49 protein-coding genes (1 of these 49 running past the window's edge) are annotated in these 57,671 nt (G+C 36.0%); 36 read left to right on the top strand and 13 right to left on the bottom strand.

Annotation, left to right across the window (positions count from 1 at the left end):
• The 11 genes from AC3WV0_RS16785 to AC3WV0_RS16735 form a co-directional block, all read left to right on the top strand.
• Positions 1–4,429: the 3' portion of an alpha-2-macroglobulin family protein gene (locus AC3WV0_RS16785; RefSeq protein WP_488847223.1), read on the top strand. 1,430 nt of this gene lie to the left of the window's left edge; 4,429 of the gene's 5,859 nt are visible here — the last part of the coding sequence; its start codon lies beyond the left edge, outside the window; it ends in the stop codon at positions 4,427–4,429.
• Between the two features lie 152 nt (positions 4,430–4,581).
• Positions 4,582–5,037: a DUF1569 domain-containing protein gene (locus AC3WV0_RS16780; RefSeq protein WP_488847222.1), complete on the top strand. Its 456-nt coding sequence runs from the start codon at positions 4,582–4,584 to the stop codon at positions 5,035–5,037.
• A 42-nt stretch (positions 5,038–5,079) separates the two neighbouring features.
• A complete protein-coding gene (locus tag AC3WV0_RS16775) occupies positions 5,080–5,451 on the top strand; it encodes a VOC family protein (protein ID WP_488847221.1) in 372 nt (123 codons plus the stop codon).
• Positions 5,452–5,474: 23 nt separating this feature from the next.
• Complete coding sequence (locus AC3WV0_RS16770; protein WP_488847220.1) at positions 5,475–5,924, top strand: VOC family protein; 450 nt, start codon at positions 5,475–5,477, stop codon at positions 5,922–5,924.
• A gap of 150 nt (positions 5,925–6,074) precedes the next feature.
• Complete coding sequence (locus tag AC3WV0_RS16765) at positions 6,075–6,749, top strand: DUF2490 domain-containing protein (RefSeq protein ID WP_488847218.1); 675 nt, start codon at positions 6,075–6,077, stop codon at positions 6,747–6,749.
• 263 nt (positions 6,750–7,012) lie between these two features.
• Positions 7,013–7,438, top strand: a complete 426-nt coding sequence (locus AC3WV0_RS16760; RefSeq protein WP_488847216.1) for an SRPBCC family protein — start codon at positions 7,013–7,015, stop codon at positions 7,436–7,438.
• 99 nt (positions 7,439–7,537) lie between these two features.
• A complete protein-coding gene (locus tag AC3WV0_RS16755; protein WP_488847214.1) occupies positions 7,538–8,560 on the top strand; it encodes a glutaminyl-peptide cyclotransferase in 1,023 nt (340 codons plus the stop codon).
• A complete protein-coding gene (locus AC3WV0_RS16750) occupies positions 8,541–9,605 on the top strand; it encodes a glutaminyl-peptide cyclotransferase (RefSeq protein ID WP_488847212.1) in 1,065 nt (354 codons plus the stop codon). Before AC3WV0_RS16755 ends, AC3WV0_RS16750 begins: the two co-directional genes overlap by 20 nt.
• A 104-nt stretch (positions 9,606–9,709) precedes the next feature.
• Positions 9,710–10,663, top strand: a complete 954-nt coding sequence (locus AC3WV0_RS16745; RefSeq protein WP_488847210.1) for a hypothetical protein — start codon at positions 9,710–9,712, stop codon at positions 10,661–10,663.
• 31 nt (positions 10,664–10,694) lie between these two features.
• Positions 10,695–11,309, top strand: a complete 615-nt coding sequence (locus AC3WV0_RS16740; protein WP_488847208.1) for a deoxynucleoside kinase — start codon at positions 10,695–10,697, stop codon at positions 11,307–11,309.
• A gap of 75 nt (positions 11,310–11,384) precedes the next feature.
• Positions 11,385–11,735, top strand: a complete 351-nt coding sequence (locus AC3WV0_RS16735; RefSeq protein WP_488847206.1) for an ArsC/Spx/MgsR family protein — start codon at positions 11,385–11,387, stop codon at positions 11,733–11,735.
• 59 nt (positions 11,736–11,794) lie between these two features.
• On the opposite strand, the gene AC3WV0_RS16730 is transcribed toward AC3WV0_RS16735, so the two are convergent.
• Complete coding sequence (locus AC3WV0_RS16730; protein WP_042721409.1) at positions 11,795–12,100, bottom strand: DUF493 family protein; 306 nt, start codon at positions 12,098–12,100, stop codon at positions 11,795–11,797.
• A gap of 41 nt (positions 12,101–12,141) precedes the next feature.
• Entirely contained in the window at positions 12,142–12,819 is a 678-nt protein-coding gene (locus AC3WV0_RS16725) for a DUF4197 family protein (protein WP_488847205.1), read from the bottom strand.
• A 432-nt stretch (positions 12,820–13,251) separates the two neighbouring features.
• On the opposite strand from AC3WV0_RS16725, the gene AC3WV0_RS16720 reads away from it, so the two are divergent.
• The 15 genes from AC3WV0_RS16720 to AC3WV0_RS16650 all read left to right on the top strand — a co-directional run bounded on the left by AC3WV0_RS16720 (position 13,252) and on the right by AC3WV0_RS16650 (position 33,743).
• Positions 13,252–16,065, top strand: a complete 2,814-nt coding sequence (locus tag AC3WV0_RS16720; RefSeq protein ID WP_488847204.1) for a SusC/RagA family TonB-linked outer membrane protein — start codon at positions 13,252–13,254, stop codon at positions 16,063–16,065.
• A 10-nt stretch (positions 16,066–16,075) separates the two neighbouring features.
• Positions 16,076–17,497: a RagB/SusD family nutrient uptake outer membrane protein gene (locus tag AC3WV0_RS16715; protein ID WP_488847203.1), complete on the top strand. Its 1,422-nt coding sequence runs from the start codon at positions 16,076–16,078 to the stop codon at positions 17,495–17,497.
• A 5-nt stretch (positions 17,498–17,502) separates the two neighbouring features.
• Positions 17,503–18,885 carry a glucoamylase family protein gene (locus tag AC3WV0_RS16710; RefSeq protein WP_488847202.1) on the top strand — a complete coding sequence of 461 codons (1,383 nt, stop codon included), beginning with the start codon at positions 17,503–17,505 and terminating at the stop codon, positions 18,883–18,885.
• A gap of 22 nt (positions 18,886–18,907) precedes the next feature.
• Positions 18,908–20,296 (top strand): glucoamylase family protein, encoded by a 1,389-nt coding sequence (locus AC3WV0_RS16705; protein ID WP_488847201.1) that lies wholly within the window; start codon positions 18,908–18,910, stop codon positions 20,294–20,296.
• A 170-nt stretch (positions 20,297–20,466) separates the two neighbouring features.
• Positions 20,467–21,174, top strand: coding sequence for a carboxylesterase family protein (locus AC3WV0_RS16700; RefSeq protein WP_488847200.1), 708 nt, complete (start codon positions 20,467–20,469; stop codon positions 21,172–21,174).
• A gap of 152 nt (positions 21,175–21,326) precedes the next feature.
• Positions 21,327–23,654 (top strand): beta-glucosidase BglX, encoded by a 2,328-nt coding sequence (bglX, locus tag AC3WV0_RS16695; protein WP_488847199.1) that lies wholly within the window; start codon positions 21,327–21,329, stop codon positions 23,652–23,654.
• An 80-nt stretch (positions 23,655–23,734) separates the two neighbouring features.
• A complete protein-coding gene (locus AC3WV0_RS16690; RefSeq protein ID WP_488847198.1) occupies positions 23,735–24,148 on the top strand; it encodes a hypothetical protein in 414 nt (137 codons plus the stop codon).
• Between the two features lie 134 nt (positions 24,149–24,282).
• Positions 24,283–25,710: an adenylosuccinate lyase gene (purB, locus tag AC3WV0_RS16685; protein WP_090001439.1), complete on the top strand. Its 1,428-nt coding sequence runs from the start codon at positions 24,283–24,285 to the stop codon at positions 25,708–25,710.
• A 38-nt stretch (positions 25,711–25,748) separates the two neighbouring features.
• Positions 25,749–26,777, top strand: a complete 1,029-nt coding sequence (locus AC3WV0_RS16680) for a hypothetical protein (protein WP_488847197.1) — start codon at positions 25,749–25,751, stop codon at positions 26,775–26,777.
• A 19-nt stretch (positions 26,778–26,796) separates the two neighbouring features.
• A complete protein-coding gene (locus tag AC3WV0_RS16675; RefSeq protein WP_488847196.1) occupies positions 26,797–27,759 on the top strand; it encodes a WG repeat-containing protein in 963 nt (320 codons plus the stop codon).
• Positions 27,760–27,877: 118 nt separating this feature from the next.
• Positions 27,878–28,351 carry a transposase gene (locus tag AC3WV0_RS16670; RefSeq protein WP_488847243.1) on the top strand — a complete coding sequence of 158 codons (474 nt, stop codon included), beginning with the start codon at positions 27,878–27,880 and terminating at the stop codon, positions 28,349–28,351.
• Between the two features lie 272 nt (positions 28,352–28,623).
• Positions 28,624–32,328: a phosphoribosylformylglycinamidine synthase gene (locus tag AC3WV0_RS16665; protein WP_488847195.1), complete on the top strand. Its 3,705-nt coding sequence runs from the start codon at positions 28,624–28,626 to the stop codon at positions 32,326–32,328.
• Positions 32,306–32,701, top strand: a complete 396-nt coding sequence (locus tag AC3WV0_RS16660; protein WP_488847194.1) for a barstar family protein — start codon at positions 32,306–32,308, stop codon at positions 32,699–32,701. The genes AC3WV0_RS16665 and AC3WV0_RS16660 overlap by 23 nt, the downstream gene beginning before the upstream one ends.
• Positions 32,702–32,846: 145 nt before the next feature.
• Positions 32,847–33,182: a gamma-glutamylcyclotransferase family protein gene (locus AC3WV0_RS16655; RefSeq protein WP_488847193.1), complete on the top strand. Its 336-nt coding sequence runs from the start codon at positions 32,847–32,849 to the stop codon at positions 33,180–33,182.
• 102 nt (positions 33,183–33,284) lie between these two features.
• Positions 33,285–33,743 carry a GyrI-like domain-containing protein gene (locus AC3WV0_RS16650; RefSeq protein ID WP_488847192.1) on the top strand — a complete coding sequence of 153 codons (459 nt, stop codon included), beginning with the start codon at positions 33,285–33,287 and terminating at the stop codon, positions 33,741–33,743.
• A 25-nt stretch (positions 33,744–33,768) separates the two neighbouring features.
• On the opposite strand, the gene AC3WV0_RS16645 is transcribed toward AC3WV0_RS16650, so the two are convergent.
• Positions 33,769–34,125 (bottom strand): diacylglycerol kinase family protein, encoded by a 357-nt coding sequence (locus AC3WV0_RS16645; protein WP_488847191.1) that lies wholly within the window; start codon positions 34,123–34,125, stop codon positions 33,769–33,771.
• A 201-nt stretch (positions 34,126–34,326) separates the two neighbouring features.
• Between AC3WV0_RS16645 and dnaN the strand changes: the two genes are divergently transcribed.
• From dnaN to AC3WV0_RS16630, 3 genes are all read left to right on the top strand, one after another.
• Positions 34,327–35,457 carry a DNA polymerase III subunit beta gene (gene dnaN, locus AC3WV0_RS16640; protein WP_090001456.1) on the top strand — a complete coding sequence of 377 codons (1,131 nt, stop codon included), beginning with the start codon at positions 34,327–34,329 and terminating at the stop codon, positions 35,455–35,457.
• Positions 35,458–36,042: 585 nt separating this feature from the next.
• Positions 36,043–38,445, top strand: coding sequence for a phenylalanine--tRNA ligase subunit beta (gene pheT / locus AC3WV0_RS16635; protein ID WP_488847190.1), 2,403 nt, complete (start codon positions 36,043–36,045; stop codon positions 38,443–38,445).
• A 200-nt stretch (positions 38,446–38,645) separates the two neighbouring features.
• Entirely contained in the window at positions 38,646–39,053 is a 408-nt protein-coding gene (locus tag AC3WV0_RS16630) for an META domain-containing protein (protein WP_488847189.1), read from the top strand.
• Between the two features lie 53 nt (positions 39,054–39,106).
• Here AC3WV0_RS16630 and AC3WV0_RS16625 read toward each other — a convergent pair whose 3' ends face one another.
• The 7 genes from AC3WV0_RS16625 to rplS form a co-directional block, all read right to left on the bottom strand.
• The gene (locus tag AC3WV0_RS16625) at positions 39,107–39,349 is read right to left on the bottom strand and encodes a DUF8828 family protein (RefSeq protein WP_090001462.1); all 243 of its coding nucleotides are present in this window, start codon (positions 39,347–39,349) and stop codon (positions 39,107–39,109) included.
• A gap of 38 nt (positions 39,350–39,387) precedes the next feature.
• Positions 39,388–40,770, bottom strand: coding sequence for a hypothetical protein (locus AC3WV0_RS16620; RefSeq protein WP_488847188.1), 1,383 nt, complete (start codon positions 40,768–40,770; stop codon positions 39,388–39,390).
• Between the two features lie 50 nt (positions 40,771–40,820).
• Positions 40,821–41,711 (bottom strand): 3-hydroxybutyryl-CoA dehydrogenase, encoded by an 891-nt coding sequence (locus AC3WV0_RS16615; protein ID WP_488847242.1) that lies wholly within the window; start codon positions 41,709–41,711, stop codon positions 40,821–40,823.
• A 29-nt stretch (positions 41,712–41,740) separates the two neighbouring features.
• On the bottom strand, positions 41,741–42,148 hold the full coding sequence (locus tag AC3WV0_RS16610; RefSeq protein WP_488847187.1) for a hypothetical protein: 408 nt from the start codon (positions 42,146–42,148) through the stop codon (positions 41,741–41,743).
• 30 nt (positions 42,149–42,178) lie between these two features.
• Positions 42,179–43,057, bottom strand: coding sequence for a CGA/CIA family class A beta-lactamase (bla-A, locus tag AC3WV0_RS16605; protein ID WP_488847186.1), 879 nt, complete (start codon positions 43,055–43,057; stop codon positions 42,179–42,181).
• Between the two features lie 65 nt (positions 43,058–43,122).
• Positions 43,123–44,844 (bottom strand): cellulase family glycosylhydrolase, encoded by a 1,722-nt coding sequence (locus AC3WV0_RS16600; RefSeq protein WP_488847185.1) that lies wholly within the window; start codon positions 44,842–44,844, stop codon positions 43,123–43,125.
• A 186-nt stretch (positions 44,845–45,030) separates the two neighbouring features.
• Positions 45,031–45,387 carry a 50S ribosomal protein L19 gene (gene rplS, locus AC3WV0_RS16595; protein WP_007846341.1) on the bottom strand — a complete coding sequence of 119 codons (357 nt, stop codon included), beginning with the start codon at positions 45,385–45,387 and terminating at the stop codon, positions 45,031–45,033.
• Between the two features lie 288 nt (positions 45,388–45,675).
• On the opposite strand from rplS, the gene AC3WV0_RS16590 reads away from it, so the two are divergent.
• Positions 45,676–48,414 (top strand): fibronectin type III domain-containing protein, encoded by a 2,739-nt coding sequence (locus tag AC3WV0_RS16590; protein WP_488847184.1) that lies wholly within the window; start codon positions 45,676–45,678, stop codon positions 48,412–48,414.
• Positions 48,415–48,771: 357 nt separating this feature from the next.
• Here AC3WV0_RS16590 and AC3WV0_RS16585 read toward each other — a convergent pair whose 3' ends face one another.
• Positions 48,772–49,149 carry a DoxX family protein gene (locus tag AC3WV0_RS16585; RefSeq protein ID WP_090001474.1) on the bottom strand — a complete coding sequence of 126 codons (378 nt, stop codon included), beginning with the start codon at positions 49,147–49,149 and terminating at the stop codon, positions 48,772–48,774.
• 171 nt (positions 49,150–49,320) lie between these two features.
• Here AC3WV0_RS16585 and AC3WV0_RS16580 point away from each other — a divergent pair, with 171 nt between their 5' ends.
• Together AC3WV0_RS16580 and AC3WV0_RS16575 are read left to right on the top strand one after the other, a co-directional pair.
• Complete coding sequence (locus tag AC3WV0_RS16580; protein WP_488847183.1) at positions 49,321–50,025, top strand: CoA transferase subunit A; 705 nt, start codon at positions 49,321–49,323, stop codon at positions 50,023–50,025.
• Between the two features lie 117 nt (positions 50,026–50,142).
• Positions 50,143–50,796, top strand: coding sequence for a CoA transferase subunit B (locus tag AC3WV0_RS16575; RefSeq protein ID WP_488847182.1), 654 nt, complete (start codon positions 50,143–50,145; stop codon positions 50,794–50,796).
• A gap of 95 nt (positions 50,797–50,891) precedes the next feature.
• Here AC3WV0_RS16575 and AC3WV0_RS16570 read toward each other — a convergent pair whose 3' ends face one another.
• Complete coding sequence (locus tag AC3WV0_RS16570; RefSeq protein ID WP_488847181.1) at positions 50,892–51,572, bottom strand: outer membrane beta-barrel protein; 681 nt, start codon at positions 51,570–51,572, stop codon at positions 50,892–50,894.
• Between the two features lie 358 nt (positions 51,573–51,930).
• Here AC3WV0_RS16570 and AC3WV0_RS16565 point away from each other — a divergent pair, with 358 nt between their 5' ends.
• From AC3WV0_RS16565 to AC3WV0_RS16555, 3 genes are all read left to right on the top strand, one after another.
• Entirely contained in the window at positions 51,931–54,183 is a 2,253-nt protein-coding gene (locus tag AC3WV0_RS16565; protein WP_488847180.1) for a beta-N-acetylhexosaminidase, read from the top strand.
• An 87-nt stretch (positions 54,184–54,270) separates the two neighbouring features.
• Positions 54,271–55,266 carry an isoaspartyl peptidase/L-asparaginase family protein gene (locus AC3WV0_RS16560; RefSeq protein ID WP_488847179.1) on the top strand — a complete coding sequence of 332 codons (996 nt, stop codon included), beginning with the start codon at positions 54,271–54,273 and terminating at the stop codon, positions 55,264–55,266.
• Between the two features lie 62 nt (positions 55,267–55,328).
• Entirely contained in the window at positions 55,329–55,991 is a 663-nt protein-coding gene (locus tag AC3WV0_RS16555; protein ID WP_488847178.1) for a copper homeostasis protein CutC, read from the top strand.
• An 82-nt stretch (positions 55,992–56,073) separates the two neighbouring features.
• Here the strand turns inward: AC3WV0_RS16555 and AC3WV0_RS16550 are convergent, their stop codons facing one another.
• Positions 56,074–56,307, bottom strand: coding sequence for a hypothetical protein (locus AC3WV0_RS16550; RefSeq protein ID WP_488847177.1), 234 nt, complete (start codon positions 56,305–56,307; stop codon positions 56,074–56,076).
• Between the two features lie 422 nt (positions 56,308–56,729).
• On the opposite strand from AC3WV0_RS16550, the gene AC3WV0_RS16545 reads away from it, so the two are divergent.
• Entirely contained in the window at positions 56,730–57,323 is a 594-nt protein-coding gene (locus tag AC3WV0_RS16545) for a hypothetical protein (protein ID WP_488847176.1), read from the top strand.
• Positions 57,324–57,671: the final 348 nt, after the last annotated feature.

Below are 57,671 nucleotides of genomic sequence, written 5' to 3'. Positions count from 1 at the left end.
TTATGAATTTTCGGGAAATTCTGACATAATTAAAAATACGGGTAAAACTGATAATAAAGGCATTTTCAAATTTCCGTCTTCATCTGATAAAAAGTATTTTAGGATGTTTCTAATCCAGCAGCCCAAAACAAATGATTTTCAAATGATGCAGGTCTATGGAAATGATTATAATGATGAATTTGATATTGACGATAAAGTACATGCAAAAACTCAGATTTTTACGGACCGAGGCATTTACAGACCGGGACAGACTGTTTATTTTAAAGTAATCAACACGAAAATCAATAAAGATAAAGAATCTGTAGATGCAGGATTAAAGCAAAAAATCACTTTAGGTGATGCTAACGGTAAAGAAGTCTCCTCCCAAAACTTTACGACTAATGAGTTTGGTTCTTATCACGGAAGTTTTGTACTTCCTAAAGGCAAACTGAATGGGGAATTTTATTTGAGTACAGATGGTGAAACGCCGGTTTTCAAAGGATTCAGTGTGGAAGAATATAAAAGACCGAAGTTTGAAGTCAATTTTGAACCTGTAAAAGAAGAATATAAGTACGGTCAGACCATTGAGCTGAAAGGTAAGGCGACAACCTTTTCAGGGATTGCATTAAACAATACGAAAGTGAATTATGAAATAAAAAAACGTAATATTCGCTGGAGGTATTTTTGGTGGTATCCACAAGGAAATGATAATGAAAACTCTATTCTGGGAGAAACTCAGACTAATGAAAAAGGTGAATTTACCATTCGTCTGGAACTTAAAAAAGATGAACAGTTGGAAGGCATTCAGATTGATAATTATGAAATCAATGCTTCCGTTACAGATATCAATGGTGAGACGCAATCTGCAGATACACAGTTGAAAGTCGCTTCAGTTTCACATTATATCAAAGCAGATGAAATAAAGGATGTTTTTTCTGACGAAAATGTGAAATTAAAGGTTGAAACCAAAAATTATAACGAACAGAATTTAAAAAAATCTTATCACGTAAAGCTTGCAAAACTTCAGGCTCCGGACAGGATTTTCAGGAGCAATTTTAAAGATGCAGTTCAGAATCTTCCGGTATTTTCGAAAGAGGAATTTATCAGAAAATTCCCTCATGATCTTTTTGATAAAAATGATGAGGTGAAAAACTGGAAAATTTCTTCTGTCATTCTAAATGATGCTCAGCGTACAGAAGAATCATTGGATTTAGGGAAATTAGATGCCGGTGATTACCAGCTTGATCTGTACAATATCGAAGGAAAGGATACGATTAAAACTTCCCAGTATTTCAGTGTTTGGGATAAAAATAGCTTAAAGGCCAATCAGAAGACATTCCTTACCGCTTTACAGCCGAAAACAGAATTTTCAAGGGGAGAAAAAGTCAAAGTTTATGTGTATTCTGCAGTTCCGGATGCATCGGTAAATATTTTTGTGCAGGATGGTTCGGGAAAAGCCGTTTATGATGTTCAAAAAACGAAAAACGGCAAACTGGAATATGTTGTTGATATTCCTAAAGATAAAGGAGTATCTGCCATGAATATTCAATTCCAGGTTGTGGCCTATAATGATATTCAGACGGCAACGGTAAATTTAAAGATCAAAGATTCAGAACAGCCGTTGAAAATTGAGACTACAACTTTCAGAGACAAACTTGAACCTAATGTAAAAGAAAAATGGTCGGTAAAAGTTTCAGGAAATGACAAAGAAAAAATCAATGCAGAAGTGCTGGCCAATATGTATGATATGTCGCTGGATCAGTTTGCGGTCAATAGTTTTACCTGGGAAAAATTGTACAGACCTTATTCATTGGTGACCACTTATGATTTGAGAGATAATCTTTTAACAAAATATTATCAGAAGAGAATAAAATTCTTTAATGGAAGTTTTGTAGAAGTTCCTCAATTTAATTGGTTTGACAGGAATGGTTTGATCATGCTGCAAGGCAGAGCCGCCGGAGTTACTATTCGTGGTGTTGCAAGTCGTGCTCCTATGGCAGCAGACAGTGCAGTCAGTAAAAATATAGAAGAAGTTGTCGTGACAGGTTACGAAACTAAAAAAGAAGTTGCGGCTACAGCTTCAGAAGTGGTTGCTGCTGATAAAGTATTAGATAAGGGTGACTTAACAGAAAAAGTTTCCGTGCGTCAGAATCTCAACGAAACCGCATTCTTTTATCCTGATCTGAAAACCGATGCCGAAGGTAATGTAAGCTTTGAATTTACTTCTCCTGAAGCCTTGACAAAATGGAAACTGATGTTCCTGGCTCACACCAAAGATGCCAGAGCAGCAACATTGGAAAAAGAAGTGATCACACAGAAAGAATTTTCCGTAACACCAAATTATCCTAGATTTTTGAGAGAAGGCGATGAACTTAATTTACAATCAAAGCTTTCAAATTTAACAAATAAAAAGCTTAATGGTTCAGCAACCTTACAAATTTTAGATGCATTTACCAACGAAGATATTTCGGCAAAATTTGGACTAAATGCCAATGTGCAGAATTTTGAAATTAACGAAAATGGAAATTCAGCATTAACCTGGAAATTAAAGGTTCCTGAAAATGTTTCTTCCATTATCATCAAAGTAGTGGCAAAAGCAGGAGCATATTCCGATGGCGAACAGCAGGCAATTGCCGTTCTTCCAAACAGAATGCTGGTAACCGATGCAGTTCCGGTTTTTGTGAAAGAAGGAGAAACCAAAACATTTGAGCTTGAAAATCTCAAAAATACCAATTCAAAAACCATTTCGAATGTTTCCAACACACTGGAGCTTACGACTAATCCAATCTGGGAAATTATGTTTGCGCTTCCAAGTCTTAAAAATGACCCGAACAATTCTGCGGATGTTATCTTCAATAAATGGTTTGCCGATGTTTTGGCATCCGAGATTTTTAGAGCCAATCCAAAAATGAAAACGGTGTTTGAAGAATATCACAATAAAGGCTTACTAAATTCAAATCTTGAAAAAAATCAGGAACTAAAACAGCTGTTGCTTGACGAAACACCATGGGTGCTGGAAAGTAATAACGAACAGGAACAAATGCAGAAGCTGGCATTGCTGTTTGACGCTAACACGATGAAAAACTCCATTAGCCAGGATTGGGATGAACTCAGAAAACTACAGAATCCGGATGGCGGTTTCTCATGGTATCAGGGATATCCAAGCTCGTATTCAACTTCATTGTATATCCTGAAAAACTTAGGAAAAATTAATGTATGGTTAAAAGATAACGTAAAAGATTATCAGAATGCTGAACAGAAAGAATTAGTGAAAAACCTGATTGCCTATGTGGATAAAGAAATCAACACCTATTATGATGTGAAAACGCAAGATGTCTGGACCAACTGGGCACTCGATTATCTGGATGCCAGAAATTACTGGGAAAAAGAATATCCTTTAAAAGGTAATGGGTCAACTTTAAAATCTCTGGTAAAACAAAAAGCAAAAACGGCAAAACTTACCGATTTCACATTTTTCGGGCTTCATCGTGCTGCATTGTTGATGAATGATTATGGTCTGAAAGATGTTTCAGACAAGCTGATGAATTATTTAAAAGAAACGTCTGTAGAAACCAAAACCCAGGGAGTTTACTGGAAGCAGAATCTGGATGGTTGGGGCTGGTTTAGCTCAAAGGTCGTAAACCAGGCCGGAGCGTTGGAAGCATTTAACAGATTGCAGCCTAATGATCAGAAATTCATTGAAGAAATGAAAATCTGGCTGATCACCCAAAAAGAGGTTAATTCGTGGGGCAGCTCAAGAGGAACAGCAGAAGTTATCTTTACCATCTTGAATTCCGGGAAATCATGGACATCTGCGGAAAGTGATAAAGCAAAAGTTGTTTGGGGAGGTAAAGAATTAAAACCGGAAACCCAAGCTACAGGATATATAAAATCTACGGTGAAATCAGATATTGTGAATAAAAATCTTGCTGAGGTTAGTGTTTCAAAACCTGGTCCTGGAATTGTGCAGGGCGGATTGTTCTGGCAATATTATGAAGATCTGGATAAAATAAAATCATCAGAAAATTATATTTCCGTAACGAAAGAGGTTTACAGAAAAATAAAAACAGTGAACGGTGAGGAATTACAGAAAATTTCTCCGGAAACTCCGTTAAAAGTCGGAGATAAAGTAACGGTAAGAATGATTCTGAATACAGATCGCCCGATGGAATTTATCCACGTAAAAGATATGAGAGCCGCAGGATTTGAGCCTGTAGATGTATTATCCGGTTATCAGTGGAAGAACAACCTGGGATATTACCAGTCCACCAAAGATGCATCCACAAATTTTTACATTCAGTATCTGCCGAAAGGAAAGTATGTATTTGAATATGATTATCTGGCCAATGCATCCGGAAGATTCTCAAACGGAATTACAAGCATCCAGAATTATTATGCACCGCAAATGAATGCGCATACGAAAGGTACTGATGTGAAGATTTCAGAATAATTTAAATTAAATTTCAACTAAATATAAATACCCTTGAAAATCAGATATTTTCAGGGGTGTTTTTTATAAATGAAATCGAAAGGTAATATTTTTAAAAATGGTTAAAAAATAATGTTAAAAACAATATATTTGCTTTTTAACATTCGCTAACTATGGAAAACATTTTTGATGTAAAAGTTGTTCAGAATTATATTGACAGGATCAATAGCCTTACTCCTGAAACACAGCCCTTATGGGGAAAAATGACCGTTGACCAAATGCTGGCGCACTGCTGTGTATCGTATGAAATGGTGTATGAGCCGGAAAAACATAAAAAGCCGGGAAGCATTGCCAAATTTATCCTGAAAACATTTTTGAAACCTAAAGTTACCGGAGAAAAATCATATCCTAGAAACAGTCCTACCGCACCGCAGTTTATTATTGCCGACAGAAAAAATTTTGCTGAAGAAAAGAAAAGACTTATCGGTTTTATTCAGAAAACCCAGCAATTAGGCGCATCTGCTTTTGATGGAAAAGAATCTTTCTCTTTCGGTAAACTCAAAGCTCAGGAATGGAATAATATGTTTGCCAAGCACCTGAATCATCATCTGGCACAGTTTGGTGTGTAAATTTCTCGCATAAAGTTTTTTAACAATTAAAAGATAATACAAATGAAACTAGGAGCTTTTTCAATCAGCTTAAGTGTAAAGGATCTTCAGAAGTCCAGAGAGTTTTATGAGAAACTGGGATTCAGCCGTATGGCGGGAGAAATGGATCATCATTATCTTATCATGAAAAACGGAGATCATATTATCGGGCTTTTTCAGGCAATGTTTGAGGGTAATATGCTTACTTTCAATCCCGGTTGGGACCAGAATGCCCAAAATCTCGACAGCTTTGATGATGTTCGCGATATTCAAAAACATCTGAAAGAACAGAGTATTGAACTTCAGAAAGAAGCCGACGAAAATACGTCCGGACCGGAGCATATTTATCTTAAAGATCCCGATGGAAATATGATCTTGATCGACCAGCACAGATAAATTAAAACTAACGATAAAATAGTATGGCAACAGTAAATGTTTATTTAACATTCAACGGCAACTGCAGGCAGGCTTTTGAATTTTACAGATCAGTTTTCGGAGGAGAATTTCCTTACATCGGAACTTTCGGAGAAATGCCTCCAATGGAAGGCAGGGAAACGCCTGAAGAAGATAAAGATAAAATCATGCATGTAACCCTCCCGATTTCCAAAGAAACTATGCTGTTGGGAAGCGATACAGGCAGTGAATGGGCTTCTCATTTTAAGGAAGGTAATAATTTTTCAGTTTCTATCAACGCAGAATCTAAAGAAGAAGCGGATAAACTGTTTAATGGCCTTTCTGACGGTGGAAATATTACCATGGCTATGGAAGATACCTTCTGGGGTGCTTACTTCGGGATGTTCACCGATAAATTCGGAATCAACTGGATGGTGAATTATGATGATCCTGAAAAAACACAGCAACATTCTTAAGAAGATCAGCTTATATAACAGACCGGCGATAACAGCCGGTTTTTTTGTGAATTCAGTCAAAACTTTTTTAACATAAATATTTTCCTTATTATTGATACTAAATATTAAATTTTGCTATTTAATAGATTTCAGTAATAAATAATAAACGATATGAAAATTATAAAAGCATTGGCGGTAAGCGTTTTTATTTTAGGAACTTCAGTTTTAAAGGCTCAGAAAAATGATCTAGGTGCATGGTATATGTATTTTGGGAATAATAAGATCAGTAAAAGGCTCAACTGGCACAATGAAATTCAGTACAGGAATTTTGATGCTATCGGAGATCTTGAGCAGCTTCTTATCCGTACGGGAATTGGGTATGATCTTACGGAAAACAATAACAATATCTTACTGGGATATGGATTTATCTTAAGTCAGCCTTACATAAACGGCGAAAAGACCGAGAATGTTGAACACCGAATATTTCAACAGTATATTACAAAACAAAAATTCGGACGTTTCAATATTCAGCATCGTTATCGCCTGGAAGAAAGGTTTCTGGAAGATGATTTCAGGATGAGGTTCAGGTATTTTTTAGGGTTTAATATTCCGATTAATAATAAAGAACTTACGCCTAAAACCTTTTACGCTTCTGCTTATAATGAAATTTTCCTGCACTTTGACCGTCCGGTTTTCGACAGAAACAGAGTCTACGGAGCTTTGGGATATGTCATCAGCAAGAATATGAGAATTGAAGCAGGGTATATGAACCAGCTTCAGGAGAATAAAAACCGCGGACAAATTCAGATAGGATTTTACAACAATATTCCTTTTACGAAAAATTAAGGTTCATAGATACATCTATTATTTTGTTTTTGAATGATTAACGATAAGTTGGTTTAAACTTTTATGGTTAATTCTGAAATTAGTTTAAACAAGTTTTAAACTATTGGTAATTCATAACTAATGTAATGATTTAAAATATTTTGAATGAGAAATTCATATTTTTCTTTAAAAAAAACACTACATTTATTATTAGAAAGTCTCAATGATATTGTCGTATTTTAAGAATGTCAGAGATTTTGTATACATTAAATTAAACAAAATATATGAGCCATCCGATCATCATAGAACAAAAGGTAAATGCTCCGGCTGAAAAGGTCTGGAAAGCAATCACCGATAAGAATGAAATGAAAATATGGTATTTTGATATTCCTGATTTTATATTAGAAATCGGAAAAGTGTTTAATTTTTATGAACCCGGAGATGAACGAAAGTATCGTCATCAGGCCGAAATCCTGGAAATAATTCAAGAAAACAAATTTAAACATACGTGGTCTTATCCTGATTTTTCAGATAAGAAAACGACTGTACTTTGGGAGCTTTTGACTGAAGGAGACCAAACGCTGATCAGGCTGACTCATGACGATATTGATCATTTTGAAGATCTTGGTGAAAAATTTTCCCGGGAAGCTTTTAAAGAAGGATGGGATGGGATTATCGGGCAGAGCCTGAAATCTTATGTCGAAGCTTAAAATCTAGTCAATGCATATTACAATTTGGTCAACATCGCATGGAAATTAGCAGCGAAAAATAAATTTTGCTAATTTTGGAGAAATTTATTTTAGAAATCAATGAAAAAAAATATTATAGCCGGTTTTGCGGCGATCATGTTGTTGGCATCTTGTAAAAATGATAAGAAAATTCTTGATTCTCTTGCGGATTACAACAATTCAATGGAGCAGAAAGGATATCACTTCGGAGATAAACTTACATTGCCGGAAGAGGTGACTGAAAATGCAGAAAGTATTTCCATCAGTTTCGGAGATAAGGAAACATCCAATTTAACGATAGACCCGAAATTCTTTACTTTGGGCGACAACCCGGTTACTTTTAACATCAAAACGAAGGATGGCGAAACGCTAACGCAGGATGCTACCATTAATGTTTTTGCAAAAAATCCTGAAAAAAAGATATCTTACGAAATCGTAGCCGAATATCCACACGATCCTAAAAACTTTGTTCAGGGTTTCCAGATTGAAGAAAACACTATTTATGAAAGTGACGGACAAAATGGCTCTTCACAGATCTTAAAATATACGTTGGGCACGACCACCCCTCTGGCCTCAACCAAGCAGCCTCAGGAAGATTTTTCTGAAGGAAGCACTATCGTTGGTGATAAAGTGTATCAGCTTACATGGCAGAGTAAAAAAGGATATATTTATGATAAAAATTCATTGAAATTATTGTCTGAATTTTCTTATCCGAATGTTCTGGGAGAAGGTTGGGGATTAACATATGACGGGAAAAACCTGATCGCATCAGACGGAAGCAAACTGCTGTATTTCCTGGATCCCGCAGATCCTTCAAAACTGGTGAAATATATTGCTGTAGCAGGAAGTTCACAGGCATATGATCAGCTGAACGAGCTAGAATATCACAATGGATTTATTTACGCAAATGTTTGGCAGAAACCTATTATTTTAAAAATTAATCCGCAAAACGGAGAAGTTGTCGGAACCTTTGATTTTACAGATATCGCCAAACAGAATACCAAGGGAAGTGATGACGTTTTGAACGGAATTGCTTTTAAAGGCGATAATATGCTGGTAACAGGAAAAAACTGGCCGAAAATTTATGAAGTTGCAGTTAAATAATTATTATATATTGAAAACTGTAAAGAAAAGTCTGATCTCAGGTTTTGCACTGATTCTGTTATTAACCTCTTGCAGGAATGATAAAGAAATGTTGAATGCTCTTGCTGATTACAACCATTCAATGGAAGAAAAAGGATATCATTTTGGTGATCGTCTGAAACTTCCTGAAGATGTAACGGATCACGCTGAAGCTATTTCGATAAGTTTCGGAGACAAGGAAACATCTGAGATGGCGATTGATCCGAAATTCTTTGAATATGGAGAAAATAAGGTGACATTCAATATCAGAACCAAGAATGGTGAAATGCTGAATCAGGATGCGACGATTAATGTTTTTTCAAAATCTCCCGAACAGAATATTACTTATAAAGTGGTAGCAGAATATCCCCATGATCCAAATAATTTTCTGGAAGGTTTTCTTCTCGAAGGAAATACGGTTTATGAAAGCGATGGTTTGAAAAATTCTTCTCAGCTTATTAAATATACTTTAGGAACTACCAAACCAATTATTATAGAGAAGCAGCCCGGTCATATTTTTTCTGAGGGATGTGCTATTGCGGGGGATAAAATTTATCAGCTCACCTATCAGAATAAGATAGGATTTATTTACGATAAAAATACATTGAAGAAACTTTCGGAATTTCCTTTGCCCAATGAGATCGGCGAAGGTTGGGGACTGACTTTTGACGGTAAAAACCTGATCGCTACGGATGGTTCGAACACACTGTATTTTCTTGATGTGAATAATCCTTCTAAAGTGGTAAAGAAGCTGGCAGTAGGAGGATATAAAGATATTTACAGTCAATTGAATGAATTGGAATATCATGACGGTTTTATTTATGCAAATATCTGGCATGAGCCATTCATCCTTAAAATAGATCCGAAAACCGGGGAAACTGTAGGCAAATTTGATTTCACAAAGATTACAGAGGAAAATACAAAAAACGATAAAGAGCATGTTCTCAACGGTATAGCCTTTAAAGGTGAAAATATGCTGATTACGGGTAAAAACTGGCCGAAGATTTACGAAGTGGCTATTCAATAGGTTAAATTTAAATATCTTAAATAGAAATAAAGTAGTAAATTGGTAGCGTTCCTTTTGGAGCGCTACTTCAGTAGAATAATTTGAGAGTATTATATTTGATATGTATGTTCGTTTTCTGTTCGATGTATGCACAGAAAGCCCTTCCTTTAGACACTTTAAAACTGAAGGAAGCTAAAGATATGCTTGCCGATGATTATGGCAATCTCTACATCTACAAGAACAAAGATTTCAGCCTTACCAAATATGATTCACTGGGAAAACAGATCGGTAAAATGATGCTGACGGTTCCCTACAAAATACAGACCGTACAGAATCCGCTCAGTGTGCCGCTTTTTTCTGAAAACGCTCAGGAGCTTAAATTTGTTGACCAGAATATGAATGAGATCCAGCGAGTGGATTTCAAACAAAAATTCGGTTTCATTAAGATGACGTATGCTGAAGATCTGCAGCAGCTCTGGTTGCTGGATGAAAGTACCAAAAGGCTTATCCAGTACAATTTCAGAAATGAGACGATTATTAATTCTTATCCCTTTGACGCCAGTTTTGATGATCTGATGGATCTTCTGGTGTATGAAAATAAGATTTATATATTAACGAGACAGAACATCAGAGTTTATACTTTTAAGTTTGAAAAAATCTTTGAAGCACCTGTTGAAAACGGAAAACGTTTCAGAAGGGAAAATGAATATATTTTAGTGATTACTCAGAATGCTATTCTGAAATACGTCCCGCAAAAAGAAATGGTTAAAATTTTTCAGGATCCTGATGCGCAGATTGTGGATAAAAATACGCTTTCTTATTTTGAAATCAAGGCCAACAAACTTTATCTTTACAGCCTCGAAAAAAATAAAGAAATCCAGCCACAGACGGAAACCGAACCTCAACAGAAAGATACAGAGCGGGATGTAAAACCATCGGAAGACAAAACTTCAGAACCGGATAGCCCGGAAGAAAAACTGGAAAAAAAGACCCAGGAAATTGAAGATAAAAATCCTTCGGAAAGCTCTTTACAAAAGCTGATTGAGGACATTTCCACGCTAGAGTCTGCAGGGGATTAGTGGGATAAATCATTTAACATAAGGAGAAAATATGCATATTGCAGTTACAGGAAATATTGGAGCCGGTAAAACAACTTTAACGACTATGCTTTCAAAGCATTATGGATGGGATGCACAGTTTGAAGATGTAGATCACAATCCTTATCTCGAAGATTTTTATGCGGATATGAGTAAATGGAGCTTTGCGCTGCAAATTTACTTTTTAGGAAGCAGATTCCAGCAGGTAAAAGAGATCAGGGAGAGTGGTAAAAATATTGTTCAGGATCGTACGATCTATGAGGATGCTCATATTTTTGCGGAAAATCTTAATGATATGAACCTGCTTTCTGACAGGGATTTTAATAACTATGCCTCTGTTTTTAATCTGATGAAATCATTTGTCTCTGCGCCCGACCTTTTGATTTATCTCAAATCCGACGTTCCGAATCTCGTTAAAAAAATCTATAAAAGAGGCCGGGAATATGAAGCTTCCATAAGTATTGAATATCTTTCCAAACTCAATCAGAAGTACGAAAAGTGGATTTCCAATTATACCGAAGGAAAATTACTGATTATAGAAGTTGATGATCTTGATTTTGTGGAAAAGCCTGAAGACTTCGGATTTATTCTTGAAAAAATAGAAGCAGAACTTTACGGATTGTTTTAACAAAGATTTATTATAAATTAAAGCAATACGACTGTTTTTCTTAGTAAATTTGTTTAGTCCTTAAATCATATAAAAATGTTAGTGAAAGTTTTACATAACGGCAACTGCTCGAAATCCAACGCTGTGTTGGAGTATCTGGATGAGAATGGAGTCCCGTTTGAAATCATTAATATTGTTGAGGAACCATTAAGTCCTGTGGAAATCAAAACTGTTCTGAAGAAACTTAATCAGAGTGTTTTTGATATCATCAGAAAAAATGAGAAATTATATCTTGAAAAATTTGCGGGTAAAGATTTTTCAGAAGAAGAATGGATTCAGATTTTAGCTGAAAATCCTTCGCTGATTCAGAGACCAATCCTTATTAAGGGTTCTGTAGCGATGCTGGGAAGACCTATCGAAAATGTGAAATATTTTATTGAAAAATAAATAAAAACATATTAAAAATGTAAACAGAAAAGTCAGCTTAATTGCTGACTTTTTTCAATTTATAATAGAATAACACCTTCTATTTTTGCGACCTCTTTATAAATTTTAACGACCTGGTCTGCATCCAAAACAAATGCATTAATATTGCATGCTGTATATTTTCCGTTTTTGCTTTCTCTGTTTCCCAGTGTAAATTTTATTCCGTCGAAAACTCTGTATATCTCTGTTAATTTTGCCTGATCCGTAGGAATAATAAATTTAAATAAATAATCTTCCGGAAAATCGTGGTGATCTTCCAGTTTTGTCTTTAGTGAATTGTAAAAATCCTCAGGACTTGCATGTTGATTTCCTTGTAAAATATCCATTTACCAATTTTAAATAATATATAAATATAACGAAATTATTTCTATTTTCCAAGAGGACCCAACAGCGACTGAGAGTTCTGAATTTCATAATCTTCGATAATATTAAACATTCCGTTTACCAGTTGCTCAGATGCAAGCTGGCTCAGTCCTCCGGCATTTACGGTGCTTTTATTTCCCCCAAGCAGACTTCCTAACAGGTTGCTTCCGGATAATGCGGTATTAATGCTTCTTACAATTCCATACTGATTCAGTTGTTCCTCAACTTTTGGAGTGATGGCTGCAATGAGTTGCTGTGATGTTTTTTCTTTAAGAATCAATGTTGCAGTACCTTTTTCTCCCTGGATGATTCTTGTTACATCCTGGGCATTTAAGCTATTCACGGCATTAACAAGAATAGGTTTTGAAATATTGACTGTATAAACGGCCGCATCTGCAATATATGCCCTCTCTTTTTGTACCAGTGAAGGAGCCACTTTTTCCAGCATCGAATTGATTTCTCTCAATTGTTTTGGAAGTGCTTTGTCTACCATATTATTTTGCAGAAACGCTTCTCTGTTACTGTAGATGTTTACCCCTTTATCAATCCCGTTTAAAAGAAACCTTTTAATGATGGAAAGACCCAGATCAGATGTTGCCAGCGTAGTGCAGGACTGCACAGCCGTATTGATAAAAGCTCCTGTACCAATGATGAGGGCAGCAGCAATAATGTACTTTTTCATTCTTATTGATTAAACACTTATATTTTCAAATTACGAACCAAATTTAGTTACAATTATTATTTTAACAAATTTTATAGTGATTAATGATAAGTGCAGTTACAATAAACCTTAAAAACTCTTTAAAATTATTCTAAATGTTAATTCTTAGGTAAATTTTTTTTTAATAAGAATATGATGGATATTAACTTAAAATTGATTGTATTATGCTGTATTTCGAATATAGTTTTTAAATGTAATCGCATATTATTGTATTAAATAAAATTTAAACTTTAACATAAAAATAAAAACATTAAGTAAAATTAACATTGTTCAAGATATTTTTATAATTTTGACTAATGTCTTTTTGTGAGAACATATATTTTTTCATGATAAGCAGGAAGAAAGACGCTGTCTTTTTTGTTAAATATGATTGTACGAATAAAATTTAACTATATGAAACAAAGTGATTTAAAGTATTCATGTCTCATTGCTGTTCTCTACTTTGGTATGAATGTCAATGCACAAACCACACCAGGAGATACTGTTGCCAAGGAACAGAAAATTGAGGAAGTGGTGATGATTGGGTATGGATCTCAGAAAAAAGAAAATGTTACAGGAAGTATTGCTACAATATCTTCAAAGCAACTGGAAAATCAGCCTAACCCTAATGCGCTGAGCTCTGTTCAGGGAAAAGTAGCGGGTGTTCAGATTACAAACGGCGCCGCTCCGGGATCTTCTCCAAGAGTTGATATCAGAGGGATTGGAACTTTAAACGGAACAACTGTATTTATTGTTGACGGAAGTATAACAGAAGATATTTCTTTTTTGAATCCGCTGGACATTGAGTCGATGAGTGTTTTGAAAGATCCCTCATCATTGGCTATTTACGGAGCCAAAGCTTCCAAAGGTGCGGTAATTATTAAAACAAAATCAGGTAAAGGTAGAAATGTCTTTAATTTCAATTCTTATATCGGCTTAAAGAGAGTTTCCAATATACCTAAAATGGTTAATAAAGATCAATATGTTGAGCTATATAATGAAAAATTAAAAAATCAGGGTTCTACAACAGGATTTATTAATTCTTCCATGTTTCCGACAAGCACAAACTGGTTTGATGAGATTTTTAGAGATGCCATGATCAATTCCAATGATATTTCTGCATCAGGAAAATCAGACAAATTGAATTACTTTTTAAGTTTAGGCTATTTAACAGATCAGGGAAACCTGGCTGCAGGTAAAGGAATCAACAGTGGAGATGAGTTTCGCAGATTTACTTCAAAGATTAATTTAACGTATAAATTAACAGATCATTTAACCGTTGGTACCAACTCAACATGGAGTGCAACACGAAGAGATAATGCAAACAATCCTACATTAACAGCATATCTTTCTCCACCTGTATACAGCCCAATGAATCCGGATGGAACTTACGGCTATCAAACGCTTGTTTCATTGGCAAACCCAAGAGCTACTTTAGATCTTTTCAGAGGAAAGGATAATGGTAACAGATATTTGATAAATCTATGGGGAGAATATAAGTTCTGGGACGATTTTACGTATAGATTAAGTTATACCCAGGATAATTCTGATATAAAATCTTATTCTTATAATCCTGTTATAGACTACATTCCTGCAAGTACTTCACGTTCAAGTCTGTTAAGAACAAACCAGATGTTGAGATCATATGTTTTGGATAATACTTTAACCTGGAGAAAGAAGTTAGGAAATCATAATCTTGAAATTTTGGCCGGTATGACCAGAAATGAGGATTACGGGCTTAATCTTAATACTTTTGGAAGAGATATTGTATATAACGGGACAGAGCAATCTTTATATTTTTCAGGAAGTATACCAACAACAAACGGCGGCGGAAATAATTACGCAGACGGAGCATCTTGGGAGGTTGGTTTCAGAGACAGAGTACAGTCTTATTTCGGAAGAGTGAATTATGATTACAAAGGCAAATATCTAATTAATGCATCCATTAGAAATGATGGAACTACAGGATACAGCTCTGAAGACAGAACACACTGGTTTCCTGCTGTAAGTGCAGGATGGGTTATTTCCAAAGAAAACTTCATGAGCAACCAGAATATTTTTGATTTATTAAAAGTCAGAGGAAGCTGGGGAAGTTTAGGAAACCCTGTAAGAGGTCTTAATTACGTTTTAACAACACAGACCGGTTTGAATGCTTACTTTGGAGGTGTTGGTTATCCGGGTGAAACAACGACAGACATTATTGATACATCAATCGGTTGGGAAACTATTGAAGGAACAGATTTCGGATTGGAGATGGCCTTCCTAAAAAACAGGCTTAAAGTTGAAGCGACCTATTATAACAAAGATTCCAAAGATGTTGTATACGGAATTCAGCAGCCATCAATTTCCGGAGCACAAAATAAATTAGTTACGAATGCTTTTTCTTTTAATAACAAAGGATTTGAATTCTCTGTGAACTATGAAGCGAATCTTACGGATAAAATTAAATTTGGAATGTATGGAAATTTAACCACTCTTAAAAATGAAATTACTTCGGTTTATAATAACTCATACAACGAAACAGGGCCTTACTTATTTGGAAGTACAATCACAAGGCTGGAAAAAGGGGTTCCGGTAGGTTCTTACTATGGGTTCCAGGTAGCAGGAATATTCCAGAATCAGGCACAGGTAAATGCTGCACCTCAGCAGGTTGGAGCTGCTGTCGGAGGATTCCAGTTCGCAGACCTTAACGGTGACGGAGTTATTGATAACTCAGATAAAACATACTTAGGCAGCCCAATCCCTGACTTTACGTATGGATTCGGAATTAATTTATCAGGATACAATGTTGATTTTTCAGTTGATTTCCAAGGGGTTGCAGGAAATGAAATTTACAACTATAACAGAGAACAACGTTATGGTAACGAAAGCTGGGATTTAGACTTCTACAACAACAGATGGAGAGGTGAGGGTACTTCTAATACGTATCCTATGGTTACCAATGATCAGAATATTATCAAGCCAAACAGTTTCTATGTAGAGAATGGAAGTTTCTTCAGAATTAGAAATATTCAGATTGGATATACACTACCTTCTGATTTGTTTACTAATACAAAGATTCAGAAGTTAAGATTGTATGTTTCTGCTCAAAACCCATGGACATCTTTTAAATACAACGGTTTTTCACCAGAAATATTGAATACATCAGATCGTGTTCAGTTGGGTGTAGATCAAAACATCTATCCATTATCTTCGATCTATACAATGGGGGTTAATTTAACGTTCTAAAATTAAAAAAATGAAAAAAGTATCAATACTGTTATTAAGTCTATTTCTGGCATCATCTTGCGGAAATGATTATCTAGATATAAAACCTGAAACTAAAAACGAAGCAGACAATTTCTTTACAACAGAAGCTGATGCTGTCTCTGCCACGACTGCTATTTACAGTTTTTTAAGAAGCTGGGAAAATTCAGCATTTCCGGCTCAATATGTTTTTGGTGTTCCTGCTGATGATGTCCTGAAAGGTTCTAACCCGGGAGACGCATCATTTATGCTTGCTTATGATCAATTTACCTATACTGCTTCAGATGGCGGAGTAGAAGGATATTGGACAGGTCAGTGGAATGCTGTTGCAAGATGTAATCAGGTAATCAGCAACATTCCAAAGATTACCATGAATGAGACATTGAAAAAAAGACTGCTTGCAGAAGCTAAAATGCTAAGAGCATATTTCTATTTTAATCTGGTAAGAATTTATGGAGGTGTTCCTATTTTTGATGGTATTCCTTCAGATTTAAATTACAATATCCCTAGAAAATCCAAAGAAGAAGTTTATGATTTTATCATTTCAGATTTAATTTCAGCTTCTGAAGTTTTGCCTCAGTCATATTCTGCTGCGGATCAGGGCAGAGTTACCAAAGGTGCAGCATTAGGATTGTTATCGAAAGTTTATCTGTATAAAAAAGATTATCAGAAAGCATACGATGCTTCAAATCAGGTTATTGCAATGGGCTATTCATTAGATCCTGATTTCAACCATCTTTTCAGAATAGCAGGAGAATTCGGATCAGAGTCTGTATTTGAAGTAGATTGTGAGTGTTCTTCATTGGGAGGAAGTCAATATGCTGAAGTTCAGGGGGTAAGAGGTCAATTTGGTTGGGGATTCTTCACCCCGTCTCCTTCTTTGGAAGCCGCATTTGAAACTGGAGATATCAGAAAAGAGCTTACCATCTTAAGGGATGGAGAAACAACACCGGAAGGAGATGTTATCGCGGTTGGAGATCCTTTATCAGTAAAAACATTTAATCAAAAAGCTTATGTTCCTAAAAGTTTAAATAATACTTCATGCGGATACGGCTCCAGACAAAATATCAGAATTTTAAGATTCGCTGAAATACTGCTAATTAATGCAGAAGCAGCAAATGAATTAGGAAATTCTGCAGCTGCAATCACTAATTTAAATAAGGTGAGAACGAGAGCTAACTTACCGGCTACTACTGCATCCACACAATCTGCATTACGTACTGCCATATGGAAAGAGCGAAGAGTAGAATTAGCTATGGAGGGAGACCGATTTGTTGATCTTATAAGAACAGGACAAGCTTCCAGTGTTCTGGCAAGTTACGGATTTGTTGCTGGAAAAAATGAAGTGTTTCCAATACCACAAAACGCAATTAATCAAAGCAATGGGGTGCTTGTTCAGAATCCTGGATACTAAACCTCATGAGAATTAAAAATTTTCTAATATTAACAACTGCCATATTTCTATGTGGCAGTTGTTCTTCTGACTCTATTGTAGAGGGGACAAATGAAAATCCTACTGTCACACAGCCTTCTCAATACACCGATCCCCAGCTCATCGAGATGGTCCAAAAAGATGCATTAAAATATTTCTGGGATTATGCAGAAACCAATTCAAAGCTGGCACGAGAAAGATATCATACCGATAATCCTTCGCAGGATGCTAATGTTGTCACTACGGGAGGATCAGGTTTCGGACTGATGACGATTCTAGTGGGAATTAAGAATGGATATATTTCCAGAGCTGAAGCAGTTTCAAAACTTACTACTTCACTTAATTTCTTACAAAATGCCAATCGTTTTCACGGCGCATGGCCACATTGGATGAATGGCACAAATGGGCAAGTAATTCCATTTAGTACAATGGATAATGGTGGAGATTTGGTTGAAACTGCATTTTTGGCACAAGGATTAATCTGTGTAAGAGAATATTTTAAAACTTCTTCTGACAATTCAGAACTGGCACTTTCTCAAAAAGCGGATGCTCTGTGGAAAGGAATTGAATGGAATTGGTATACAAAAGGAGAGAATGTTTTATATTGGCATTGGTCTCCTAATTATGATTTTCAAATGAACCTTCAATTGAAAGGGTTTGATGAGACTTTAATTACATATGTTTTGGCTGCCGCTTCACCCAATTATTCTATTGAAAAACAGGTCTATCAACAAGGGTGGGCTCGAAATGGGGGAATTAAAAGTACAGCAACACAATACGGAATTCCTGTGATAGTTAATCATAATGGAGCAAACAATACTGTCGGACCAATGTTTTGGTCTCATTATTCTTTTTTAGGCCTGGATCCTAGAGGTTTATCAGATGAATATGTGAATTATGGAGATGCAACAGCCAATCACGCAAAAATTATGTATCAGTATGGTGTAACCAATCCCAAAGGATGGCAGGGTTATAATTCAAAAAGCTGGGGACTTACCGCCAGTTATTCAAGAAATACAGATGGCTCAACAGGATATGCTGCACACCAGCCAAATAATGACTTAGGCGTTATTTCCCCTACAGCAGCATTGTCAAGTATGCCTTATACTCCTACAGAAAGCATGAATGTACTTAGATTTTTGTATAATGAAAATTATAATAAATATATTGGAGTTGCCGGACCTTATGACGCCTATTCTGTACATTACAATTGGTTTACCCCAAGGTATTTAGCCATAGATCAGGGAACAATTGCTCCAATGGTTGAAAATTATAAAAGCCAATTTTTATGGCAATTGTTTATGAATGCTCCGGATATTAAGCAAGGTCTAATCAAGCTGGGTTTCCATTCTACACAATACGGATTCTAATAAAATTATAAAAAATATTAATATGAAGAGGATTATAATGTCAGTCACTTTAATATCATTACTCACGGTTTCCTGCAAAAATTCGCAGGCTTCAAAACAAGAAGCAGTGAAATCGCAAACAGTTAAAAATGATATTACTGATCAACAATTAATGGACAAAGTCCAGAAAGATGCCCTGAAATACTTCTGGGATTATGCCGAACCGAATTCTTTGCTTGGAAGAGAACGCTACCATGAAGATAATATTTATCCGGATAATGATAAACATGTCGTTACAACAGGCGGTTCCGGATTTGGGCTTGCAACTGTTCTGGTAGGAGTTGAAAGAGGTTTTGTACCAAGAAAAGAGGCGGTGAAACGGTTAACAACTATGATGGATTTTCTCGCAAAGGCCGATCGTCATAAAGGTGCCTGGTCACACTGGATCAATGGTGAAACCGGTAAAACAGTACCTTTCGGGAAAAAAGACAACGGAGGAGATTTGGTGGAAACGGCATTTTTGACTTCGGGTATATTAATGGTCCGGGAATATTTTAAAGACGGAAATGCAGAAGAAAAAGCGTTGGCCAAAAAATGTGACGAACTTTGGAAAGGCATTCAATGGAATTGGTACACAAAAGGCGGTGAAAAAGTATTGTACTGGCACTGGTCACCGGATTACCAATGGGAAATGAATTTTCCGCTGGAAGGATACAACGAATGTCTGATAACGTATATTTTAGCGGCATCCTCACCAACTTATCCCATCGATGCTGAAACGTATTATAAAGGCTGGACAAGAAATGGTACCTATCTTTCTGATAAAACAAAATACGGACTTCCTTTATACGTTAAACACAACGGAGCTGAAGAATACGGAGGCCCACTATTCTGGGCGCATTATTCATACATCGGTCTCGATCCTACAAATCTTTCAGATAAATTAATCAAGAATTATTTCGATTTAAATAAAAATCAGGTTCTTATTGATTATAAATACTGTGTTGAAAATCCTAAGCAATGGGCAGGTTATGGACCAAATTATTGGGGTTTAACAGCCAGTTATTCAAGAAATAGCGATGGAAGTGTTGGATATGATGCTCATTTTCCACAAAATGACAGAGGAGTAATTACCCCTACGGCAGCATTGAGCAGCTTTCCATACACCCCTAAGGAATCTATGGATTTTTTACGCTTTTTATACACACAGAAGCCTGAATTTATAGGGTCCGCAGGACCTTATGATGCCAATTCGATTCAGTACGACAACTGGACAACCCCAAGATATCTTGCGATCGATCAGGGAACCATTGCCCCGATGATCGAAAATTATCGAACCGGATTTTTATGGAAGCTTTTTATGAACGCTCCGGAAATTCAGCAGGGATTGAAAAAACTGAGCTTTAAATCTGAAAAGTACGGCATCCGGTAATTTTCAGGAGCTTGATCCTGCTGTTCACTGTATCTTTTTTTGCCGGGCTTTTCCCTACCAAAAAAAGGATGCCGTTCCCATCAGGGCTAGGAGGACAACCTGAATAGAAATAACATACCGAATTTAAATATCAATTCATCAAAACGGCTTTACTAAAACTTAAAAGTAAAATGAAATTAAAACTAAAGCTAAAGCATTTACTACTTATTTTCTTACCTTTTTCAGTAAGCTTACATGCACAGGAAATAAAATCGGAATTAAATAAAGAAATTAAAAGGCAGGAAAAAATTTCCTATATTCTCGATTATCCCCAAAATGCCAAAGGAAATGTTCCGTTGATCGTTTTTCTCCACGGATCCGGGGAAAGAGGCAATAACCTGGAAATGGTTAAGGCACACAGTCCGTTCACTTATAAAAATTTAATAAAAGAACCTGTTGCAATTTTAGCTCCGCAATGTCCTGAAAATATGTGGTGGGATACGGTAACGGTCTATGCTTTGATCAAAGAAATTCAGGCAAAATATAAAATTGATCCTTCAAGAATTTATCTTACAGGACTTTCGATGGGAGGATGGGGAACCTTGAAGCTGGCGATGGAACATCCTGAGATGTTTGCAGCAGTGGTTTCTGTATGTGCTCCTACCGATAGGGTAATGTATGCCAATATTCATCAGTACAAAAATCTGAATATGAAAATCTTCCATGGCGGAATGGATGATGTGGTTTTACCGGAAAATGCATTTAATTTTTACCAAAAATTACATCCTGTGAACCCTTCAGCAGAACTGAAAATTTTCCCGAATGACAATCACAATTCCTGGGATTCAACCTATTCTGATCCTAAATTATATGAATGGATGCTGTCAAAAGGGAAATAATTAAACAAAATTTAATAATAATCATTTATAATGTTGACGATCTTTGCCAAATATACAATGTCGAAAAATGACAATTGTTATTAAAAAGTTTGTTGTTTGTATTTAAATAATTATTATTACAAAAGAACTATATAATTAAAGAAGATAGATTTATGAAAAAGTTAATTGTAATGGCCACTTTAGCACTGGCGCCTGTGTTTTCGGCGCAGGAAATGGTATCAAAGCCCGTTCAATCCTATCAGACGGCCCAGTATCAGGCTAAAAAGAAAGCATTCGTAGACAATCTTTTGTCGAAAATGACATTGGATGAGAAAATCGGACAGCTGAATTTGCCAAGTTCTGGCGATTTTACTACCGGTTTGGCTAAAAGCTCAGACATTGGAAAAAAAGTAGAACAAGGATTAGTAGGTGGGCTATTCAATATAAAAGGTGCTGATAAAATCAAAGCTGTTCAGAAAGTAGCCGTTGAAAACAGCCGACTTAAAATTCCGTTGATTTTCGGGATGGATGTTATCCACGGATATGAAACAACCTTCCCTATTCCGTTAGGACTGGCTTCATCCTGGGATATGAGTCTTGTTCAGCAATCGGCGCGTGTAGCGGCAAAGGAGGCCTCAGCAGACGGAATCAACTGGACATTCTCGCCGATGGTTGATATTTCACGTGAACCAAGGTGGGGTAGAGTTTCCGAAGGTTCCGGAGAAGATCCGTATCTTGGAAGTGAAATTGCTAAAAACATGGTCTACGGATATCAGGGTAAAGATCTTTCGGCAGGAAATACCATTTTGGCTTGTGTTAAACACTTCGCATTATACGGTGCTGGTGAAGCGGGAAGGGATTACAATACTGTTGATATGAGTCATATCCGAATGTTTAACGAATATTTCCCTCCTTATAAAGCTGCTGTTGACGCAGGAGTTGCTTCTGTAATGGCTTCCTTCAATGAAGTGGATGGAGTTCCGGCTACAGGAAACAGATGGCTTCAGACAGAAGTATTGAGAAACCAATGGAAATTCAAGGGATTTGTAGTGACCGATTATACGGGAATCAATGAAATGGTAGATCACGGTATGGGTGATCTTCAGCAGGTTTCTGCGCTGGCTTTAAAAGCCGGAGTGGATATGGATATGGTGGGTGAAGGCTTTTTAACGACACTTAAAAAATCTTTATCTGAGGGAAAAGTGACCCAGGCTGAAATCGATATGGCAGCAAGAAGAATCCTTGAAGCAAAATATGACCTCGGGTTATTCGATAATCCTTACAAACATGGGGATGCAAAACTAGCGGCAAAAGAAGTTTTCAGTCAGGAAAACAGAAATATTGCCAGAAATATTGCTGCTCAATCTATGGTTTTATTGAAAAATGAAAATCAGATCCTTCCTTTAAAAGCTTCCGGAACAGTAGCTGTAATCGGGCCATTGGTAAATAATTCCATCAATATGACCGGAACATGGAGTGTAGCCGCACAGCATGCAAAATCTGTTAATTTAGTGCAGGGGCTTGAAGCTAATTACGGTAAAAATGTGAAATTCATCTCCGCAAAAGGCGCTAATATTGATTATGATGCAAAACTGGAAGAAATTTATGCGGCTCACGGTAAGAAAACCGACAGAGACAATCGTTCAAAAGAAGCATTATTGAAAGAAGCTGTTGAGGTGGCTAGCAAAGCAGATGTTATCGTTCTTGCCATCGGAGAATCTGCAGAAATGAGCGGTGAATCTTCTTCAAGAACAGAAATTACCATCCCTCAGTCTCAGGTAGATTTATTAAACGAATTGAAAAAAACAGGAAAACCCATAGCGATGGTACTTTTCACAGGTCGTCCTTTGGCACTTACCAATGTTAAAGACACTCCTGATGCTATTCTGAATGCATGGTTCCCAGGTTCAGAAGCAGGAAATGCAATCGCAGATGTTCTTTTCGGAAAAGTGAATCCTTCCGGAAAATTACCGATGACATTCCCGAGAAGCTTAGGACAGGTGCCTATCTATTATAATGAGAAAAACACAGGAAGACCTTTGGATCAAAAGCTTGTTGATAAATGTGAATACCAGAGATTTCGTTCAAATTATATGGATGAGTGTAATACACCGCTTTATCCGTTTGGATATGGGTTGAGCTACACTAAATTCAACTACTCTGACGTTACGGTTTCTAATGCAAACCCTAAAGGAAACCAGACTGTTCAGGCTTCTGTAACGGTTACGAATTCCGGAAATTACGATGGGGCAGAAGTGGTTCAGCTTTATATCAGGGATCTGGTAGGAACCATTACAAGACCTGTAAAAGAATTGAAAGGCTTCCAAAAAGTAATGCTGAAAAAAGGAGAATCTAAAAAGGTTACTTTCAATATTACTCCTGAAGATCTTAAGTTCTATAACGGAGATCTGAAATATGATTGGGAACCGGGAGAATTTGATATCATGATCGGAACAAGTTCCGCAGACGTGAAACATTCAAAGATTAACTGGACAAAATAAATTTTAAGTCACTCAAATTGAGTGACTTTTTTGTATATTAGAGTAAGATTAAACCACCAGAAAACTTTAAATAAAAACATATGAAAAAAACAATCTTATTTAGTTTAATGTTTCTAAGTTCCTTGATGCTGTGTCAAAAAAAGACGCCGGTTGTAGGGAATGACAGAGATGTTCATGGATGTATAGGCTCTGCGGGTTATACGTATTCCCAGATAAAGAACGAATGTGTACGCGTTTTTGAACAAAAAATCAAGCTTAAAGAAGTGGATGGCGATAAAAGCTATTCCACCATGACAGCGGTTATTTTCAGCAAAAACATGAAAAAGGCAGAAATATTTATTCCGGATGGCGCCGCAAAAAGCATTATTCTTGAAAGACATGGCAAAAGCAGAATCTGGAAAAGTGGAAAGGCAATAAAAGATAGTTATGTATTGGTTCCTTATAAGAAAAAGGGTTATCAGATTAAGAAAAACGACGTAGTAATTTATCAATAATGAACAGAAAGCCATTCTAAGGAGTGGCTTTTATCATTTTATTAGATATTTTTATAACACTATTCAGTCTCGAAACGATTTTCAACTCTCACAGAAAAACCCTATTTTTGCATAGCTAAAAAGTAAAAGAAAGAATGAATTCCTACAAAAATCCATTGGAAGAACGCTATTCAAGCGAAGAAATGTTGTTTAACTTCTCTCACAACAATAAATTCCAGAACTGGAGAAAGCTTTGGATTGCCCTTGCTGAAATCGAAAAAGACCTTGGTCTTGAAATCACAGATGAGCAAATTGCAGAATTGAAAGCCAACGCTGAAAATATCGATTATGATAAAGCAGCTGAATATGAGAAAAAATTCAGACATGATGTAATGGCTCACGTTCACGCTTACGGTGATGTGGCTCCTTCTGCAAAAGGAATTATTCACTTGGGAGCAACTTCGGCGTTTGTAGGTGATAATACAGACTTAATTCAGATTCGTGACGGACTTTTAATTTTAAAGAAGAAGTTGGTTAACGTAATGAAAAATTTAGCAGATTTTGCTATTCAATATAAAGATTTACCAACGTTAGGATTTACTCATTTTCAACCGGCCCAATTAACAACTGTTGGGAAAAGAGCAACTCTTTGGTTACAAAGTTTAGTTCTCGACATCGAAGAACTTGATTTTTTCCTGGAAACTTTGAGATTCCGTGGAGTAAAAGGAACTACGGGAACTGCAGCAAGTTTCCTTGAGCTTTTTAACGGAGATTACTCTAAAGTGAAGCATTTAGATAAAGAATTGTCAAAGAGATTCGGTTTCGAAAAGGTTTTCGGAGTTTCCGGGCAGACTTATGACAGAAAAATCGATGCTAAAGTGGTTGCTTTATTAGGAAATATTGCGCAATCAGCACATAAATTCACCAACGATTTACGTTTACTTCAAAATCTTAAAGAAATTGAAGAACCATTCGAGAAGAACCAGATCGGTTCATCGGCAATGGCTTACAAACGTAATCCGATGAGAAGCGAAAGAATCGGAGCATTGGCAAAATATGTGATGTCTTTGACAACAAGTTCTGCAATGGTAGCTTCAACACAATGGTTTGAAAGAACACTGGATGATTCTGCTAACAAGAGACTGACTATTCCTCAGGCATTTTTAGCTGTGGACGCGATTCTATTAATTTGGAACAACATCATGAACGGAATCGTAGTGTATCCGAACAGAATTAACAAACATATTATGGATGAGCTTCCATTCATGGCGACAGAATATATCATCATGGAAGAAGTGAAGGCAGGCGGTGACCGTCAGGAAATTCACGAGGTGATCAGAGTTCATTCCATGGAAGCTTCTAAGCAGGTAAAAGTAGAAGGAAAAGAAAACGACCTTATCGAAAGAATCCTGAACGACCATTCATTAAAGCTGGATAAGTCGAAATTAAAAGAAGTCCTGGATCCTAAAAACTTTATCGGGTTTGCTCCGATCCAGACGGAAGAATTTATAAAGAATGAAGTACAGCCAATCATCGATCAGAACAAAGATCTTATCGGACTGGAGGCTGACCTTAAAGTATAATTAATGTATGCAGTCTTTTTGGCTGCATATTTTTTTGAATGAGTATGAAGATTTTTACATTTTTTATTTTGCTGCTATTTCCTGTGATGATTTTTTCGCAGGATTTAAAACCGAATAAAAAAATAAAATCAACAACAGATTTTCAACATACTATTTCCGGAATTTCGGCTCCGTTAAGTGTAGAGAACTTTTTCAGAACCGAATTATCCACAAATTCTAAAAATGACAGCGTATTTGCAGCGGAATACGAAGATAAAAACCATGACATGTCATTTAAATTTAAAATTCTTCCTGCATTTGTTGATGAAGAAAGACTCCTAAGACATTACTATAGGGATTTGCAGGAAAGAAAATATTCACCTAAGGAAAATAAAAAAATAAATAAGACGGTATCGATCAAAGAAGGAAAATTTAAGCTTCATGGTATCAGTTGTTATTTTAGTCATCTTGACCGATTGATTAATCTACGGGTATATGATGCCGGATTCTGGGTTTTTATTTCAGAGGTCAGCCAAAAAGGGAATGATACATTAGCTCTGGATAAAGTTCAGGACCAATTTTTGGCTAAAATACAGCCGGCAAAAATAGTTGAGAAAAATCCAATAACTAGGTATGCCAATATTCTCTATGCACCTGTTGCTGCTCAGAATAAATCATTGTTGAGAATTACAATGAGTAGTGCAACGAATAAGATGAAGTGGATCTATGAAAATATTGATAAATATGAAAGGGCAGCAGGAATACCCGGTGTTCTTTTAGATTTTCAAATCGCTGGAATTAATGGTTTTATCGATTATAAAACCGAGAAAAATCAGAATTCAATAGAAGGGAATGATCCCGCAATGAGACTGATTTCTTTTTTTACAAAACTTAGAAATGATGGTTTTGTAGACGAATATTTAATGGAGCAATATCATTATTTGTTAACTCCTCCAGAAAATCATCAATTTGATTACATAGGATATCAAAAATGGAAATTAGAGAATTCGATTGATTATGATACTTCTAAAAAGTTATATGTTATTGTAAATGTACGTAAGAAAGCCGATCTTAGCAAGGACGAATAAATCATTTTTAAAAAATCAAATGAAGAAAATACTTTTAGCCATTTTACTAATGCCTATGCTTTCTTTTTCCCAGAAAAAGGATGTTCTGAAGTATTTTAAAACGAAAGATTCTTTGGTTGGTGTTAAAAATGAAGACGGTACAATCATCGTTCCGGCACAGTTTAAAATTTTTTCTGATCTGAAAGATGGAGAATTGGTAAAAGGGGAAACTATTTATTTTGACGGACCAAAACAAGACGAGAAACCGGAAAAAAATGCGTGGGGATATGTTTATGACAGAAATGGAAACTTTCTCTACAGACCTTTCTTTTACGACAACGGAGCAGATTATTTCTCAGAAGGAGTAAGGAGGTTTGTTAAAAACGGGAAAGTTGGCTTTGCAGACAGAAACGGGACGGTTATTATCAAGCCTAAATATGATTTTGTATCGTCGTTTAATTATGGATATGCTGCCTACTGCGACGGCTGTGATTGGGAGAAGACACAAGAAGAGCATAAGGCCATAGTCGGTGGAACATGGGGTGTTATGAATTTCAAAGGAGAAACTGTTCAGCCTGTTGAGAAATCGGCTAAGACGGTTGAATCAAATGGGAAATATTATCCGTATCCTTTTTCTTATAATGAAAAGGAAAAGAACATTCTCAAATTTTTTGAGAAGCAAAATAAAATGCTTTCCGAAATATATTACGTCAACCATTACAGTAAATTACCTGCTGATGAAAAGAAACTTTTCTTTGAAATTGTAGAGCGGCCAAAAGAAAACTTTCCGTTTTATCAGGTGAATACTTATGATTACAGAAAGCTGGACGCAGGATTGATGTATGATTTCAAATTCTTAATTTCAGAAAATGGCAAAAATATTTTTGCACTAGATGATGATAATGAAAAGATTCCTTTTGAAAAATGGCTGAAGAACGAGAGAAAACAGGCCGAAAAATTTCAGAAAGAACATCCGGATCATCCGAATAAATTAAGTAAATAAGAAATAGCGAAGATATTAATATTTTATTCCGTAGCAATGAAATCTGTGTAGAAATAACATTAAACAATACATGCATTCCGTAGGAATGCTATCTTTGCAAAAATGATGAAAATAAAATATACCGAACACCTATACACAGATTTATATTCAGGTTGTTTTTGCTACAAAAGGAAGGAGCATTAAAATTAAATCTGAAGTAAGAGCTGAAATTGAAAAATATATTTGTGGAATATTTAACAATAAGAAACAAAAGGTATTAGCGATTTATGCAAATCCTGATCATCTTCATATTTTCTTTAGTTATAAGAATTTGCAGATAACGATTCCGGAATTAATTAAAACGGTTAAAATTGAATCAACAAATTATATTAATGAAAAGAAGTTGTGTTTTGGTAAATTTTCCTGGCAAGAAGGGTACGGAGCTTTTTCTTATGCAAAAAGTCAGAAAGACAAGGTTGTTAATTATGTGCTAAACCAGGAAAAACATCATTCAAAAAAGAGCTTCAGAGAAGAATATATTGAAATGTTGAATGTTTTTGAAATCGAATTTAAGAATGAATATTTGTTTGAATTCTATGATGACGAAAAATAATTTCTGATTACAGTATTATTTTTTCGAAATCAATGAGAAGAAATAGCAGTCCTACGGACTGCCACTTTAATCCGAGCAGGCTCTTTCTACACAGCTATGATTCCTACGGAATCACCATTAGAAAAATAACATTCCGGAGGAATGACATCTGTGTAGAAATATGATGTAAATACAATATGCATTCCGTAGGAATGCTATCTTTGCAATGAGAAAATATGGCATTTGCCAAATAAGTTTTAAATAAAAATAAATCTAATAAAATCTGACATCTAATGTCTCAAAACAAAAGAATTTTCGTAGAAAAAAGAGGAATTTTCGATGTTGAAAGTCCAAAAATTTTTGATGAATTAAAAGCGGTTGCTCCGTCTGTCCAAAGTGTAAAGGTTTATAACGTTTACGATATTTTTGGCTTAAATGAAGGTGAGTTCGAAAAAGTGGTAAACAGCACTTTCGTAGACCCTGTTACTGATATTTTACATACAGAAAATCCTGCAAAAGAAATATTTTTTGCAATGGAATTCCTGCCAGGTCAGTACGATCAACGTGCGGATTCTGCTCAACAATGTATCGCTTTATTAACTGGAAATGAGAAGTCTAAAGTAAGAAGCGGTAAACTTATTGAATTTGAAGGCGTTTCAGAGTCAGATTTGACAAAAATCAAGGATCTTCTTATTAATAAAGTTGAATCTCAGGAAAAAGACTTATCTATTTTGGATATTCCTGCAGAAGAAACACCGTCAAAAGTGATTGTTCACGAAAATTTCATCAATTTTGATGATGCTCAGCTCGAGGAATTCTTTAATAATCACGGTTTTGCATTAGGGTTGGATGATTTGAAATTCATTCAGGAATACTTTAAATCTGAACAAAGAAATCCTACAGAAACTGAACTTAAGGTTTTAGACACCTATTGGAGTGACCACTGTCGTCACACAACATTTGAAACAGAATTGTCAAATATTGAATTTGAAGGACAGTTTAAACATACATTGGAAACCATTTTCAATGACTATATTGAAAAAAGAAAATTCTTAGGACGTGAATTAAAGCCAATTTCTTTAATGGATTTGGCAACAGTTTGCGGCAGATATTTCCATAAAACCGGCAATTTAGAGAACTTGGTGGTTTCAGACGAGATTAACGCTTGTACCATCCAAATCGAAGCGGAATACGACGGTAAAAAAGAACCTTGGTATTTATTATTCAAAAATGAAACACACAATCACCCAACAGAAATAGAGCCTTTTGGTGGGGCTTCAACCTGTTTAGGAGGAGCAATCAGAGATCCTTTGTCCGGGCGTTCTTTCGTTTTCCAGGCGATGAGATTAACGGGAGCTGCCGATGTGTTGGAGCCGGTTGATAAAACGTTACCGGGAAAACTGCCTCAGAAAACGATCACAAAACAGGCAGCGAACGGATATTCTTCTTATGGTAACCAAATCGGTCTGGCGACTACTATGGTTTCCGAAATCTATGACGAAGGTTACAAGGCAAAGAGAATGGAAGTTGGTTTCGTTGCCGGAGCAGTTCCTGTGGATTGGGTAAGACGTGAAAAGCCTGAAGCTGGCGATTCTATCATTATTTTAGGAGGTGCAACAGGTCGTGACGGAGTTGGTGGAGCGAGCGGAAGTTCGAAAGAACAGGACGAAACTTCGATCCACACGATGAGTTCTGAAGTTCAGAAAGGAAATGCTGTTGAAGAACGTAAAATCCAAAGATTATTCAGAAATCCTGAAGTAACGAGATTGATCAAAAAATCAAACGACTTCGGAGCTGGAGGCGTTTCTGTAGCAATTGGTGAAATCGCTGATTCACTGGAAGTTAATCTGGATGTTTTACCTTTAAAATATGAAGGTCTGAACGGAACCGAGCTTGCTATTTCTGAATCTCAGGAAAGAATGGCGGTTGTGGTTGAACCAAAAGATAAAGAAAAATTCATCAAGTTCTGTGAGGCTGAAAACATTGTGGCTGTTGAGGTTGCAAAAGTGACAGATTCAGGAAGAATGCAGATGTTCTGGAAAGGCGATAAAATTGTTGACCTTTCAAGAGCATTTTTAGATACGAACGGCTGTTCAAAAAGTCAGGAAGTTAAAATTACCCACCTTAATGAAGTAAAAGAAAAAACTCCTGCATTTAACGAAGAGAATTTCCTGAAAATATTAGGCGATAAAAATGTAGCTTCTCAAAAAGGGTTGCTTGAGATGTTCGATTCATCGATTGGTGCGACTACGGTGGCGATGCCTTTAGGTGGAAAATATCAGCAGACTTTGATGGAAGGAAGTGTTCAGACATTGCCGATTATCGGAGCAAAAGATATTGAAACGGTTTCTTTGGCGAGTTGGGGGTTTGATGCAGAGATTTCTAAGCAGAATTCTCTGTTGGGAGCTTCTTACGCAGTGGTAGAAAGTGTTGCGAAGATCGTTGCAATGGGTGGTGATTACAAAAATATCAGATTCAGTTTCCAGGAATATTTTGAGAAATTAGGCCAGAATCCTGAAAAATGGGGTAAGCCTTTGGCTTCGCTTTTAGGAGCTTACGATGCCCAGATCAACTTTGGTTTGGCTGCGATCGGAGGTAAAGATTCAATGAGTGGGACGTATCAGGATCTGAATGTTCCGCCAACATTGATTTCTTTCGCTTGTGCAAACGGAGAAAAGAAAAATATTATCTCTCCGGAATTTAAACAAGCAGGAAACAAAGTGTATTTTTTCAATCATATCGCTCAGGAAAACGGACTTCCGAATTATGATGCTTTAAAAGATATTTATGAATTGATTTTCGAGAATATCCAAGCAAGAAAAATCGTTTCAGTAAAAACAGTGAAAGAAGGCGGTGTTGCGGTTGCCTTGGCCAAAATGAGCTTTGGAAACAGATTAGGTGCTGACATTTCGACTCCGCTCAATGTAACAGATTCTTTATTAGCTAAAAATATTGGTAGCTTAATCATTGAATCTAAAGAGGAATTAAGCTCTGTAAATCTTCAGTTAATCGGAGAAGTTAAAGATTCAAATGTTATTAAAATTAATGATGCTGAATTCGCGATTGAGAAATTGTTAGCGGCAAATACGAATACATTCGAGAATCTTTTCCCAACGGTTGAAAAAGAAAAATTAACGGTTGAAATCGATGAAACATTAAACTCGATCAACCCAAGAAATATCATCATTAAAAAGCACGGAATTGCCCAGCCAAAAGTATTTGCGCCGGTTTTCCCGGGAACAAACTGTGAGTATGATACGCTGAACGCTTTTGCAAAAGAAGGTGCTGTTATCAGCAGTTTACCTTTAATCAATATCAATCACCAGTTATTGGACGAAAGTATTGATGCGTGGGTTGAAGAAATCAAAACTTCTCAGATTTTAGCTTTCTCAGGAGGTTTCTCTGCGGGTGACGAGCCGGACGGTTCTGCAAAATTCATTGTCAACGTTTTGAAAAACGAAAAGATGAGAAATGCGGTTCACGAATTGCTGGACAGAGACGGAATGATCATCGGGATCTGTAACGGTTTCCAGGCGTTGGTAAAATCAGGATTGTTGCCGTACGGAAGAATCAAAGATTTAGATGAAAACTCTCCGACGTTGGCTCACAATGCCATCAGAAGACACATTTCGCAAATGGTCAACGTAAAAGTGGTGAACGACGAGTCTCCTTGGTTAAAAGGAATGAAAGACCAGATTTTCACCATTCCGATTTCTCACGGTGAAGGTCGTTTTATGGCTTCGGAAGGTGAAATTCAGAAGTTATACAAAAACGGACAAATTGCAACGCAATATTTAGATTTAGAAGGAAATATCGCTCACGGAATGCCGTTCAATCCAAATAATTCATTATTCGGAATTGAAGGAATCACGAGTCCGGACGGTAAAATCTTCGGTAGAATGGGACACCCGGAGCGTTTTGCCGAAGGCTTGATGAAAAACATTCCAACCGCGAATTATCACAATATCTTTAAAAATGGAGTGGAATACTTCAAATAACAATAAAAAGAAAGTGACTGTCATCAATGGCAGTCATTTTTCAAATCTGGAAGGTTTTTATGAAGAAGTTTCTCAGCTTTTTCTAAAAGATGAAGATTGGAAAGTCAGAACCTTGGATGGTTTTAATGATATTTTATATGGGTTTAAAGGTGAAATTATCTGGGAAAATTCGCAAAAGTCGAAAGAAGATTTAGGTTTTGATTTAACTAAAGAATTTTATGAAAATAAAATCAGGCAAGGAAAACCTTTTAATGTAAAATTAATTCAGCAGAAACTGGATGAACTGATTGACGGCACCGGCCAAACCTTGTTTGAAGTTTTAATTGAAATTATAGAATCACATAAAAATATTACATTAATTTTGAACCATTAATATTCATTAAATTCAGTTTAAGTTATTTTAAATTTATACTCTTAGTATTAGCATTGTCGTGCTGAGCCTGTCGAAGCATCTCAATAATTTTAACTTCTTAATTAAATATTACGATTCAAATTATTTATTTTAAAAACCATTTCTAATGCCCAATTTATTTTCCTATGGAACCCTGCAAAAAGAACAAGTGCAAATCGAAACTTTCGGACGAATTTTAATAGGGGAAAAAGATATTCTGACAGGTTACAAACTTAAAATGCTCGAAATTACGGATCCGGAAGTTTTACGGAAAAGCAATCAGAAATATCATCCGATTTTAGAATTCTCAGGAAATACCGAAGACGAAGTGAAAGGAGTCTTATTTGAAGTTACAGACGAAGAAATTCTGCAAGCGGATGAATATGAAGTGGATGATTATAAAAGAATAGAAGCTGTTTTCGAATCCGGGAAATCTGGATTTATATATGTTGTTAACAAATAACTATTGAATTAATAGGAAAAATTAAGAAAAGAAAATTTTCATTTTACTGCTGACAACCTGTTGTCACCGGATGTTTTTATTTTTGTTCTAAAGAAAACAAAAATGGAAAATGTTATAATAGAACCTTTTAAAATTATCGGTATTTCGATAAGGACTACGAATGAAAACGGACAGCAAGGAAAAGATATTCCGTTATTATGGGAAAAACTGATAAGTGAAAATATTTTGAATAATATTCTGAATAAGATTGATGATACCATTTATTCAGTATATACGGATTATGAAAAAGATCATACAAAGCCTTACACAACAATTCTTGGCTGTAAAGTGGAAAATTTGAATTTTATTCCGGAAGGCATGGTTGGCTATTCCTTTGATGGTGGAAAATATGTGAAGTTTACCACAAAAGGAGATATTTCAAAAAATCTGGTTATTAATGAGTGGACAAAAATTTGGAACATGGAATTGGAAAGAGTTTTTACTGCTGATTTTGAAGTATATGGAGAAAAATCCCAAAATCCTTCCCATGCAGAAGTCGATATTTTAATTGCGGTGAAATAACCGTACAGTAGATAGTATTTGAAATTTAGCTAAAAACATATTTCCAATAAATTAAAATTCCTGCAATAACCGATACAATTGTTATTAGAAGAACCGCTCCGGCAGCAATATCTTTAATAAAACCAATTCTTGTATCAAATTCCGGCCGGATAATATCGCAGATTTTCTCAATGGCTGTATTAAAAATTTCAGCGGCTAAAACGCCAAAACAGACGATCATAATAAGAATAGCATCGATCGTTGTCACTTTCAAATAAAAAATCAGAAAAAGATTAATAAGCAAAGCCACCATTTCAATCTGAAAATTTCTTTCCCATTTTATCATCAGGAAAATACCACGGAAAGCATTGAAAAAACTTTTATGAACAGGTGGTTTTCGCATATTGAAAAGATATTCACAAATATAGGGATTTGCTCAAAGAAAATCCTTACCTTTAGTCGTTGTCATTTAGGCAGCTTTTATCTCGAAATGAAGAAGGAAAAACAGGGCTGAAATCTTTTGATGGTTGTTAGTAACTATCAGGATTATTCTTTTCCATCTGTTTTCTATTTATTATATTTGTAAAAATTTATTTTTAAATCTATGAAATTTATTATTTCAAGTGGTGAACTGCAGAAGGCTTTGCAAACTGTAAGTGGCGTAATATCAAGCTCTCAGTCGAGACCGATTTTAGAAAATTATCTTTTTGAATTAGACGGAACTCAGGTTACCATTACAGCATCCGATGGCGAGACAACTCTTGTTACTTCTCTTGAAGTAAAGTCTGATGATACCGGTAAGTTTGCCGTTCCTGCAAAGATTTTTCAGGATTTTATCAAGACGTATGGAGAACAGCCATTGACATTGGTTGTGAAAGATAATGCAGAAGGCACAGGAAGTCAGCTTGAGATTTTAGATGAAAAAGATAACTTTGCCGTGGCGCTTGACAATGCCGATGACTATCCTGAACTTCCTGAATTTGATGCTTCACAAAGTGTTACCATGTCTGCAGGAGTTTTGTCTGAGGCACTTACCAACACCCTTTTTGCGACAAGTAACGATTCACTTCGTCCTGTAATGACGGGTGTTTTATTCCAGTTTGGAGAAAATGAAACGAATTTCGTTTCTACAGATTCTCACAGGTTGGTTGTCTATAAAAGAAATGATCTGATGAATGCTGAGCCCATGGAATTCATCATGCCGAAAAAACCATTGAATATTTTCAAAAATATCCTGGCAAGCTCTAATGATGATGTTACCATCGACTTCAATGAGAATATGGCAAGGTTTACTTTCGGGAAACATACATGGATCTGTAGATTAATTGATGGAAAATATCCAAATTATACAGCGGTAATTCCGAAAGAAAATCCGAATGTATTGACGATCAATAGAAATCTACTTTTAGGGGCTATCAAAAGAGCTTCCATCATGTCAAACAAATCTACCAACCAGGTGCGATTCAAATTGTCTGCGAATATTCTTCACCTTCATGCTGAAGACACAGAATATGCAAACAAGGCAGATATGCAGATTCCTTGCGATTACAACGGTGAAGATATCAATATCGGATTCAGCTCTAAATTCCTAACTGAAATGCTGACAATTCTTGGTTCAGACGATATCACAATGAAAATGTCGCAGCCAAACAGACCAGGTATTATTGAGCCCCTTGATGGTCTTGAAGAAAATGAAAGTATCTTAATGTTATCAATGCCGGTGATCGGATTGTAATAGTAACATAAAATAAAATATAAAGAGGTTTTGGTTTCAGATCAAAGCCTCTTTTATTTTCTTAGGAGCTTTTTCCCGCTTTCCGCACTCGCTATTTTTATGATTTCGGCTGCGGCGGCGAAGCCGCCGCAGCCGAAATCATAAAAATGAGCTCAAACAAATGCTGCAATCGGGGCTATGAGACAGTCGCTTGATAAACATTAGGAAATTCAACGTCTATCCTTCTGAAAATATCTAGACATAGTTTAGAAAAAATTCTGGAAAGATTAGATGCTCATAATTGATAGCCTTAAATGTTTTTTTCAAATATTTATAAGCAATAAACTGATTAAATCTGTGAAATCAAAGAGAGAAAAAACAGATTCAATAAAAGTAAATTAAAAAATAAATCTACCAATTTTTAATATGAAAGATTAAAAAAGGTGGCAAAAAAAGCATACATTAAGCTCTTAAAGTCTGTTATAAATTTCTCTATTTCTCAAAAAAACACGACATTTGTAGACTTAAAATTTAACTAAATTTTTCAAACCAGATCAGATGAAACCATAGATTACATCTGACTTCAGAAAAAATAAAAATTATCAGATGAAAATATCAAACAATTGGCTGAAAGACTTTATCAAAACGGAATTGAAAACTGAAAGAATCGGTGAGTTCCTTACAGATATCGGTCTTGAAGTTGAAGGGATAGAAAAATTTGAAAGCATAAAAGGCAGCCTGGAAGGAATTGTTGTAGGTAAGGTTCTGACCTGCGAAAAACATCCGAATGCAGACAAACTGAAAAAAACAACAGTAGATGTTGGAAACGGAAAAATCCTGAATATCGTTTGCGGCGCTCCAAATGTAGAAGCTGGACAAACAGTTCCTGTAGCAGTAGTCGGTACAAAAATCTATGATAAAACCGGAAGCTTTTTTGAAATCAAAGAAGCTAAAATCAGGGGCGAAGTTTCCCAGGGAATGATCTGTGCAGAAGATGAGTTGGGTCTTAGTGATGATCATGGAGGAATCATGGTGCTGGATGAAGAAAAATTTGAAGTCGGAAAAAACTTCGCTGATTATTTTGAAATTGTCAATGACGAAGTGATAGAAATCGGTTTGACGCCGAACCGTACCGATGCCATGTCTCACTACGGAGTGGCAAGAGACTTACATGCCTATCTTTCTACAAACAAGCAAAAATCTGAATTTGAAAAAGTTTCTTCAGTTGCATTAAACAATGAAGGAACCAATGATTTTAAGCTGGTTGTGGAAGATGCTGAACTTTGTCCAAGATACATCGGAGCAGTAATCGAAAATGTGAAGGTAACAGATTCTCCGGCATGGCTGAAAGACAGACTGAAAGCTATCGGCCTAAGCCCGATCAACAATGTTGTGGATATTACCAATTATATTCTTCATGGTTTTGGTCAGCCGCTTCATGCTTTTGATGCTGATAAAATCACTGATAAAACCATTAAGGTGGGAACCGTAAAAGAAGGAACGAAATTCATAACATTAGATGGTGTGGAAAGAACGCTGAACGGTTCTGAAATCATGATTAAAGACGGAAAAGACAATCCAATGTGTATCGCCGGAGTTTTCGGTGGTGCCAATTCAGGGGTTTCTGCTGAAACTAAAACCATTTTCCTGGAAAGTGCTTATTTTAATCCTGTTGCGGTAAGAAAAGGCGCTAAATTCCACGGACTGAATACAGATGCGTCTTTCAGATTTGAAAGAGGTGTAGATCCTAATATTACCAGAACAGCCATTACTCATGCCATCAGATTAATTCAGGAATTGGCTGAAGGAAAGTTAGTAGGAGACCTTTTGGAAGAATATCCAAAGAAAATTGAAGACAATTATGTGATTATCAGATTTTCCAAAATCGAACAGATTTTAGGGACAAAAATTCACAGGGAGAAAGTGAAAGAAATTTTGAAGGCTTTGGATATTCAGGTTTTAAATGAAATTCAGAATGGCCTTGAGATTTCCGTTCCGGCTTACAGGGCAGACGTGACGAGAGAAATCGACGTAATTGAAGAGATTTTAAGAATTTACGGATACAATAAGATCGATGCTCCTCAGAAAATATCTTTTACTCCGGTGAAATTAAATGCAAAAGATCAGGATGAATTAGAAAACAGCTGGGCAAGAACATTACAAAGTCTTGGCTTCAATGAAGTAATGAATAATTCACTCACTGCCGTAAAAGATGAAACAGATGCTGTAAAACTATTAAACCCGCTGAGCAATGATCTTGCATTCATGAGAAAATCTTTGCTAGAGGGACTTTTACAGAATACAATCTATAATATCAACAGAAAAAACCAGGATATCAAATTCTTCGAATTCGGAAAAATTTATCATAAAAGAGAAAAATACGAAGAAAGAAAACAACTGGCCATCCTTATTTCCGGAAGGGAAGTGGCAGAAAACTGGCTTCAGCCGAAATCAGCAACGAACTTTTATTATTTGAAAGCTTATGTAAAAGTTTTATTGGAGAAACTTGCTATTGATTACAAAGAAGTTGCTTTGTCTGATGAAAGATTCTCTGATGCTCTGGCGTATGAGGTTAACAGCAAAACATTAGTAAGAATTGGAAAAGCAAGCGCCCGGATGCTAAAAGATTTTGATATTGATCAGGAATGTTTTTATGCAGAAATCGAGCTCGAATTTGCCCAAAATCTTCGTGTTGAAAATGATCTGAAATTTAAAGATATTCCTAAATTCAACAAAATCAGAAGAGATTTAGCTTTACTGATTGATAAAAATGTGAATTATGAAGATCTGTATCAGGCAGCTAAAAAGAATAAATCTCCATACATTAAAAATATCAATCTTTTTGATGTGTATGAAGGAAAAAATCTTCCTGAAGGTAAAAAATCTTATGCCATGAGTTTTGAACTTTTAAACGAAGAAAAAACGCTGGAAGAGAAAGAAATTGCAACTGTAATGGATTCTTTGGTTAAATCTTTCCAAAAAGAATTTAATGCAGAATTAAGAGGATAATTTATAAAATAAATACATTTATATAAAGCGGACTTTTGTCCGTTTTTTTATTGCTCTTTATTATGATATTTAATGAGTTCGAATAGATAAAAGTGTATATCAGCAAAGAAAAAAATAGCTTTCGGAAAACAATAAAGTTTTATGAGGGCTGTTTAAATAATATTATTTCCGTAAATTTGATTTAAATCAAAAATAAACAAATGAAAAATCTTTTTTTAAGTATATGTACAGTCGCAGTTCTGGTTTCTTGTGGTGCAATGTCTGGTTCTGCCTCAAAAGTAGGTAAGGCTCAGCCTTCATTGTCAGGGACAAAATGGGCATTGGCGGATAATGTGAAAGGAAAAATTCCTACTTTAAATATTGAAGGGGAAAAAATCAACGGAAATACAGGATGTAACAATTATTTCGGAACAGCTAAGGTAGAGCCTTCTACAGGAAATTTTTCTGCGGGGCAGATGGGTTCCACCAAAATGGCTTGTGAGAATATGAGCGTAGAGAGAAATTTTATGGATATGATGTCGAAAGCCAACAAATATGTCATCACCGGGAATGTTCTCGAATTGTATCAGGATAATCTTCTCTTGTTAAAATTCAACAAAGCGGAATAAAATAATAAAAGGAACTCATTTGAGTTCCTTTTTTATGTTTAAATTATTAAAATTTAATCTTCATCTTCTTCCTCGTCGTACTTAGCCAACTCTTCATCGCACCATTTGAATGCAGCCTCTACCACCTTTGTAGCTTCGTCTGCCATAGTTTCTTCGTCATCACCTTCAAGATCATCCAGCCACTCAACTTCTTCCTCCTCAACATTAAGGATGAATCTCGGATATTCTGTATGAACTACGAACAAATCTTCTGGAAATTCCGAATTATCTGCTAATAAAAACTTTGGTAATTTCATTTTTTTAATGTTTTAACTTTAACTCAAAGATAATAAAATTATTGGTATTTGTTCTTGTCAATCTTCATTTTTTGTAAAACTTTATACCTCGTTAAAGTTGTTTTCTGTAAGGTATCTTTTGGCTTTAAACTGAGTACTACATAGGGATTTACAGTACTGATAAGCTCTGCAACCTGAATATATTCAAGATCCTCAATATCTTCCACGTAAAATTTTACCGGACCTTTATCAAGATTTTCGGATTTTAAAAACTGTTTCATCTCTTTTCTGTTTTCAAGATAATTTCCTCTTGATAGCCATGTGAAAGCAATTCCTGAAAGAATACTTAAAAAACCTATCGCATATACTTTATAATTAAAAATCAGAAATAATTTTCTGAAATAAACGAGCCATATAGGAAAGCTGAATGGCGCCATCAGACGATAATCAATTGCATTTACAGAATAGAAATACTGTATGAAATAAGAGCAGATTATTCCGGTAATACTTACGAATATAAAGAAAAACTCAGCCTCTGAAAACCTATATTTAATAAACAGGTATACCATTAAAAGGATATTGAGAAAACCAATTCCATAGATTGCATAATTAATTATTCCTCCTGCCGGATTCGCAATATGAATAAACGGATTAAAAGTAGTACATAATCCCTGAAATAGTTCTTTTAAAAGCTTTGAGGTTGGATGAAGACCAATTTCTAAAAATTCATTTACATAATTTTCATTAAAATAATCGATAAATAAAAATTTATATAAAACAACAAAAATTCCTCCGATCAATCCTGAAATAACAAATGGTCTTGAATATGGCTTTTTCCAGAAAATCAATCCGAAAAGTCCTGTACCTGCCATGATAAATAGTGAACTGTAACGGATATTATATAGCAAAATTAAATTCAATGAAAGATAAAAAATAGCTTTTCCGCCAGTAATTTTTCCTTCGATGATAAGAGATGAAGTGTAAAGAAATAATAATACAAAAGGTAATATCACAGCCTCACTCATGGTATACGAGAATATCGAAAGAAAACTGAATAATGCGCTTAAGACAACTGCTTCTTTAAAGAAAAATTTCTTTTTCCACGTAAAAAAAATAATAAATAAAAATGCTGAAATTCCCACAATTTTACTGCTCCAGAATTCATCAGGTCCGAAAAAAGTAAAAAATTTAATGCTTAAAGGATAGCCCAACGGAGTCGTCGTATTGTCAATTGTTGGAAAAACGTGCGCAAAACGCATATAGCGTATAGAATCAGGATTTGTTCTTCCTTTCTCATTGAGTAAAAAACGGAAAATGATCATCATTAAAGTAATGATGATCATTGATATTTGAATTGTTCTTTCTTTAGATTTCATGGATGGAAAATAGTGAATTTTAATAAATAAGTCAATTTCTTCAAGTGAATTTAAATTGAACTTCACAATTTTTACCTATCTGAGCTGACCATTAACAATTCACCATTCACGTCCATTTATTTTAAAAACATTTTTGCTACTTTTTCTGCTTTTTTGCTTTCAGAATAATCATAGAAACCTTCACCTGATTTTACACCTAATTTTCCAGCCATCACCATGTTGACCAATAACGGATTTGGTGCATATTTAGGATTTTTAAAGCCGTCATACATTACATTTAATATCGCCAAACAAACATCAAGTCCGATAAAATCCGCCAGTTGAAGCGGTCCCATCGGATGCGCCATTCCCAATTTCATTACCGTGTCAATTTCCTCAACACCGGCAACACCGTTGTAAAGCGTTTCGATAGATTCATTAATCATCGGCATTAAGATTCTGTTAGCCACAAAACCGGGATAATCATTTACTTCTACAGGAACTTTTCCTAATGTTTTGCTCATTTCATAAATCGCATCAAAAGTTTCTTTTGAGGTTGAATAGCCTTTGATAATTTCCACCAGCTTCATGATGGGAACAGGATTCATAAAATGCATTCCGATTACTTTATCTGCTCTTTTGGTAGCAGCTGCAATTTTTGTGATGGAAATGGATGAGGTGTTTGTCGCCAATATACAGTTTTCAGGAGCAAACTCGTCCATTTGGCCGAAAATTTTCAGTTTTAATTCCTGATTTTCCGTTGCAGCTTCCACAATAAGATCTGCGTTCCCGACGGCATCTTTAAGCGCTGTAAAAGTGGTAATATTTCCTAAAGTTTCAGCTTTTTGCTCTTCGGTGAGGTTTCCCTTTGCAATTATTCTGTCAAGATTGGTGGTAATGGTTTTCAGCCCCCTGTCTAAAGCTTCCTGCGATACATCTACCAGGTTTACTTTAAATCCGCTTTGAGCGAAAGTATGTGCAATACCATTTCCCATGGTTCCGGCTCCGATAACTACAATGTTTTTGATCATTTTACCTTATTTAGTTTAATTATTTGTTATTTAATCTGCATTAAATTTCTTGCGTTGGACAGATCCGCTTTTTTCGCTGCTCTGGCTTCATTAAAATTAACCATGCCGTCACTGTCTTTTCTTCGTGCATTATTCTGCGCATCAACAGTTGCTTTCAACCCTTTGATGAGTGATGTTTTCTGCGTTATAGTAAGCCTGTCGGTACCAATGTACAGATTATATTCTCCTTCTCGTCCAAGACCGGTTTGTTTATATACTTCCAGACTTTTTATTTTATTTTTACTTTTAAACTGATTCAGGTAATCTGTCACAGGTTTATCGGAAGGAGTTCCGCAACATACACTTGCGTATCCTACGGTGAGGTAATTTTCACTTTTCTGCCCAAAGAATAATGAGCAGCCGAAGATTGCTATTGTTAATACTATTTTTTTCATGTTAACGGTTTTAAAATTAAGCTTAAATTTTTATTTATTAAAATAATCCCAGACAGACTTTGAAATATCTGAAATCATTTTGCAGTTCACCACATTCGTTTCCGTTGAGTTACTGACAAATACAGCTATTGCATAATGCTTACCATTGGGCAAAGTCACGATGCCAATTTCATTTTCAGCACCGGTTAAGCCTGAATTATTCTTGCCGGAAGCTCCCGTTTTTCTTGCCACAGGCGTGTTTTCCGGAAGTTGTTCGATCAGTTTATTTTTTCCTGTCGATGTTGAAAACATAATTTTCATTAAATAATCCTTCGATTTTTGAGAGATCAGTTTTCCATCATAAAATTTCTTCAGCACATCCGTTGCAGAAGTTGCGGTGCTGTAATTTTTGTACTGAATATTCCAGTCTTTGTGCATTTCGGCTTCGTTGTATTTAATCTGAAAGCCCTTTACACCTTTCGAATCCATAAATCGCTGAACGGTCTGTGTGCCACCCAGTAGTTTCAGTATAATATCACAGCCGTTATTATCGCTTTTAGCTACCGTATATTCAAGAATTTCACTTAAAGGGACTTCAACGCCTCCGTCAGGATATTTGTCACGAAGTGGCGACCATGTATTTTCAAATAAATTGGTTTTGTCTAATAAAACCTTCTGATCTAAAGAAAGCTTCCCCTTATCCACATAATTCAGCAAAGCGACAGCAATATGAAATTTAAAAACACTCTGCATCGGAAGTTTCTTATTGGCATTTTTATGGTATTTAAAGCCATCTTCAAAGCCCAGAACGGAAATTCCTACCGTTGCATCTTTATCTTTAATGATACTGTTGATTTTTTGTTCCAAAGCAGATTGCTGGGCAAATGTAAATGCTGAAATGAAAAGAAGAATCAGGCTTATTTTTTTCATAATATTTTGTTTAAAAAGAAATCCCTCTTAGAAACTAAAAGGGATTTGCAATTTAAGATTTTTTTTTATTTAACGTCTAAATAATTCAGGTTGACACCGTCATTTTCAAAATAGATCCTGATCTTGTTTTCGCCTTTTGTAAGGTTAATTCCTTTGGTGGAAACAGTTTTCCAGTTTTCATTTCCTCCTGTGGAGTTGAGAGAAACTGTTGCCAATTGCTTTCCGGAAGCGTCTTCAACCCTGATTTTAGCAGGTGAATTGCTGGAATAATTGATGTCAAAAGTATAGGCTTTCCCGGTTTTAGCATTGATCGTATACTGAAGCCATTCACCGCTTTCTGTTTTTCCTACATAATACTGATTATTGCCGGTTTTATAAATATCAACTCCATCATTTCTCAATTGATTTCCGGAATTCCATTCTGATCTTTTTTCAGGATCACTTACCCAGAGATTGACAAAATCTTTATCAAGATAAGCTGAACCCATTCTTCCTAAATCATAATCTGTGGCCAAAATTTTCCCCGGAGCCTGGAGATTTTTGAAAGGTTTTGTAGAAGAATCGGTCGTCTGCCTGAACATCGCATCAATGACATCATTTTTTACCTCTACATTACTGAACTTATAATTGTCAGCAATCTGCATTAAGGTTTTTCTGGCAAATTCTTTTGATGGTTTTTCACCGCCGTTTTTCCAGTAATCCAACAGTTTCTGATATTCCGGAGTAATTTTTACGTTGGTAATTCCTGCGATATTGTCGATTTTTTTCATCGGCCAGAAGGCGTATCCGATGTTGTGTTTATCCAAAAGCTGAATAAGTTCCGTGAACCAAACATTTGAATTTTCTCCTGTTTCTCCCAGCCAGATTGGGATATTGTGCTTTTCTCTAAGATCCAAAGCAAACTTAAGGGTAGCGTCATCATTGTAATTCCAGTATTTATGGAAACTGAAAACCATATTGTTGTCCCAAAGTGGCGTTAATCCGTTATAATTATTTCCCCAGCCGTTTCCTTCGATAATGATAATATGCTTTTTATCAACGGTACGGATAGCATCCGTGATATCTTTTTGTAATTTCCAAAGTGGAGCATTTGACATTTCATCAGTTCCGTTCGGATTTTTTCCTGTGAAATTGATGTTGGGCTCATTGATAAGGTCATATCCTCCGATCCATGGCTCATCTTTGTATCTTTCTGCTAATTTTTTCCAGAGAGCAATGGTCTTTTTCTGATTTTCTTCGCTTTCCCACAGAGATGGCTTAGACTTGTCGTTGTCGGAAATATTCACATCATTTCCCTGTCCGCCCGGTGCTGCATGAAGATCTAAAATTAAATACATTTTGTTGTCAGCGCACCATTTAAGAAGAGCGTCCGTCATTTTAAATCCTTCTTCCAGCCAGGTATTCTGACCTTTTTTAGGTTCTTTCTCAATGGGCAATGTGTACAGATTGTAGTGCATTGGTAATCTGATTGAGTTAAATCCGGCTTTCTTCAGAAAATCAATATCCTGTTTGGTGATTCCGTTTTTGAGATAAGCTTTATAGAATTCATTCATTCCGTCTTCACCGATAAGCTCTGCGATTTTTTCTTTGATTTTATATTGCGGACCGGCAAAATCAGCGGTTTTCAACATGTATCCCTCCTGAAGCATCCATCCTCCCAGACCGAGACCTCTCAATTGTATGTTTTCACCTTTATCATTTACGATCTTTTGTCCGTTCGTCTTTAAAAGTTGTGATGTCCCAAATTGAGACAATAAAAAAGCGGAAAGTAGGATGGCTCGTTTCATAGTTGTTTTAATTATTAAATATTATGGGATATTTTTAAGAATGATTATTTGATAATGACAAATATATTTAAAATTTATTAAATAGAATTTAAATATTTATATAAGAAGAATATTATGATTTGGCTATAAATGAAAAGAGACTGCTTATTGATAAACAGTCTCTTTTCGTATGTATTGTTGTCTGAATTATTTCTTTTTGTAAGCAGCGTCTTTAATTCTCGCTTTTTTACCTCTAAGATCTCTGAAGTAGTAAATTCTTGATCTTCTAACTTTACCTCTTCTGTCAACTTCAATTTTCTGAAGAGCAGGCATGTTGATAGGGAACACTCTTTCTACCCCTACATCACCAGACATTTTTCTGATCGTGAAAGTTTTTGTAGAACCAGTACCTCTTAATTGGATAACTGTTCCTTTGAAGAACTGAGTTCTTGTTTTTTGTCCTTCCTTAATTTCGTAATAAACAGTGATTGTATCACCCGCTTTGAATTCAGGGAATTCTTTTTTTGTAATGTACTTGTCTTGTACGTACTTTAATAAATCCATTATTAATAAAATAAAATGTTTAAAGCTAAGCAACTTACACGGACTTCGTCAGAGGTTGAATAACAGGCTGCAAATATACAAATCATTTTTCAAATATTCCAAACAAATTAATATTAAAATATAATGAAATGTTGAGGCGAATTTCCGGCATAAAATTAATATTTCCTTGAAGTTATCATCAGGTACAGTTTACATGAGTATTCTACTTTTGCGCGGTGATAAAAGCGCTTCGAAAGCTTTTTAATTATTAAATATAATTTAAACATTTACTATAAACCTGTGTTACTCATGAAAAAAACACTATTCTTTTTTTTGTTTGCCGTCCAGATGGCATTCGGACAAAGTCTGTATCCTTATTTACAGAACCCGACACCAACTTCAATGATTGTCAATTGGAAAACGTCATCCAACAACGAAACGACCGTTTTTTACGGAACGAACCCAGCCAATCTCAACGTGACATTTACCGGAACAACAAATATCTTCTCGGATACTGGTTACAATAACAATTATTATTACCATACCGCCAAGATTACCAATCTGCAGCCGAACACAAAATATTATTATAAAATAAAAACCGGCAGCAGCGAATCTGCCGTTTATAATTTTAGGACACTTCCTTTACCTGGCCAGCCGGTTACTGCCGACGGTAAAATACGTTTTCTGATTATGGGAGACAACCAAATTAAAGCGGAACCAAGATATGATACCTTAACGTTAAATGCTTATAAAAAATTAAAAGAAAAGTTCGGCCCGGATTCTGATCCTTCTGATAATATAGCGCTCACTTTCATGGTAGGAGATCAGGTGGATGTAGGAACACTGGATCATTATGAAAATGTTCATTTTAAAAAGAATATCAATCTATCTCCTTATCTGCCGATACAAACAACGGTCGGAAACCACGAAACTTATGGGACTTTGGGAATGAATTCATATTACGCTCACTTTTATATTGATGAGATAAAGTACAAAAACATCACTTCGGGAAATGAAAACTATTATGCCCAACAGGCGGGAAATGTTCTATTCATCAGCTTAAGCTCCGAACATACAGGATCAGCGCAAATGACCTGGCTTCAGCAGATCCTTAATGAAGCCAATAATGATTCTACCGTAGACTGGATCATTTCTTTGAGCCACAGACCCTATCAGGCGGAACAATATGTTGGTGACATTTCAACCTGGGTGAGGAATAATGCGGTTCCGTTTCTGACGACTTCTTCGAAATATTTAATGCATGTCGGAGCACATCATCATTTATATCACAGAGGTCAGCTGAAAAATACCCCGAATTATCAGATCATTTCCGGTGGCGTTGCATGGGATCAGTATTGGGGAATGTCGACGGAGCAGGATTTTGATGATGTTCAGAAAACATTAACAGACTGGACCTACCAGATTGTTGAAGTTGATGTCAATACAGGAAAGGTAGATGTGGAATCTTATTCGATCGGAGGCGTTTATCATAAAAAATATAATGAATTGATTGATACGTTCCACCGGTACAAAAACCAATCGAAACCGGCAAAGCCTTCTATTTCAAATACTTTTACGGGTCCGGTTACTTTACCTTTAACATTAAACGGAAGCGCATTTTCAAGCACAAACGGAGAATTGTTGAATACGACGCAGTTCCTTATAAGTAAAGCGGCAGATTTTTCTGTCATTGAAAAAGAATTGTACCGAGATTACGAAAATTGGTTTGGCAAAGACGGAAACGGAACTCCTGATATCACAAAAAATCTGAATGCAGGTGTTGATATTACGAAAGCCACCATTGCCGCAAATTCAATTACAAATGGAACGTATTATGTGAAAGTTCGTTATAGAGACAGAAACTTAGAATGGAGCGACTGGAGCGATCCGAAAGAATTCGAGGTTACAGGAAGTGTTGTATCAAATCCAACATTTACACTGGATAAAACCGAATATACGCAAAACGAACCAATCATCGCGACGTTCACAGACGGACCCGGAAATAATCAGGATTGGGTAGGAATTTATAAGAAAGGTCAGAATCCGGCTACGGTAACTTCCCAGGCGTATGTTTATACCAACGGGCAGACAGCCGGAACAGCAACTTTCCCGAACGGAATTGCCAATAAGGGACAGTATTTTGCAGGATTTTTTGCCAATAACGGCTATACGGAAATCACACCGAGAAAAAGCTTTTATGTAGGTCCGAAAGTGGTATTAAGTACTACCGCAGACGTTTATCCTGTGGGTGGAACAGTGACTGTAAATTTCTCAAACGGACCAAATTTAACAAAAGACTGGATCGGGATCTACAAAATGGGCCATACTCCGGGAAATGTAAATTCTACCCAGTGGAGCTATGTGACAACAGCGTCAGGAAGTCTTAATTTCACAGGTCTTGCGAAAGGATATTATTATGCACAGTATTTTCTGGAAGACGGCTATACAGCGATTGGTGAAAAAGTTTTCTTTAAAGTCGGAGATATTGTAACAGAACTTTGGACGAATAAACCGGTATATACTTTGGGTGAAAATATTACTGCTTCATGGACGGATTCTCCGGGAATCATCAAAGACTGGCTGGGAATTTACCCTCAAAGCGTTACGGTTCCGGATGATAATTTTGTTTCTTATACTTACTTTGACGGCGTTACTCAGGGAACAAAGACTATTCAGGGAACAGCAGTTCCGGCAACACCGGGAAATTATTATATGGTGATGTTTACCAATGATTCTTATACTGAAGTTTCAAACAGGGTTCAGTTTCAGGTAACCGGATCAACATTAGGAACAGAAGAGACAAAAAGTACGGAGAAAAATGTAATATTGTACCCGAATCCTACAAAACCGGGCGAACCGACATTTATCAAAAGTGATTATCCTATTGAAAAAATAGAATTGCTTTCCGCAAACGGAGATTTGCTATATGAATCAAAAAATATTAATAATCAGCGGTTTTCTTTGGTTAATGAAAATCTTCCAAAAGGCGTCTATTTCGTAAAAGTCCATACCCGAAAATTATTTACTTTAAAACTGATTATTCAATAGCGGATGAAGTCCCGAAGGGACGATCTATATCAGGATTGGATGCCAGTCCAATCTACTATATTAAAAAGGACGATCTATAATAGAATTGGATATCAGTCCAATCTACTATATTAAAAAGGACGATCTATAATAGAATTGGATATCAGTCCAATCTACCATATTAAAGACATCCGTTAAAGAGTCCCGAAGGGACGATCTATATCAGGATTGGATGTCGGTCCAATCTACAATCATTAAAGACATCCGTTAAAGAGTCCCGAAGGGACGATCTATATCAGGATTGGATGTCAGTCCAATTAATAAATACAGTATATTAAAAAAAGAAGCGGCAAAAATTGAAAATTTTTGCCGCTTCCATTATTCATCCGTAGATTTCAATGCCCAGGCAATAAGCGGAGCCTGCATAAATAATCTTGCAAATCGCTGATTATCCGTATTAAGTCCGAAGGAATCCCTTCTGTTTTTATATTGGGCGATATTCCCGGGAAGTACGGCGGCAAAGAAACCGGCAACAATTTTCCCCATTGTTTTGCGGTATTTCTTAGGCGTAGCAATAACGGCTGTTCCTAATGCGATTTCAGCAATTCCGGAATAAACAACCGTATCATCTTTATCCAGAGGAACCCATTCAGGAACCTGAGCCTGGAATTCTTTTCTTGCAAAAGTGAGATGTCCTATTCCTGCTGTTATGAGAAATGCTCCTAAGGCAATTCTTGAAATGTTTTTCGCTTCCATAATAATAAATTTAATGGTGATAATTGGTGTGTCATATCTTAACCAAAATTCAGACCATGATAAACCATTGTCTGATAAGATGTAGTAATGCAATATGCTAAATCATCAGCCGTTTCTTCCTGATATAAGAAAAAGTATTAAATTTAAGCCAACAGAAAAATCTAATATTTCATGATAGATAAAAGAGTAAAAAATGCAAAGGAAGCCATCGCAGGCATTACAGACGGAATGACATTAATGCTGGGAGGGTTCGGACTTTGCGGTATTCCTGAAAATTCAATTAACGCCTTGGTAGAGAGTGATGTAAAAGATCTTACATGCATATCAAACAATGCCGGAGTCGATGATTTCGGATTAGGATTGCTGTTGCAGAAAAGACAGATCAAAAAAATGATTTCCTCTTATGTTGGAGAAAATGCAGAGTTTGAAAGACAGATGCTTTCCGGCGAACTTGAAGTTGAGCTTACTCCACAGGGAACTTTGGCGGAAAAATGCAGAGCGGCACAGGCAGGAATTCCGGCTTTCTATACGCCGGCAGGTTTCGGAACTGAGGTGGCCGAAGGAAAGGAAGTAAAAGATTTTGATGGGACACCTCATATTCTGGAACATGCATTCAAAGCAGATTTTTCCATTGTAAAAGCCTGGAAAGGGGATCATGCAGGTAACCTTATCTTTAAAGGATCGGCAAGAAATTTTAATCATCCGATGGCCGGAGCAGGAAAAATTACCATTGCAGAAGTGGAAGAACTGGTAGAACCAGGCGAACTGGATCCTAATCAGATACACATTCCGGGAATTATGATCCAGAGAATTTTCCAGGGTGAAAAATTTGAAAAAAGAATAGAACAGCATACCGTAAGAAAAAGAGATCATTAGTAAAGATGATAATTGCTTTCATATTTAAAGTAATTTATATTAAATCTTACGCATTTTTGAGTTAAAAAACAGGTCAATTCCAGATTGACTCATTAAACAAATTTTCAAATTATTACCATGTTAAGTAAAGAAGATATAGCAAAACGTATTTCAAAAGAAGTCAAAGACGGATATTATGTAAACCTCGGAATCGGAATCCCGACTCTGGTGGCCAATTATGTTCCAGAGAATCTCAACGTAGAATTCCAGAGTGAAAATGGCGTTTTGGGAATGGGACCGTTTCCCTACGAAGGAGAAGAAGATGCAGACATCATCAACGCAGGAAAACAGACGATCACCATTTTAGCTGGAGGATCATTCTTCGATTCTGCATTCAGCTTTGGGATGATCAGAAGCAAGAAAGTAGATCTTACGATTCTCGGAGCGATGGAAGTTTCCGAAAACGGAGATATTGCCAACTGGAAAATCCCGGGAAAAATGGTGAAAGGCATGGGCGGTGCAATGGATCTCGTAGCCTCCGCAGAGAATATTATCGTTGCCATGATGCACGTCAACAAAGCCGGAGAAAGCAAAATCCTGAAAAAATGTACGCTTCCTCTGACGGGTGTTAACTGTGTAAAAAGAGTGGTGACAGAATTGGCGGTTTTAGATGTTACACCTGCCGGTTTTAAACTAATTGAAAGGGCTCCCGGAGTTTCCGTAGAGCACATTATACAATCAACAGAAGCAGATCTTATTATAGAAGGTGAAATTCCTGAGATGAAATTTTAAATAAAAATAAAAGCTGTTTCAATTTTCCTGAAACAGCTTTTTTAGAAAAAGTATTATGTTTTTAAAGTGTTGAAAATATAATATTCATTGTGTTTTCAGAATAAGAACTTAAACCCGAAAGATAAGGTAGAAATTGCATTTCCGTTTGGTCCAAGTACAGCTTTATTATAATCTGGTGTTACCGTTGCTACATGGGCTAATGAAAAATCTGTTGTTTTAATATCTTTTGTTGTTCCCGGATAATTTTTAATCGTTGTATAAGAGAGATTGGCCAGATTGTAAGAGAATTCTACCGTAAAATGTTTTGTCAGTACATAATCTAAACCTCCTGATAAAGCCAATCCGATCTGGTTTACTTTGATATCGCTGTCCGGTACAGACTGTCCGTTTGCCGTTACTTTGGTTTTCCCTGAAATGATAGGCACTGCAAGTTGTCCGAAGAAAAATAAACCTCCGTGTATGTTCCAGTATTTTCTTGCCAGCGGCTCAACCACTAGCAGATTCGTTTTTAAAGTAACATTTTCCGCAAACTGATTGGTTGATTTTACTCCAATATTTCCTACAGCGAGTCCTACAGCAGTAGATGGACCGACAAAATATCCTGCAAGAGGCAAAATTGTTGTACTTGATGATTTACCTGTTTCTGAACCATCATTTGTACTCTGATAACCGACTTGGGCTGTAGCAAACCACGTTCCTTTTAAACCTTCTTGTTTTGTCTGAGCATTGCATAATCCCATTATTACCACAAAACTGGTCAATAATAATTTTCTCATGTTCCTAATTTTTGTTTGTTTAACGAGATCAAATTTATTATCGTTTTAACATTTTTTATGACGGTTTATTACTGATATTTGTCACTTTTGATATTTATCATTTTCGTTAAATAATAAAATTTTTGTTTTTAAATTTACAGTAAATTAAGGTGTATTTTTTAGATATTTTTAAATTATACTATTTTGATTTGAATTATTTCTATTGGCTTTCCTGTTTCGTAAGCCCGAATTTTCTATGGATCGATTTCTAAATTTAAATTAAGATCTTATAAAATTTCCTGCTTTAAGACTTAAGATATTAAATCATCTGTAAATTTTCAGAAAATAAGTATATTCGCCTAAATCTTAAACTCACAAAATGCAGCGTTTTTTACTGGTATTTTCTGTATTGTTTTCAAGTCTGTTTTTCACTCAAACAAGATTAAATGTAATTCCTTATCCACAAAAAGTGGAATTTCAGAATGGTGAATTTAATGTAAATGATCAAACAGCTGTTAAAGGTGTTGAAACCTCTTTTGAATATCATTTTTTTTTAAATTCATTAAAGCGACAGTATAATCTTGATTTATCAAAAAATAAAAGAAGCAGTGGAGGGAATGTTATTTTTATGACCATTGATAAAAAAATAAATGATGCTGTTGATTACGAAATAACTGTTGATAAAAAACTAATTTCACTAAAAGCAAAAAGTAATGAAGGGTTATTTCATGGGATCCAGACTTTGCTTCAGCTTATCCGAAATTCTAAAAACGGAAATATTCCGGCAGTAAAAATTTCTGATACACCAAAATTCGCCTGGCGTGGAATGCACCTCGATGTCTGCCGTCATTTTTTCACAGTCGATGAAGTTAAGCAATACATCGATTATCTCGCGATGTACAAATTGAATACATTTCACTGGCATTTGACAGACGACCAGGGCTGGAGAATTGAAATTAAAAAATATCCAAAATTAACACAAATCGGTTCGAAACGTAAAGAATCCATGATCGGAGCTTATGTTGACAATACGTTTGACGGAAAACCTTACGGGCCATACTTCTACACGCAAGAACAGATTAAAGATGTTGTAAAATACGCGCAGGAAAGACATATCACCGTTGTTCCGGAAATCGAAATGCCGGGTCATGCATTGGCTGCTTTATCGGCATATCCTGAATTGGCCTGTACAAAAGGACCATTCGAACCGGCTACGAAATGGGGCGTTTTTGATGATGTTTTCTGTCCGAAGGATGAAACTTTCAAATTTTTGGAAAATGTTTTAGATGAGGTGATAGCGCTTTTTCCTTCAAAATATATTCACATCGGAGGTGATGAATGTCCGAAAACAAGATGGAAAGAATGTGCCCATTGCCAGGAATTGATAAAGAAAAATAATCTCAAGGATGAACATGGTTTACAAAGCTACTTTATTCATAAGATTGAAAAATATGTCAACTCAAAAGGAAGAAAAATCATCGGCTGGGACGAAATTCTGGAAGGCGGTTTAGCTCCAAACGCTGCCGTCATGAGCTGGACGGGAATTAAAGGCGGAGTTGAAGCTGCAAAATCGGGTCATTTCGCGGTAATGACCCCCGGATCTTATTGTTATTTTGATCATTATCAGGGAGATCCTGCGACTGAGCCCAATGCTTTCGGAGGTTTTACACCATTGGATAAAGTATATTCTTATAACCCGATTCCTGAAGAATTAAATCAGGACGAAGCAAAATATATTTTAGGTGTTCAGGCTAATCTTTGGACAGAATATATTCTTGATTTTAAACAGGTTCAGTATATGATTTTTCCCAGATTACTCGCTCTTTCAGAAGTAGGTTGGGGAACTTCAGATCCTGAAAATTATAAAGAATTTGAAGGTCGGGCCATCAACGAATTCAAAACATTGGATAAAATGGGTGTTAATTATGCAAAAAGCATCTATAATGTTTCAGGAAAAGTGATTTCTGTTAATAATGGGATCGCTTATGAACTTTCTACCTCGCAAAATCCAAATGGAATCCGTTATACGTTGGACGGAACTGATCCTAAGGTAAATTCTCAGCCTTATCAAAGCCCTGTTCCTGTTTCAAAATCTTTAACGGTAAAATCTGCTTATTTTGAAAACGGACAATTGAAAAGTGCCATTTCTTTACAAAATTTCACCATATCAAAAACCACCGGAAAAAGGATTACGCTACAAGATCAGCCAAGTGAAAATTATTCTTTTGGAGGCGCTTTTACTTTGGTTGACGGAATTATCGGAAATCCAAAGCAATTAGGAAAAACATGGTTAGGATTTCAGGGAAAAGATGTAGTTGCAACCATTGATTTTGGACAGAAAACTTCTTTCTCGGAAGTTTATTTTAATACGCTGGATAATAAAGGAAGCTGGATCCATTTAGCAAAATTCGCACAGATTTTTATATCAGATAACGGAATTGATTTTAAGATGATAAAAGAAATCGGAAAAGATGAAATTCTTTCTACTAACGGAAAAATCAGGTTAAATGTAGGAAATCAGAATTCAAAATATATAAAAATAAAAATCGAAAATGCAGGAATTATTCCGGCCGGAAATCCCGGTGCCGATTCAAAAGCCTGGCTATTCGTCGATGAAATCGGAGCAAACTAATAATCTCAACCTTAATCTCAACCTCAACCTCAATCTTAATCTCAACCTTAGCCTTTACCTCAACCTCAACCTTAGCCTTAAATACATATGAACTCACGCAGAAAATTTATAAAAAATACAGCCATTGCATCATCCGCATTATTGCTGAATCCTCTTGATCTTTTTGGCAAAAATGCACCTGAAAGCGACCACAAAATAATCAATAAGCCGATCGTTCTTTCTACCTGGAATTTTGGTTTGAAAGCCAATGAAGAAGCCTGGACCATTTTAGGAAAAGGAGGCAGGGCTTTGGATGCGGTGGAAAAAGGAGTACGACTCGTAGAAGATGATCCCAATGAAAGAAGTGTGGGGTATGGCGGCCGTCCGGACAGAGACGGAAGAGTGACGCTGGATGCCTGCATCATGGATGAAAATTACAATATCGGTTCAGTAGCCTGCCTGGAAAATATTAAAAATCCGATTTCTGTAGCCAGAGCCGTGATGGAGAAGACACCTCACGTCATGTTGGTTGGCGATGGAGCTTTGCAGTTTGCGGTTTCCCATGGTTTTAAAAAAGAAAATCTTCTCACTCCTGAATCAGAAAAAGAATGGAAAGACTGGCTGAAAGACAGTAAATATCAGCCGATTGTCAATATCGAAAATCATGATACCATCGGAATGATCGCTATGGATGCTCAGGGAAACCTTTCCGGGGCATGCACCACCAGCGGAATGGCATTCAAAATGCATGGAAGAGTAGGAGATTCCCCCATCATCGGAGCAGGATTGTTTGTGGATAATGAAGTCGGAGCAGCAACAGCTACAGGTCATGGTGAAGAGGTGATCAGAACTGTCGGAACTCATTTGGTGGTGGAATTAATGAGACAGGGAAGGAATCCACAACAAGCCTGTAAAGAAGCGGTGGAAAGAATTGTACAGATTACCAAAAAAAGAAAGAAAAATCTGAAAGATATCCAGGTGGGTTTTATTGCAATTAATAAAAAAGGGGAATATGGCTCATATTGTATTCAGGACGGATTCAATTTTGCCGTTTACGATCAGAAAGGCAACCGTTTGGAAAAACCAGACTTTGCTTTGAAATAATTTTATTAGAAATTAATTTTGCTAAACCTAAACCTAAACCTAAACCTAAACCTAAACCTAAAATGTCCAAAATAGAAATAGCATGCTTTAATCCCGAATCAGCCATCACAGCATTTGAAAACGGGGCCGACCGGATAGAATTGTGCGACGGATTAAACGAAGGCGGAACCACTCCGAATTTTGAAACCGTAAGACAGCTTCGGGAAAAGATCAGCATTCCTGTTTTTGTGATGATTCGTCCACGTGGAGGAGATTTTACATATTCGGCGGCAGAATTTGAGGAAATGAAATCAGATCTGATCCAATTAAAATCTTTAAACGTTGATGGTTTCGTTTTTGGAATTTTAAATGAAAATGATGAGATTAATGTAGAGCAAAATAAGGAATTGGTTGAACTGGCAAAACCTTATCCATCTACATTTCATCGCGCATTCGACAGAGCCAGAAATCTGGAAGATTCACTAGAAAAAGTAATCGAATGTGGATTTAAAACAATCCTCACTTCCGGCCAGAAACCAAATGTTTCTGAAGGAAAAGAAAATCTGAAAAAACTGGTGGAGCTGTCAGCAGGAAGAATTGAAATTCTTGTTGGTGGCGGACTTCGGTCGACAAATATTGAGGAAATAAGAAATTTTACCAAAGCAAATTATTTTCATTCTTCTGCAATTACTGACGGCGTTGCTTTTGCTGATGCGGATGAGGTAGTTGCTTTGAAAAGTAAGTAGAATATACATTACTAAAACATCATTCAGCATTAGCACCCCAAAAGTACACACAATTATTTCAAAAATCTTTACGCTCAAAGGGTTAAAAATAAATCCTCGCAATGATCTCAAAGCTGATTTTGTTGTTTCCTTTGATGCTTTTTGCTGCAAAATCCGGCTCTACGGAGAGATCATATTTCTTCACATCCCAGAAGTTTCTGAATGCTGTATTAGAGCCTTTTAAAGTATCCTGTTTTGTAAAGGTTTTGTCTTTTTCAAAGAACTGACCGGATACCAGCCCTGAAGCTAATAAAACAGTATATGAAATTTTTTTCATCTGAATTAAATTAATCTTCCAAAAAAAAGAAAATAAATAGATTACAAAACGTAAAAGTAAGATTGTTTGTATGATCTATAATGAAATAATCACTTATAATGTTATTTCTTTACGGATCGTGTATCATTAGTTTCTGAATTCGAAAATTCTGTGAGACTGGCCAAGAAAAAAGTAGTCCCACTTAGACTACTTTTTCTGTGACAAATGTAAACAAATTATCAATATTTCCAAATAATAATCTGTTGTTTTTTAATGTGTTAATTAATTAGCAAATGTAATTTCCTTTAAAAACTGGCTGTTTCAGAGCTAAAAGAACTGCCTTCGTTTTTAACTTAAAAAAACAGAACCATGTTGATTCTTAAATCATTGGTTGTAAAAGTAGTCTAAGTGGGACTACCTTTTTATACACAATGATACTACGAATGATGCCCCCTATACAGTTCCCTCTATCCCTGCGTTTTAGCGTAAGGCTGCTGTGCTTGCAGGTATTTTTCATTGCTGTTGTTATCAGTTCCCAGACTCCCTTTTCTTATTCCGATTCAACACTTTTTATATCTGAAGATTCTTATCTCTATATTGAATCACCGATTGACATCTCCACTGAATCTTTTTCAGAGATAAATAATGTGGTAAAAAAGACCAATATAACTAAACGTAAAGCTTTCTTCACGCTAAAGTCAACATCTACCAGCAAAAATCATATCAATCCATCAAGCCAGACTTGCTTCACAGTTCCGAAGAGTTACCATTATATTGCAAACTCAGGCAACCCTTTGTCAACAGCTGTTTTAGGAAATCCTTCTCCATTAAAACAACATCATAAAATGACCGGCTCTGACTTTTGGGCTGTACCACAAGTAACTGCCTCAGAAAATAAACTTCTATATCATGTTATTAACCATTTCAATCTCTTAAAAGTTATCATCAATCACTTCAGCCGTCCTCCGCCTATATTTACGATCATTAGTAAACATCATTTATCAATGATCAATTATCATTCATCATATTTAACATAAATAAGCACAAACATCTATGCACAAATAACACAAATGCTTTAAATGCAACGGAACTTTCCACTCCGTTTGTCATCCCGTAGGGATCTCAGCAAAGCATTTCAACACAACACTTGTGAAATTAGTGTTCAATCCATTAGTGCCATTCGTGTTAAGAACAGCTATCTAACGTATTAATTAAACACAAATAAGCACAAATATCTATGCGCAAATAGCACAAATGCTTAATGCAAAAGGATACTTTCCACTCCGTTTGTCATCCCGTAGGGATCTAAGCAAAGATTTTTACACAACATTTGTGAAATTAGTGTTCAAGCCATTAGTGCCATTCGTGTTTCGTCAATTCGAGTG

The sequence above is a fragment of the Chryseobacterium sp. 27AL genome (assembly GCF_057815395.1).
This window is presented reverse-complemented; position numbering and strand designations above follow the sequence as displayed.

Excerpts from the sequence above, each read along its gene's own strand:
- AC3WV0_RS16745 (WP_488847210.1), top strand. The coding sequence starts at position 9,710 with ATGTTCGTTTTCTGTTCGATGTATGCACAGAAAGCCCTTCCTTTAGAC.
- dnaN (WP_090001456.1), top strand. The coding sequence starts at position 34,327 with ATGAAATTTATTATTTCAAGTGGTGAACTGCAGAAGGCTTTGCAAACT.
- AC3WV0_RS16775 (WP_488847221.1), top strand. The coding sequence starts at position 5,080 with ATGAAACTAGGAGCTTTTTCAATCAGCTTAAGTGTAAAGGATCTTCAG.
- AC3WV0_RS16730 (WP_042721409.1), bottom strand. The coding sequence starts at position 12,100 with ATGGATATTTTACAAGGAAATCAACATGCAAGTCCTGAGGATTTTTAC.
- bglX (WP_488847199.1), top strand. The coding sequence starts at position 21,327 with ATGAAAAAGTTAATTGTAATGGCCACTTTAGCACTGGCGCCTGTGTTT.
- rplS (WP_007846341.1), bottom strand. The coding sequence starts at position 45,387 with ATGGATTTATTAAAGTACGTACAAGACAAGTACATTACAAAAAAAGAA.
- AC3WV0_RS16590 (WP_488847184.1), top strand. The coding sequence starts at position 45,676 with ATGAAAAAAACACTATTCTTTTTTTTGTTTGCCGTCCAGATGGCATTC.
- pheT (WP_488847190.1), top strand. The coding sequence starts at position 36,043 with ATGAAAATATCAAACAATTGGCTGAAAGACTTTATCAAAACGGAATTG.
- AC3WV0_RS16625 (WP_090001462.1), bottom strand. The coding sequence starts at position 39,349 with ATGAAATTACCAAAGTTTTTATTAGCAGATAATTCGGAATTTCCAGAA.
- AC3WV0_RS16715 (WP_488847203.1), top strand. The coding sequence starts at position 16,076 with ATGAAAAAAGTATCAATACTGTTATTAAGTCTATTTCTGGCATCATCT.
- AC3WV0_RS16735 (WP_488847206.1), top strand. The coding sequence starts at position 11,385 with ATGTTAGTGAAAGTTTTACATAACGGCAACTGCTCGAAATCCAACGCT.
- AC3WV0_RS16675 (WP_488847196.1), top strand. The coding sequence starts at position 26,797 with ATGAAGAAAATACTTTTAGCCATTTTACTAATGCCTATGCTTTCTTTT.
- AC3WV0_RS16580 (WP_488847183.1), top strand. The coding sequence starts at position 49,321 with ATGATAGATAAAAGAGTAAAAAATGCAAAGGAAGCCATCGCAGGCATT.
- AC3WV0_RS16755 (WP_488847214.1), top strand. The coding sequence starts at position 7,538 with ATGAAAAAAAATATTATAGCCGGTTTTGCGGCGATCATGTTGTTGGCA.
- AC3WV0_RS16630 (WP_488847189.1), top strand. The coding sequence starts at position 38,646 with ATGAAAAATCTTTTTTTAAGTATATGTACAGTCGCAGTTCTGGTTTCT.
- AC3WV0_RS16780 (WP_488847222.1), top strand. The coding sequence starts at position 4,582 with ATGGAAAACATTTTTGATGTAAAAGTTGTTCAGAATTATATTGACAGG.
- purB (WP_090001439.1), top strand. The coding sequence starts at position 24,283 with ATGAATTCCTACAAAAATCCATTGGAAGAACGCTATTCAAGCGAAGAA.
- AC3WV0_RS16725 (WP_488847205.1), bottom strand. The coding sequence starts at position 12,819 with ATGAAAAAGTACATTATTGCTGCTGCCCTCATCATTGGTACAGGAGCT.
- AC3WV0_RS16750 (WP_488847212.1), top strand. The coding sequence starts at position 8,541 with ATGAAGTTGCAGTTAAATAATTATTATATATTGAAAACTGTAAAGAAA.
- AC3WV0_RS16765 (WP_488847218.1), top strand. The coding sequence starts at position 6,075 with ATGAAAATTATAAAAGCATTGGCGGTAAGCGTTTTTATTTTAGGAACT.
- AC3WV0_RS16760 (WP_488847216.1), top strand. The coding sequence starts at position 7,013 with ATGAGCCATCCGATCATCATAGAACAAAAGGTAAATGCTCCGGCTGAA.
- AC3WV0_RS16705 (WP_488847201.1), top strand. The coding sequence starts at position 18,908 with ATGAAGAGGATTATAATGTCAGTCACTTTAATATCATTACTCACGGTT.
- AC3WV0_RS16585 (WP_090001474.1), bottom strand. The coding sequence starts at position 49,149 with ATGGAAGCGAAAAACATTTCAAGAATTGCCTTAGGAGCATTTCTCATA.
- AC3WV0_RS16600 (WP_488847185.1), bottom strand. The coding sequence starts at position 44,844 with ATGAAACGAGCCATCCTACTTTCCGCTTTTTTATTGTCTCAATTTGGG.
- AC3WV0_RS16770 (WP_488847220.1), top strand. The coding sequence starts at position 5,475 with ATGGCAACAGTAAATGTTTATTTAACATTCAACGGCAACTGCAGGCAG.
- AC3WV0_RS16610 (WP_488847187.1), bottom strand. The coding sequence starts at position 42,148 with ATGAAAAAAATAGTATTAACAATAGCAATCTTCGGCTGCTCATTATTC.
- AC3WV0_RS16545 (WP_488847176.1), top strand. The coding sequence starts at position 56,730 with ATGATGCCCCCTATACAGTTCCCTCTATCCCTGCGTTTTAGCGTAAGG.
- AC3WV0_RS16575 (WP_488847182.1), top strand. The coding sequence starts at position 50,143 with ATGTTAAGTAAAGAAGATATAGCAAAACGTATTTCAAAAGAAGTCAAA.
- AC3WV0_RS16650 (WP_488847192.1), top strand. The coding sequence starts at position 33,285 with ATGGAAAATGTTATAATAGAACCTTTTAAAATTATCGGTATTTCGATA.
- AC3WV0_RS16560 (WP_488847179.1), top strand. The coding sequence starts at position 54,271 with ATGAACTCACGCAGAAAATTTATAAAAAATACAGCCATTGCATCATCC.
- AC3WV0_RS16565 (WP_488847180.1), top strand. The coding sequence starts at position 51,931 with ATGCAGCGTTTTTTACTGGTATTTTCTGTATTGTTTTCAAGTCTGTTT.
- AC3WV0_RS16660 (WP_488847194.1), top strand. The coding sequence starts at position 32,306 with ATGGAGTGGAATACTTCAAATAACAATAAAAAGAAAGTGACTGTCATC.
- AC3WV0_RS16645 (WP_488847191.1), bottom strand. The coding sequence starts at position 34,125 with ATGCGAAAACCACCTGTTCATAAAAGTTTTTTCAATGCTTTCCGTGGT.
- AC3WV0_RS16570 (WP_488847181.1), bottom strand. The coding sequence starts at position 51,572 with ATGAGAAAATTATTATTGACCAGTTTTGTGGTAATAATGGGATTATGC.
- AC3WV0_RS16665 (WP_488847195.1), top strand. The coding sequence starts at position 28,624 with ATGTCTCAAAACAAAAGAATTTTCGTAGAAAAAAGAGGAATTTTCGAT.
- bla-A (WP_488847186.1), bottom strand. The coding sequence starts at position 43,057 with ATGAAAAAAATAAGCCTGATTCTTCTTTTCATTTCAGCATTTACATTT.
- AC3WV0_RS16680 (WP_488847197.1), top strand. The coding sequence starts at position 25,749 with ATGAGTATGAAGATTTTTACATTTTTTATTTTGCTGCTATTTCCTGTG.
- AC3WV0_RS16690 (WP_488847198.1), top strand. The coding sequence starts at position 23,735 with ATGAAAAAAACAATCTTATTTAGTTTAATGTTTCTAAGTTCCTTGATG.
- AC3WV0_RS16740 (WP_488847208.1), top strand. The coding sequence starts at position 10,695 with ATGCATATTGCAGTTACAGGAAATATTGGAGCCGGTAAAACAACTTTA.
- AC3WV0_RS16655 (WP_488847193.1), top strand. The coding sequence starts at position 32,847 with ATGCCCAATTTATTTTCCTATGGAACCCTGCAAAAAGAACAAGTGCAA.
- AC3WV0_RS16700 (WP_488847200.1), top strand. The coding sequence starts at position 20,467 with ATGAAATTAAAACTAAAGCTAAAGCATTTACTACTTATTTTCTTACCT.
- AC3WV0_RS16710 (WP_488847202.1), top strand. The coding sequence starts at position 17,503 with ATGAGAATTAAAAATTTTCTAATATTAACAACTGCCATATTTCTATGT.
- AC3WV0_RS16555 (WP_488847178.1), top strand. The coding sequence starts at position 55,329 with ATGTCCAAAATAGAAATAGCATGCTTTAATCCCGAATCAGCCATCACA.
- AC3WV0_RS16550 (WP_488847177.1), bottom strand. The coding sequence starts at position 56,307 with ATGAAAAAAATTTCATATACTGTTTTATTAGCTTCAGGGCTGGTATCC.
- AC3WV0_RS16720 (WP_488847204.1), top strand. The coding sequence starts at position 13,252 with ATGAAACAAAGTGATTTAAAGTATTCATGTCTCATTGCTGTTCTCTAC.